Annotated in this window: 47 protein-coding genes, 2 rRNA genes and 1 riboswitch (2 of these 50 cut by a window edge); of the genes, 28 read left to right on the forward strand and 21 right to left on the reverse strand. The window is 53.7% G+C overall.

Annotated elements, in window-relative coordinates:
- Window positions 1–1,140: ribosomal RNA gene (locus tag V8L73_RS02445) — 23S ribosomal RNA — on the forward strand; it begins 1,770 nt to the left of the window's first position.
- 110 nt (window positions 1,141–1,250) lie between these two features.
- Window positions 1,251–1,366: ribosomal RNA gene (gene rrf / locus V8L73_RS02450) — 5S ribosomal RNA — on the forward strand.
- A gap of 123 nt (window positions 1,367–1,489) precedes the next feature.
- Here the strand turns inward: rrf and tnpA are convergent.
- On the reverse strand, window positions 1,490–1,945 hold the full coding sequence (tnpA, locus tag V8L73_RS02455; RefSeq protein ID WP_347252944.1) for an IS200/IS605 family transposase: 456 nt from the start codon (window positions 1,943–1,945) through the stop codon (window positions 1,490–1,492).
- A 384-nt stretch (window positions 1,946–2,329) separates the two neighbouring features.
- Between tnpA and metA the strand changes: the two genes are divergently transcribed.
- The 5 genes from metA (at window position 2,330) to V8L73_RS02480 (ending at window position 8,296) form a co-directional block, all read left to right on the forward strand.
- Window positions 2,330–3,259 (forward strand): homoserine O-acetyltransferase MetA, encoded by a 930-nt coding sequence (gene metA / locus V8L73_RS02460; RefSeq protein ID WP_261832875.1) that lies wholly within the window; start codon window positions 2,330–2,332, stop codon window positions 3,257–3,259.
- Between the two features lie 66 nt (window positions 3,260–3,325).
- On the forward strand, window positions 3,326–7,009 hold the full coding sequence (gene metH, locus V8L73_RS02465; protein ID WP_347254038.1) for a methionine synthase: 3,684 nt from the start codon (window positions 3,326–3,328) through the stop codon (window positions 7,007–7,009).
- 151 nt (window positions 7,010–7,160) lie between these two features.
- Window positions 7,161–7,424 carry an ArsR/SmtB family transcription factor gene (locus V8L73_RS02470; protein ID WP_422655617.1) on the forward strand — a complete coding sequence of 88 codons (264 nt, stop codon included), beginning with the start codon at window positions 7,161–7,163 and terminating at the stop codon, window positions 7,422–7,424.
- Window positions 7,421–7,855: a YeeE/YedE family protein gene (locus tag V8L73_RS02475; RefSeq protein WP_027275765.1), complete on the forward strand. Its 435-nt coding sequence runs from the start codon at window positions 7,421–7,423 to the stop codon at window positions 7,853–7,855. Before V8L73_RS02470 ends, V8L73_RS02475 begins: the two co-directional genes overlap by 4 nt.
- Before the next feature lie 3 nt (window positions 7,856–7,858).
- Window positions 7,859–8,296, forward strand: a complete 438-nt coding sequence (locus V8L73_RS02480) for a DUF6691 family protein (RefSeq protein WP_261832872.1) — start codon at window positions 7,859–7,861, stop codon at window positions 8,294–8,296.
- A 23-nt stretch (window positions 8,297–8,319) separates the two neighbouring features.
- On the opposite strand, the gene V8L73_RS02485 is transcribed toward V8L73_RS02480, so the two are convergent.
- The 4 genes from V8L73_RS02485 to V8L73_RS02500 all read right to left on the reverse strand — a co-directional run bounded on the left by V8L73_RS02485 (window position 8,320) and on the right by V8L73_RS02500 (window position 13,718).
- On the reverse strand, window positions 8,320–9,774 hold the full coding sequence (locus tag V8L73_RS02485; RefSeq protein WP_261832871.1) for an anion permease: 1,455 nt from the start codon (window positions 9,772–9,774) through the stop codon (window positions 8,320–8,322).
- Between the two features lie 190 nt (window positions 9,775–9,964).
- Window positions 9,965–10,897, reverse strand: coding sequence for a ketopantoate/pantoate/pantothenate transporter PanS (panS, locus tag V8L73_RS02490; RefSeq protein ID WP_347254040.1), 933 nt, complete (start codon window positions 10,895–10,897; stop codon window positions 9,965–9,967).
- Window positions 10,898–11,059: 162 nt separating this feature from the next.
- On the reverse strand, window positions 11,060–12,412 hold the full coding sequence (gene lysC / locus V8L73_RS02495) for a lysine-sensitive aspartokinase 3 (protein WP_347254041.1): 1,353 nt from the start codon (window positions 12,410–12,412) through the stop codon (window positions 11,060–11,062).
- 112 nt (window positions 12,413–12,524) lie between these two features.
- Window positions 12,525–12,772, reverse strand: a riboswitch (Lysine riboswitch).
- A gap of 307 nt (window positions 12,773–13,079) precedes the next feature.
- Window positions 13,080–13,718, reverse strand: a complete 639-nt coding sequence (locus V8L73_RS02500) for an NAD(P)-dependent oxidoreductase (protein WP_347254042.1) — start codon at window positions 13,716–13,718, stop codon at window positions 13,080–13,082.
- A gap of 130 nt (window positions 13,719–13,848) precedes the next feature.
- On the opposite strand from V8L73_RS02500, the gene V8L73_RS02505 reads away from it, so the two are divergent.
- The 5 genes from V8L73_RS02505 to ubiA all read left to right on the forward strand — a co-directional run bounded on the left by V8L73_RS02505 (window position 13,849) and on the right by ubiA (window position 18,623).
- A complete protein-coding gene (locus V8L73_RS02505) occupies window positions 13,849–14,763 on the forward strand; it encodes a LysR family transcriptional regulator (RefSeq protein ID WP_261832868.1) in 915 nt (304 codons plus the stop codon).
- A 202-nt stretch (window positions 14,764–14,965) separates the two neighbouring features.
- Window positions 14,966–16,609 carry a glucose-6-phosphate isomerase gene (gene pgi, locus V8L73_RS02510; protein WP_347254043.1) on the forward strand — a complete coding sequence of 548 codons (1,644 nt, stop codon included), beginning with the start codon at window positions 14,966–14,968 and terminating at the stop codon, window positions 16,607–16,609.
- 67 nt (window positions 16,610–16,676) lie between these two features.
- Window positions 16,677–17,087, forward strand: a complete 411-nt coding sequence (gene psiE, locus V8L73_RS02515) for a phosphate-starvation-inducible protein PsiE (RefSeq protein ID WP_027275774.1) — start codon at window positions 16,677–16,679, stop codon at window positions 17,085–17,087.
- Window positions 17,088–17,246: 159 nt separating this feature from the next.
- Window positions 17,247–17,750: a chorismate lyase gene (gene ubiC, locus V8L73_RS02520; protein ID WP_027275775.1), complete on the forward strand. Its 504-nt coding sequence runs from the start codon at window positions 17,247–17,249 to the stop codon at window positions 17,748–17,750.
- A 48-nt stretch (window positions 17,751–17,798) separates the two neighbouring features.
- Window positions 17,799–18,623, forward strand: coding sequence for a 4-hydroxybenzoate octaprenyltransferase (ubiA, locus tag V8L73_RS02525; RefSeq protein WP_245614612.1), 825 nt, complete (start codon window positions 17,799–17,801; stop codon window positions 18,621–18,623).
- A 72-nt stretch (window positions 18,624–18,695) separates the two neighbouring features.
- On the opposite strand, the gene plsB is transcribed toward ubiA, so the two are convergent.
- Window positions 18,696–21,149, reverse strand: a complete 2,454-nt coding sequence (gene plsB / locus V8L73_RS02530; RefSeq protein WP_347254044.1) for a glycerol-3-phosphate 1-O-acyltransferase PlsB — start codon at window positions 21,147–21,149, stop codon at window positions 18,696–18,698.
- Between the two features lie 125 nt (window positions 21,150–21,274).
- Between plsB and V8L73_RS02535 the strand changes: the two genes are divergently transcribed.
- Window positions 21,275–21,649: a diacylglycerol kinase gene (locus V8L73_RS02535; RefSeq protein ID WP_027275778.1), complete on the forward strand. Its 375-nt coding sequence runs from the start codon at window positions 21,275–21,277 to the stop codon at window positions 21,647–21,649.
- 39 nt (window positions 21,650–21,688) lie between these two features.
- On the opposite strand, the gene V8L73_RS02540 is transcribed toward V8L73_RS02535, so the two are convergent.
- The gene (locus V8L73_RS02540; protein ID WP_027275779.1) at window positions 21,689–22,087 is read right to left on the reverse strand and encodes a hypothetical protein; all 399 of its coding nucleotides are present in this window, start codon (window positions 22,085–22,087) and stop codon (window positions 21,689–21,691) included.
- 741 nt (window positions 22,088–22,828) lie between these two features.
- Between V8L73_RS02540 and lexA the strand changes: the two genes are divergently transcribed.
- The gene (gene lexA, locus V8L73_RS02545) at window positions 22,829–23,443 is read left to right on the forward strand and encodes a transcriptional repressor LexA (RefSeq protein WP_027275780.1); all 615 of its coding nucleotides are present in this window, start codon (window positions 22,829–22,831) and stop codon (window positions 23,441–23,443) included.
- Between the two features lie 134 nt (window positions 23,444–23,577).
- Here lexA and zur read toward each other — a convergent pair whose 3' ends face one another.
- On the reverse strand, window positions 23,578–24,033 hold the full coding sequence (zur, locus tag V8L73_RS02550; protein WP_347254045.1) for a zinc uptake transcriptional repressor Zur: 456 nt from the start codon (window positions 24,031–24,033) through the stop codon (window positions 23,578–23,580).
- A gap of 244 nt (window positions 24,034–24,277) precedes the next feature.
- Here zur and dusA point away from each other — a divergent pair, with 244 nt between their 5' ends.
- Window positions 24,278–25,261 carry a tRNA dihydrouridine(20/20a) synthase DusA gene (gene dusA, locus V8L73_RS02555; protein ID WP_347254046.1) on the forward strand — a complete coding sequence of 328 codons (984 nt, stop codon included), beginning with the start codon at window positions 24,278–24,280 and terminating at the stop codon, window positions 25,259–25,261.
- A 72-nt stretch (window positions 25,262–25,333) separates the two neighbouring features.
- Here dusA and V8L73_RS02560 read toward each other — a convergent pair whose 3' ends face one another.
- From V8L73_RS02560 to V8L73_RS02580, 5 genes are all read right to left on the reverse strand, one after another.
- A complete protein-coding gene (locus tag V8L73_RS02560; protein ID WP_027275782.1) occupies window positions 25,334–26,305 on the reverse strand; it encodes an aldo/keto reductase in 972 nt (323 codons plus the stop codon).
- Window positions 26,302–26,679 (reverse strand): MerR family transcriptional regulator, encoded by a 378-nt coding sequence (locus tag V8L73_RS02565; RefSeq protein WP_051155818.1) that lies wholly within the window; start codon window positions 26,677–26,679, stop codon window positions 26,302–26,304. The genes V8L73_RS02560 and V8L73_RS02565 overlap by 4 nt, the downstream gene beginning before the upstream one ends.
- Before the next feature lie 132 nt (window positions 26,680–26,811).
- Window positions 26,812–27,303, reverse strand: a complete 492-nt coding sequence (locus V8L73_RS02570; RefSeq protein WP_027275334.1) for a YfbM family protein — start codon at window positions 27,301–27,303, stop codon at window positions 26,812–26,814.
- 77 nt (window positions 27,304–27,380) lie between these two features.
- A complete protein-coding gene (locus V8L73_RS02575; RefSeq protein WP_027275333.1) occupies window positions 27,381–28,364 on the reverse strand; it encodes a quinone oxidoreductase in 984 nt (327 codons plus the stop codon).
- Window positions 28,365–28,566: 202 nt separating this feature from the next.
- Entirely contained in the window at window positions 28,567–29,640 is a 1,074-nt protein-coding gene (locus tag V8L73_RS02580; protein WP_071783401.1) for an alpha/beta fold hydrolase, read from the reverse strand.
- 339 nt (window positions 29,641–29,979) lie between these two features.
- On the opposite strand from V8L73_RS02580, the gene dnaB reads away from it, so the two are divergent.
- Entirely contained in the window at window positions 29,980–31,389 is a 1,410-nt protein-coding gene (gene dnaB / locus V8L73_RS02585; RefSeq protein WP_027275331.1) for a replicative DNA helicase, read from the forward strand.
- Window positions 31,390–31,557: 168 nt separating this feature from the next.
- Window positions 31,558–32,634 carry an alanine racemase gene (gene alr, locus V8L73_RS02590; protein WP_261832862.1) on the forward strand — a complete coding sequence of 359 codons (1,077 nt, stop codon included), beginning with the start codon at window positions 31,558–31,560 and terminating at the stop codon, window positions 32,632–32,634.
- A 71-nt stretch (window positions 32,635–32,705) separates the two neighbouring features.
- On the opposite strand, the gene V8L73_RS02595 is transcribed toward alr, so the two are convergent.
- Window positions 32,706–34,022 carry a cation:dicarboxylate symporter family transporter gene (locus V8L73_RS02595; protein WP_051155780.1) on the reverse strand — a complete coding sequence of 439 codons (1,317 nt, stop codon included), beginning with the start codon at window positions 34,020–34,022 and terminating at the stop codon, window positions 32,706–32,708.
- Between the two features lie 1,143 nt (window positions 34,023–35,165).
- On the opposite strand from V8L73_RS02595, the gene V8L73_RS02600 reads away from it, so the two are divergent.
- A complete protein-coding gene (locus V8L73_RS02600; protein WP_347254047.1) occupies window positions 35,166–35,711 on the forward strand; it encodes a bactofilin family protein in 546 nt (181 codons plus the stop codon).
- A gap of 46 nt (window positions 35,712–35,757) precedes the next feature.
- Here the strand turns inward: V8L73_RS02600 and uvrA are convergent, their stop codons facing one another.
- Window positions 35,758–38,589, reverse strand: a complete 2,832-nt coding sequence (gene uvrA / locus V8L73_RS02605) for an excinuclease ABC subunit UvrA (protein WP_347254048.1) — start codon at window positions 38,587–38,589, stop codon at window positions 35,758–35,760.
- Window positions 38,590–38,714: 125 nt separating this feature from the next.
- On the opposite strand from uvrA, the gene V8L73_RS02610 reads away from it, so the two are divergent.
- The 4 genes from V8L73_RS02610 (at window position 38,715) to V8L73_RS02625 (ending at window position 41,397) form a co-directional block, all read left to right on the forward strand.
- Window positions 38,715–39,347 (forward strand): hypothetical protein, encoded by a 633-nt coding sequence (locus V8L73_RS02610; protein ID WP_347254049.1) that lies wholly within the window; start codon window positions 38,715–38,717, stop codon window positions 39,345–39,347.
- Window positions 39,348–39,508: 161 nt separating this feature from the next.
- Complete coding sequence (locus V8L73_RS02615) at window positions 39,509–40,015, forward strand: single-stranded DNA-binding protein (protein WP_027275327.1); 507 nt, start codon at window positions 39,509–39,511, stop codon at window positions 40,013–40,015.
- 119 nt (window positions 40,016–40,134) lie between these two features.
- Entirely contained in the window at window positions 40,135–40,842 is a 708-nt protein-coding gene (locus V8L73_RS02620; RefSeq protein WP_027275326.1) for a hypothetical protein, read from the forward strand.
- Between the two features lie 42 nt (window positions 40,843–40,884).
- Window positions 40,885–41,397, forward strand: a complete 513-nt coding sequence (locus tag V8L73_RS02625; protein ID WP_347254050.1) for a dCMP deaminase family protein — start codon at window positions 40,885–40,887, stop codon at window positions 41,395–41,397.
- A 4-nt stretch (window positions 41,398–41,401) separates the two neighbouring features.
- On the opposite strand, the gene V8L73_RS02630 is transcribed toward V8L73_RS02625, so the two are convergent.
- Window positions 41,402–42,322 carry a DMT family transporter gene (locus tag V8L73_RS02630; protein WP_347254051.1) on the reverse strand — a complete coding sequence of 307 codons (921 nt, stop codon included), beginning with the start codon at window positions 42,320–42,322 and terminating at the stop codon, window positions 41,402–41,404.
- A 103-nt stretch (window positions 42,323–42,425) separates the two neighbouring features.
- Between V8L73_RS02630 and V8L73_RS02635 the strand changes: the two genes are divergently transcribed.
- On the forward strand, window positions 42,426–43,220 hold the full coding sequence (locus V8L73_RS02635) for an AraC family transcriptional regulator (protein WP_261832652.1): 795 nt from the start codon (window positions 42,426–42,428) through the stop codon (window positions 43,218–43,220).
- 16 nt (window positions 43,221–43,236) lie between these two features.
- Here the strand turns inward: V8L73_RS02635 and kdpE are convergent, their stop codons facing one another.
- The 5 genes from kdpE to kdpA are packed head-to-tail and all read right to left on the reverse strand — an operon-like array spanning window position 43,237 to window position 50,988.
- Window positions 43,237–43,923, reverse strand: a complete 687-nt coding sequence (kdpE, locus tag V8L73_RS02640) for a two-component system response regulator KdpE (protein WP_347254052.1) — start codon at window positions 43,921–43,923, stop codon at window positions 43,237–43,239.
- Window positions 43,924–43,925: 2 nt separating this feature from the next.
- A complete protein-coding gene (kdpD, locus tag V8L73_RS02645; RefSeq protein WP_347254053.1) occupies window positions 43,926–46,619 on the reverse strand; it encodes a two-component system sensor histidine kinase KdpD in 2,694 nt (897 codons plus the stop codon).
- Window positions 46,620–46,627: 8 nt separating this feature from the next.
- Complete coding sequence (gene kdpC / locus V8L73_RS02650) at window positions 46,628–47,224, reverse strand: potassium-transporting ATPase subunit KdpC (protein ID WP_347254054.1); 597 nt, start codon at window positions 47,222–47,224, stop codon at window positions 46,628–46,630.
- Complete coding sequence (gene kdpB / locus V8L73_RS02655) at window positions 47,221–49,287, reverse strand: potassium-transporting ATPase subunit KdpB (RefSeq protein ID WP_347254055.1); 2,067 nt, start codon at window positions 49,285–49,287, stop codon at window positions 47,221–47,223. The genes kdpC and kdpB overlap by 4 nt, the downstream gene beginning before the upstream one ends.
- 21 nt (window positions 49,288–49,308) lie before the next feature.
- Complete coding sequence (gene kdpA / locus V8L73_RS02660; RefSeq protein WP_422655618.1) at window positions 49,309–50,988, reverse strand: potassium-transporting ATPase subunit KdpA; 1,680 nt, start codon at window positions 50,986–50,988, stop codon at window positions 49,309–49,311.
- A gap of 310 nt (window positions 50,989–51,298) precedes the next feature.
- On the opposite strand from kdpA, the gene V8L73_RS02665 reads away from it, so the two are divergent.
- The 5 genes from V8L73_RS02665 to mgtE all read left to right on the forward strand — a co-directional run.
- Entirely contained in the window at window positions 51,299–51,628 is a 330-nt protein-coding gene (locus V8L73_RS02665) for a 1,4-dihydroxy-2-naphthoate prenyltransferase (RefSeq protein WP_347254057.1), read from the forward strand.
- Between the two features lie 161 nt (window positions 51,629–51,789).
- The gene (locus V8L73_RS02670; RefSeq protein ID WP_027275316.1) at window positions 51,790–53,142 is read left to right on the forward strand and encodes an NCS2 family permease; all 1,353 of its coding nucleotides are present in this window, start codon (window positions 51,790–51,792) and stop codon (window positions 53,140–53,142) included.
- A gap of 322 nt (window positions 53,143–53,464) precedes the next feature.
- The gene (locus tag V8L73_RS02675) at window positions 53,465–55,114 is read left to right on the forward strand and encodes a Na+/H+ antiporter (protein ID WP_027275315.1); all 1,650 of its coding nucleotides are present in this window, start codon (window positions 53,465–53,467) and stop codon (window positions 55,112–55,114) included.
- 398 nt (window positions 55,115–55,512) lie between these two features.
- Window positions 55,513–55,827, forward strand: a complete 315-nt coding sequence (locus tag V8L73_RS02680; protein WP_051155777.1) for a hypothetical protein — start codon at window positions 55,513–55,515, stop codon at window positions 55,825–55,827.
- 527 nt (window positions 55,828–56,354) lie between these two features.
- Window positions 56,355–57,671 carry the 5' portion of a magnesium transporter gene (mgtE, locus tag V8L73_RS02685; RefSeq protein WP_347254058.1) on the forward strand. 126 nt of this gene lie beyond the right edge of the window, so only the first 1,317 of its 1,443 coding nucleotides appear in the window; its start codon is at window positions 56,355–56,357; its stop codon lies beyond the right edge, outside the window.

A 57,671-nucleotide genomic window follows, 5' to 3' on the forward strand; every position in this document is an offset into this window, starting at 1 on the left:
GGCTGCAACTGTTTATTAAAAACACAGCACTGTGCAAACACGAAAGTGGACGTATACGGTGTGACGCCTGCCCGGTGCTGGAAGGTTAATTGATGGGGTTAGCGCAAGCGAAGCTCTTGATCGAAGCCCCAGTAAACGGCGGCCGTAACTATAACGGTCCTAAGGTAGCGAAATTCCTTGTCGGGTAAGTTCCGACCTGCACGAATGGCGTAATGATGGCCAGGCTGTCTCCACCCGAGACCCAGTGAAATTGAACTCGCAGTGAAGATGCTGTGTACCCGCGGCAAGACGGAAAGACCCCGTGAACCTTTACTATAGCTTGACACGGAACATTGAACCTTGATGTGTAGGATAGGTGGGAGGCTTTGAAGTGTGGACGCCAGTCTGCATGGAGCCAACCTTGAAATACCACCCTTTAATGTTTGATGTTCTAACTCGACCTGCTGAATCGCGGGTGAGGACAGTGTCTGGTGGGTAGTTTGACTGGGGCGGTCTCCTCCCAAAGAGTAACGGAGGAGCACGAAGGTTGGCTAATCCTGGTCGGACATCAGGAGGTTAGTGCAAAGGCATAAGCCAGCTTGACTGCGAGAGTGACGGCTCGAGCAGGTACGAAAGTAGGTCTTAGTGATCCGGTGGTTCTGAATGGAAGGGCCATCGCTCAACGGATAAAAGGTACTCCGGGGATAACAGGCTGATACCGCCCAAGAGTTCATATCGACGGCGGTGTTTGGCACCTCGATGTCGGCTCATCACATCCTGGGGCTGAAGTAGGTCCCAAGGGTACGGCTGTTCGCCGTTTAAAGTGGTACGCGAGCTGGGTTTAGAACGTCGTGAGACAGTTCGGTCCCTATCTGCCGTGGGCGCTGGAAGATTGAGGGGGGTTGCTCCTAGTACGAGAGGACCGGAGTGAACGCACCGCTGGTGTACGGGTTGTGATGCCAATTGCATTGCCCGGTAGCTACGTGCGGAAAAGATAAGCGCTGAAAGCATCTAAGCGCGAAACTTGCCCCAAGATGAGTCTTCCCTGGGACTTAGAGTCCCCTAAAGGAACGTTAAAGACGATGACGTAGATAGGCTGGGTGTGTAAGTGCAGCGATGTATTGAGCTAACCAGTACTAATGAACCGTGAGGCTTAACCTTACAACGCCGAAGGCGTTTTAGAGACGAAGAATTATTTAGCTTGTTTGTGGATTGAAGCTCTGTGGCGGAAGTATGATGAATACGGAAGCGGCGGAGTAAAACAGAATATGCCTGGCGGCGACAGCGCGGTGGTCCCACCTGACCCCATGCCGAACTCAGAAGTGAAACGCCGTAGCGCCGATGGTAGTGTGGGGCTTCCCCATGCGAGAGTAGGGAACTGCCAGGCTTTTAAATCATAACCACCCGCATAGCGGGTGGTTTGCTCTTGCCCTATAAGGGCTTGTTACCGACTGCGCCTAAATGACGCCGCTTTCTCTTCGTTCAAGCTAAGTGTCTTTGCTACTTTGGCTTACCCCTTGAAGGGGTCTGTATACTCTTTGCTGCTCAATTTGTCTGAGACTAAATCTGATTTCTCTTGTTCTCTGATATATTTTTGGATTGTCGCTTCATTTAGCCCTACCGTACTTACATAGAAGCCTTCGCTCCAAAATTTTCTGTTGCCAAACTTATATTTTAGATTGGCATGTCTATCAAAAATCATCAGCGAACTTTTCCCTTTCAGATACCCCATAAAGCTTGAAACACTCAACTTCGGAGGAATACTTACCAACATATGAACATGATCCGGCATCAGGTGACCTTCTATTATTTCCACTCCTTTATACTTACAAAGGTCTCGTAATATCTCACCTACGCTTGAACGTATACTATTGAAAATCACTTTCCGTCTGAACTTCGGCGAAAAGACGATATGGTATTTGCACAGCCACTTTGTATGCGCTGAGCTTTGTGCTTTAATGCCCATAAACACCTTTCCTCATTTTAGTTACGGTTATTAGCTTGAACATCTATATCGTAACGGAAAGGTGTTTTTCTTGGTATAACCCTTTGATCCCACCCGCAAAGCAGGTGGTTTTATGTTTAAGACGCTAACGCGACTTAAACTGGCTAAAGCCATAATTAGAAGAGGCCACTCGAAAGAGTGGCCTTTTTGCGTTTGTTATCACTGAAAATTAGGATGAGAATAGAGAGAGGCCGCTGATACAGCGGCCTTTTTGCTTTTTAACATCGGAGAAAATAGAACGATGGAAGCGTTTTGACTCTCGACAGCCGGTTTAAAAGACGCTATCTTTAGCGGTATAGAAGTCTAAATGTATAAACGTATAAATGGATATTTGAGGATCTAGTAATGCCAATTCGTATTCCTGATGAACTTCCCGCCGTTAACGTATTGCGTGATGAGAACGTCTTCGTGATGGAGTCTTCACGCGCAAGCCATCAGGACATTCGTCCGCTAAAGATTTTGATCCTCAACCTGATGCCGAAAAAGATTGAGACCGAAAATCAGTTCCTGCGCCTGCTCTCTAACTCTTCACTGCAGTTGGATATTCAACTGCTAAGAATTGATAACCATGAGTCTAAAAATACGCCTGCCGAGCATTTAGATAGCTTTTACTGTAACTTCGAAGACATTCGCGATCAGAACTTTGACGGCCTGATCGTGACCGGCGCGCCGTTGGGATTGGTTGAGTTTAAGGACGTCTCTTATTGGGACGAGATTGAGCGGATTACGCTTTGGGCCAAGGATCACGTGACTTCGACGCTGTTCGTGTGTTGGGCGGTACAGGCGGCGTTAAATATCCTCTACGACATTCCTAAAATTACCATGTCTGAAAAGCTGTCCGGGGTCTACTGGCATACAGTGACTCAGCCGTTGGCGTTGCTTACCCGCGGGTTTGACGACCGCTTTCTTGCCCCTCACTCTCGCTATGCGGGGTTCCCTACGGAAGCGATTCGTCAACATACGGATCTGGATATTTACGCGGAGTCTGAACAAACCGGCGCTTATCTGTTCGCCAGCCGGGATCGCCGCTTTGCTTTTGTTACAGGGCATCCTGAGTATGACGCCCACACGCTATCCGCGGAGTATTTTCGCGATCTGAATGCCGGGATAAACCCCGCGATGCCCGTCAATTACTTCCCTAATGATGACATTGAGTCGGCGCCTAAAGCTACGTGGCGTAGCCACGGGTATCTGCTGTTCAACAACTGGTTGAACTACTTTGTGTATCAGAGAACGCCGTATGACTTAAGCCAGATGAATCCGACAATGGATTAGTTTTTCATTGGCGATAAGCGGATTATTATTAGGTTTGAAACAATTAATTCATCGTTAGAGGTCATTTTGGCAAATCATACTGAGGCGTTAACGCAACAACTGTCAAAGCGTATTCTTATTTTAGACGGCGGCATGGGCACCATGATCCAAAGCTATCGTCTTGAAGAAGAGGACTATCGGGGAGAGCGATTTGCCGATTGGCCGTGCGATCTGAAAGGAAATAACGACCTGTTGGTTTTGACCAAGCCAGAGGTTATTTCCGCCATTCATAACGCTTACCTTGAAGCGGGCGCGGATATTCTTGAAACAAACACCTTTAACGCTACGGCTATCGCTATGGCCGACTATCAGATGGAATCCCTGTCGGCTGAAATCAACTATGAAGGCGCTCGTCTGGCGCGCGCCTGTGCCGATGCCTGGACGGCTAAAACGCCCGACAAACCTCGATACGTCGCCGGTATTTTAGGACCAACTAACCGAACGGCCTCCATTTCGCCTAACGTTAACGACCCTGCGTTTCGTAATGTGACGTTTGATGGGCTGGTTGAGGCCTATACCGAGTCGACGACGGCGCTGATTCAGGGCGGCGTTGATCTCATCATGATCGAAACCATATTCGATACGTTGAACGCCAAAGCCGCCATTTTCGCCGTAGAAAGCGTTTTTGAGACTCTCGGCGTACGTTTGCCCGTCATGATATCCGGGACAATTACCGATGCATCCGGCCGCACGCTGTCGGGGCAGACGACAGAAGCGTTTTATAACTCCCTGCGCCACGTAAAGCCGCTCTCTTTTGGCCTGAACTGCGCTCTTGGGCCGGAGGAACTCCGTCAATACGTGGCTGAACTGTCCCGCATTGCCGAATGCTTTGTTTCCGTTCACCCCAACGCCGGTTTGCCGAACGCCTTTGGCGGTTACGATCTGGAGCCTGACGCTATGGCTGCGCAGATCGCAGAGTGGGCCGGCTCCGGCCTGGTGAATATCGTCGGCGGCTGCTGCGGCACCACCCCCGCCCACATCGCGGCGATTGCGAGGGCAGTGGCCGATATTTCTCCCCGTACGATACCAGTCATTCCCGTATCCTGTCGCCTGTCAGGACTTGAGCCGCTCAATATCAGCGATTCCTCGCTGTTTGTGAACGTCGGTGAGCGAACTAACGTGACGGGATCGGCGAAATTTAAAAGGCTGATAAAAGAAGATAAGTATTCAGAGGCGCTGGAAGTTGCGCTTCAACAGGTTGAAAACGGCGCCCAGATTATCGATATCAATATGGATGAAGGGATGCTGGACGCCGAAGCGGCGATGGTACGTTTCCTGAACCTGATTGCCGGCGAGCCGGACATCGCACGCGTGCCTATTATGATTGACTCTTCCAAGTGGGAAGTTATTGAGAAAGGGCTTAAGTGCATTCAGGGCAAAGGGATCGTCAACTCTATCTCGATGAAAGAGGGCGAAGAGAAATTTATCCATCAGGCTAAGCTGGTACGTCGCTACGGTGCGGCGATGGTCGTGATGGCCTTTGACGAACAGGGGCAGGCCGATACCCGAGCGCGTAAAATCGAAATCTGTCGCCGAGCCTATCGCATTTTAACGGAGGTTGTCGGTTTTCCTCCTGAAGACATTATTTTTGACCCGAACATTTTCGCCATTGCGACCGGCATCGAGGAACACAATAACTATGCCCTCGACTTTATCGAAGTCTGTGCCGACATTAAGGCCAAGCTTCCCCATGCGCTGATTTCCGGCGGTGTTTCTAACGTTTCGTTCTCATTTCGCGGCAACGATCCGGTGCGCGAGGCTATTCACGCCGTCTTTCTGTATTACGCCATAAAAAACGGTATGGATATGGGCATCGTCAATGCAGGCCAGCTGGCCATCTATGACGACTTACCCACCGAGTTAAAAGACGCGGTAGAGGACGTGGTGTTAAACCGTCGCCCGGACGGAACGGAGCGCCTGCTGGCGCTGGCGGAAAAATACCGCGGGAGCGCGGGTGATGAAGAGTCAAACCGGCAGCAGGCAGAGTGGCGCCAGTGGCCGGTAAACAAGCGGCTCGAATATGCCTTGGTGAAAGGCATTACGGAGTTTATTGAGACCGACACCGAAGAGGCCCGTCAACAGGCTACGCTTCCTTTAGAGGTGATTGAAGGGCCGCTGATGGCAGGAATGAACACCGTCGGCGATCTGTTTGGCGAAGGAAAAATGTTCCTGCCGCAGGTTGTGAAATCCGCTCGCGTGATGAAGCAGGCCGTCGCCTATCTTGAACCCTACATTGAGGCCAGCAAGCAGAAGGGCGCAACGGCGGGTAAAATCCTGCTGGCGACCGTGAAGGGCGACGTGCACGATATTGGTAAGAACATCGTCGGCGTCGTTTTGCAGTGCAATAACTACGAGATTATCGATCTTGGCGTTATGGTGCCGACGGAGAAGATCCTGAAAACCGCCCGCGAAGAGAACGTTGATATTATCGGTCTGTCCGGGCTGATAACTCCGTCGCTGGATGAAATGGTTAACGTAGCTAAAGAGATGGAGCGGCAGGGATTCACGCTGCCGCTGCTGATTGGCGGCGCGACGACCTCTAAGGCTCACACCGCCGTCAAGATTGAGCAAAACTACGGCGGGCCGACGGTCTACGTGCAAAACGCATCGCGAAGCGTTGGCGTTTGTTCTGCGTTGCTTTCTGACGCTCAGCGTGACGACTTTGTGGCAAGAACGCGTAAAGAGTATGAAACCGTCAGGCTTCAGCATGGGCGTAAAAAGCCGAGGACGCCCCCCGTTACGCTGGAGAAGGCCAGAAATAACGGCTGGCAGTGCGACTGGGCTAACTATCTGCCGCCCGTTCCAAAGGCGCTGGGAGTACAAACGGTTGAGGCATCTATCGATACGCTGAGGCGCTACATCGACTGGACGCCATTCTTTATGACCTGGTCGCTGGCGGGCAAGTATCCCCGTATTCTTGAAGATGAGGTGGTCGGTGAAGAAGCCAAGCGTCTGTTTGCCGACGCCAATCAGATGTTAGACAAGCTGGCAGCGGAAAAAGCGATAACGCCGCGCGGCATTTTGGGGCTCTTCCCCGCGAACCGCGTAGGCGACGACGTTGAAATTTATGCAGATGGAGATCGACGCGACGTATCGGTCGTTAGCCACCATCTGCGGCAACAAACGGAAAAAACGGATTTTCCCAACTACTGCCTGTCTGACTTTATTGCGCCAAAAGAGAGTGGCGTAGCGGACTATGTCGGCGCGTTTGCTGTTACCGGCGGCCTTGAGGAAGACGCTCTGGCGCAGGCCTATGAAACGGCGCATGACGACTATAACAAGATCATGGTGAAGGCGCTGGCGGACAGGCTGGCAGAGGCGTTTGCTGAATATCTACACGAGCGGGTGCGCAAAGAGATATGGGGATACGCGCCGGATGAGTCGCTGAGCAACGAAGAGCTGATCCGCGAAAACTATTGCGGTATTCGGCCGGCGCCCGGCTATGCCGCCTGCCCGGAGCATACCGAGAAAGCCGCTATCTGGCAGCTGCTGTCGGTGGAAGAGCGTATCGGCATGAAGCTGACGGAGTCTTACGCCATGTGGCCTGGCGCATCGGTATCCGGTTGGTATTTTAGCCACCCGGAGAGTAAATATTTCGCGGTAGCGCAGATCCAACGCGATCAGGTTGAGGACTATGCCGCGCGTAAGGGCATGAGCATATCGGATACCGAACGTTGGTTAGCGCCCAATTTGGGATACGATGCGGATTAAACTTTCTCGCTGACTGGCAAAGCATACGTTATCAGACTATATATTATATAAATTTATATAATGTTATCACTGAGAGAAACGTATGCCGGAAAATACCTCACTTTCCTACCTTGACGCCATAAGGGAGGCCGCCTCTCAGGTTGCCTCCCTTATGCGCACTTTGTCGAATGAAGACCGACTGATGATTCTTTGCCGTCTAAGCCAGGGAGCGCTTTCCGTTAGCGAACTGGAAGAAGGCCTGGACATTCGTCAGCCGACGTTATCGCAACAGCTCACCGTATTGCGTAACGAGGGCGCGGTTGAAACGCGCCGCGAAGGCAAGCGCATATACTATTCGGTCTCTGACGCAAGGGTGTTGACGCTTTTGGATACCCTCTACGCTCTTTACTGTCCTCAGCCGAAGGAGGAAATGTGAACATAGCATGGGAGTCATTTACGCCAGCCTCATCGCTAGCAGGTGGTGCGCTAATAGGCATCGCCGCCGCGCTTTTGTTGCTTTTTAACGGGCGCATTGCCGGGATCAGTGGGATCCTGGCGGGCATACTGCGCGGAGAAAGAAGGGAAGCGCCTTGGCGGGTGATGTTTATTTTGGGAATGCTTGCCGCTCCGTCTTTATATGGCCTGCTGTTTACGCTGCCGAAAATAGAGATTGCCGCGAGCGTGCCCGAACTGATTGTTGCCGGCCTGCTGGTGGGGCTCGGTACGCGATATGGTTCCGGGTGCACCAGCGGCCACGGCGTTTGCGGCCTGTCTCGCCTCTCTTTACGCTCTCTGGCGGCTACGCTGACTTTTATCTTTACCGGCGCCATGACCGTATTTGTTCTCAATCCTTTGTCCGGAGGATAAAAGATGAAGAGCTTCTTTGCTTTTATCAGCGGTCTGATTTTTGGCCTGGGGATTTTGCTGTCCGGTATGATAAACCCGACGAAAGTGCTCTCTTTCCTCGACGTTACTCGCATATGGGACCCCTCTTTAGCGATAGTCATGGCAGCGGCCGTTGCCGTCGGCCTTTTGGCCTTTAGCTGGGGGAAACGGCGTGAGTCAGCACTACTCGGCGGCGCAATTCAGTGGCCGACGGCGCGGGGAATTGATAGCCGTCTGATTGGCGGTAGCGCGCTGTTTGGCATTGGCTGGGGGATTGCTGGAATTTGCCCGGGGCCGGGCGTAGTTTTACTCGGCGTTGGTTCGCCAAAAGGGTATATATTCGTTGCCGCGATGGCTATGGGCGCGCTGATTTATCAGGAAATAGAAAAGCGTCGAGCGGGGAACCGAACGAAAAAGCGATAGCCCGAAGGCTATCGCTCTTATGGTTAGTAGAGACCGATGATTTTCCACCAGGCCAGGCCCAGCACCAGGAAAATTGCCTGGTTTATGAGGCTGACGACGAAGCCCACTTTCCACCAGGTACCGGTAGGCACGTAGCCTGCGCCGAACAGAATCGGCCCGCGGGCGTGAGAGTACTGTGTCAAAGAGCAGTAAAGGCTGCTGGTGAAGGCCAACATCAGGGCCATCGGCGCAGCGGGGATGTGCAGATTGATGCCTACGCCCAGGAACACGGCGTACAGTGCCGCAATTTGTGCGTTACCGCTGGCAAAGAAATAGTGGGTATAAAAATAGGCCGCATTCAGCATCAGCAGCACCAGGATCCAGCTGCTGTCGCCCATCACCATACCGACGTATTTGCCGATCTCACCGCCGAACCAGGTAGTAAAGCCCAAGGCTTTTAACTGGTCGGCCATCATCAGCAGAGCGGCGAACCAGATAAGCGTATCCCACGCGCCTTTCTCGCTTTTTACGTCTTCCCACGTCAATACGCCGGTAAGCAGCAGGAAAGAGAGGCCGACGAAGGAGGCGGTGGTTGCGTCAACGCCAAGGGGGCCGCCGAAAATCCACAAAACCAGCAATAGAACGACGGTTACGGCCATGATCCATTCACTGCGCGTCATCTTGCCCATTTTGGCCAGCTCGGTTTTCGCAAGCTTCGGGGCGTCCGGCGTATGCTTGATTTCCGGTTTGGTCAGCCAGTACACCAGCAGCGGAACGATAATAAGCGATGCCAGACACGGAACGATGGCAGCGACGAACCAGCTTCCCCAGGTCAACGTGACGCCGGCGTTGGCCGCCAGCTTTATGGCCAGCAGGTTGCCGGTATAGGCCGTCATGAACATGGCGGCAGTGACGTCGTTGACGTTACCAATACAGGTAATCAGGAAGGTACCGATTTTGTTGCGCGATTCATCTTCCGGATTGGAATTGAAGCTGCGCGCCAATGAGTCGGCAATAGGATAAATAACGCCACCGCAGCGGGCGGTGTTGCTTGGCATCGCCGGCGAGAGAATGAGATCGGCGACCGCCAATCCATAGGCCAGCCCCAGCGTTCTTTTTCCCAACAGGCGGATCATTTGCAGAGCGATGCGACGCCCAAGGCCGGTTTTAATAAACCCTCGGGCTATCATAAACGCAACGACGATAAGCCAGATAAGCGAGCTGTTGAGGTCACTTAGGGCAACAAGAATTGCGTCTGAGGCGGTTTTAGAACCGGCTGCATAGGTTAAGGCAAAAACGGTAATGCCGATAAGGCCGACGGCGCCGATGGGCAGCACCTTGGCGACGATACAGGCAATGGTAGCAATAAATACGATGGCCGAATGCCAGGCGTGTACGCTCAGCCCTTCAGGGGGCGATATGTGCCAAAAGATAGCGGCACAAACGGTAATTATAATGAGCGGAAGCCAATTGACCGGAGAAAGTTTAGTTGAGGCCACAGGACGTCCTTACAGTGAAAGGAAACGAGAAAAGGACAAAGGCATTCACCTTTGTCCATCTTTATTAAGGATAGTCACTTAGTGGGATTTTTTCGTTTAGAGGGTTGTGACTAAATGTAAATATAATTGGGGGGGTTGTTGGCTCCGAAGTGAGCAATGACGCCTACTCACTTCGGGTAAGTGAAACGCTTCAGCTTTGGCTATTTGTTACACTTTCAGTTGGTTTTCCCTGCCAGTAGCCGGCTAACAGCGAACCGGACAGATTGTGCCAGACGGAGAACAGGGCCCCAGGCAGCGCGGCGACGGCGGAGAAGTATTGCGCTCCCAGCGTGGCTGCCAGGCCAGAGTTTTGCATACCGACTTCAATAGCCAGCGTGCGGCAGGTGGATTCATCGAAACCGCACAGCTTGCCGCCCCAGTATCCGCCCAGCAGGCCGATGCCGTTGTGGAGCACTACGGCGATGGCGACCACGAATCCGACGGACGCAATATGGCTCTGGCTCTTGGCCACCACGGCGCTAATGATCGCCAAAATACACATCATCGACAGCGCAGGAAGGAAAGGCTCGATGCGCTTTACAACCTTAGGCAGCGTATGGTGGATAATCAGGCCCGCGCCAATCGGGATAACGACAATTTGCAAAATGGACATCAGCATGCCCATTACGTCGACGTTAATAGAGGCGTCAACGTACAGATAGGTCAACAGCGGCGTGGCGAAAACGCCGACCAGAGTTGAAACGGAAGATATGGTGACGGAAAGCGCGACGTCTCCGCGAGCCAGGTAAATCATCACGTTAGACGCCGTGCCGCTGGCGACGCTGCCCACTAGAATCATGCCCGCCGCGAGGTCTGCCGGCATGCTAAAAATCTTGGCAAGCATCCAGGCTGCCAGCGGCATAATTAGATAGTGAAGCAGCGTACAGGCAACGACGGGCATCGGGCGAGTGACGACGCGTTTAAAATCGCCGACGTTTAGAGTCACGCCCATAGCGAACATGATAAGCATCAGCAGATAGCTGACGTAGGGCGCAATCCCGGTAAAGGCCGACGGCGTGGAATAGGCCGCAATGGACAGTAGGATAGCCCATAGCGGGAACAGGCGTGTAATTTTGGCTAACATATTGTATGTATTTCCTTGGTGGAGACGTGTGTTGTGCTTTATTGGGCGCAGTTCGGCCCTGTTTCTGGTTTTAATTGCGCTATTCGTTTCTTTGAACGCGTTGGTAAAAATAATGGGCAACGTGTGGCGTTGCCCATTTGGCATTATTGCAAAAGAGCTTGATTATTCAAACAGATTGCGGTGCAGCGTCTTCACTACGTGCTCGGCATCGTCCCCAGGAACCAGCAGGCAAAGGTTGTGGCTGCTGGCGCCGTAAGAGATCATGCGGATGTTGAACGGTTCCAGTACGCCAAATACCTCTTTACCCACGCCGCGTGCCTGAGCAAGCTGGTTGCCGATAAGCGCCACCAGAGCCAGGTTTTCTTCCACTTCGACCCGGCAAAGGGCCGACAGCTCGGTTAACAGCGCGCTGGTCAGTAAACTTGCGCCGCAGGTGGACGAGCCGGCCGTGTCCAGCGTTAGCGCAATGCTGACTTCTGAAGTCGTTATCAGGTCGACGGAGATGTGGTGGTTTGCCAGAATGCTGAAAATTTTCGCCAAGAAGCCGCGTGCGTGCAGCATATTCAGGCTGTGAAGCGTCAGCAACGTCTGCTTGCGCCGCAGCGCCAGAGCGCGAAACAGCGGGGGATTGGTGGTTTTGTCGCACACCAGCGTACCGCCGGCGGCGACGTCTTTGCTCGAGCCGACAAAAACCGGGATCCCGTGGCGAACGGCCGGAATAAGCGTGGCCGGATGGAGGATTTTGGCGCCGAAGGTGGCCATTTCCGCCGCTTCTTCAAAGCCGATTTCATCAATACGTTGCGCATTGGGCACGATACGCGGATCGGTGGTGTAAATGCCCGGCACGTCGGTCCAGATGTCTACCCGCTTGGCGTTGAGGGCTTCGCCTAAAAGCGCTGCCGTATAGTCACTGCCGCCGCGACCTAAGGTGGTAGTTCTTCCCTTGCCTTCGCTGCCGATGAAGCCTTGAGTGATCACCAGCGCGCCGGCGTTAAGCCTTGGCGCCAGGTGTTCTGCGCACAGTGAAGACAGCGCTCCGACTTCCGGCTCTGCTTTGCCGAAGCGATCGTCGGTTTTCATGACCCGGCGAACGTCGAACCATTCGGCGCTGACGCCGCGGCTTCTTAAAAGCTCGACAAACAGTAGAGTCGACATAAGTTCACCGTGGCTCACCAGTTCGTCCGTCAAAGCGTCGGAGGTAGCAAGGCTTGCCGCTTCGGACAGCGTAGTGATGTTTTCCAGCATCCGGTTGATTTCTTCACGTACGACGGCGGAGTCCGGCAGGGCGTCCAGAATCTGAGACTGAATGGCGCGAATCTGGGCTATCTTTTCAGAACGAAGGTCGGGATTACAGCCGTTGGCAAGGTCAACCAGCAGGTTGGTGACGCCCGCAGATGCCGACAGTACGACGACGCGGACTTCTGAGTTCGACAGAACGATATTGGCGGAGTTGTTCATCGCGTCGGCGTTTGCGACGCTGGTTCCACCAAACTTGGCGATAACGATTTGAGACATGTAAAAATTCCTCGTGTCAGGTGGGGCCGAAATGAGCCCTTAATATTCATCAGCCTTGGCACAAAGGAAGCGCGGTAAACAGGGAGCAGGCGTAGGACGGAAGCACTACGATACACCCAGAAGCGCCCCACCTTGCCTAGAACCTTCCCTGTGATAGCGCATGGGCGCTCACTGTGCGGGTTCTACTTTCCGCAATATGTTTGCGGATTACATTGGTGACAACCCAAGGGATTCAGCCCTTGTGGTCGACGATTTCCCCTTCGGCAGGAAAATCGCCTCGGCGTCATATCCCCTGAAGTGTCTTCTTTGGATGCCGAATCCTCTGACACTCTGCCTGAATGACGCGCCTCTTCTGGCTTACGTACAGAATACGCAAGTAGGCTTTAAGAAATAGCGGGTTATGGCGTCGGTGTCAATGATGCTGCGTTGTTTATCTTTGTTTTTTTAGGAGAAGTTGAATCGGTTTTGGCTGATTTCGGCTTGACCTCCAGCTGAAAGCGTTAAGCTGCCGTACGTTTTCGATATGAGAATCTGGCTTTTGCGTGATTTTTACAATTATTAATTAAACTAGGGTGCTAAAGCGTAGGTAGTGAGAAAAACAAATCACCGTCAGTCGGTTTCACAAACGGTGATTTTAATCTTTGATATGAACAGGAAGAGGTACGTTTTATCCGTTAGATACGGCGGTAAATCGTTGACGTTGGCGTTTCCCCTGTTCCAGTTCATCCACCATCGCAATAGCGTAATCCGCGTAGCTGATGACGCTTTCTCCCTGACCATTAACCAGCAGGCGGTCGCCGCCTACGGTATAACTGCCGGTACGCTTGCCGTCGGCAATAAACATCGCAGCGGGGCTGAAGTAGGTCCAGTTGACGTCTTGACGGCCTTTCAGCTTGAAAAAGGCTTCTCCCATATTGCTGGCCGTAGGCCTGTAGGCTTCTGGGAAATCAGGGGTATCCATTACGCGCACTGAAAGCGCATCGTCGACGTACAGGCTTCCCGCGCCGCCAACGATAAGGAGGCGCGTTTGAGGACGGCCTGCCAGCAGGTCCGCCAGGTGGGCTAACGACGTTTGATGCTGCTCTTCATGCCCGGCCGGCGCATTGAATGCGTCGATGACTGCGTCAAAAGGCTTAAGGTCTTCGGCGGTAATATCAAAAACGCTTTTTTCCAAAACCTCGACCGGCAAATCGGCAACCTTTTCGGCATGTCTGACGACGGCCGTCACCTTGTGTCCTCGGGTTAGCGCTTCTTGTGCGATGAGGCGACCGGCTTTGCCGCCAGCGCCAATGATTGCGATATTCATGATGTTTTCTCTCGTTGTGTATTTTGTGACTAATCGCCCGTTTGTCGTTACCTGAGTTAGCCTATGCTCTTTCCATTGTTTTAAAAATAGAGTATTTGATGATGCTCTGTTGCAAAAAATGAGCGAATCCATGGATCAACTAACTGCGATGAAAGTGTTCGTCGAGGCGGCCGAGCGAGGAAGCCTCACGTCCGCAGCAGAACGTTTGGGGCTGTCGCGGGCGAAAGCTTCCCGCTATCTGGCATTTTTAGAGCATATTCTGGGCGTTCGGCTTTTGCATCGCTCGACTCGAAGCCTTAGCCTGACGAGCGAAGGCGAGCAGGCGCTGGCAGACTGTCGCCAAATGCTGGACGTTCAGGAAAGAATGCTTGCCAAGCGGCACGATCGCGCGTCGGAGCCGAAAGGCGAGCTGCGAATTACCTGCAGCCAGTCTTTTAGCCAGTCCTATTTAGCAAACGTCATTGCCGAGTACGCGCTGCGCTACCCTCAGGTCAGTATCGATATCCAACTGCTGGAGCGCAGCGTAAACCTAGTGGAGGAGCGTATCGATTTAGCTATCCGGATTACCAATACGCTCGATCCGGGAACTATCGCTAAACCTTTGGGCGTTTGCCGCTCCGTTATTTGCGCCTCTCCCGCTTATTTAGACGCAAGAGGACGACCGGATAGCCCACAGGGATTGCTGAACCACGCTTGTTTAATGCATGCGCAGTTTGAAACCCACAGCTGGCGCTTTCAGTCAACGGAGCGCGATGAATGGATAAAGGTGCCGGTGAAAGGGCAGATCCGGGCCAACGACGTTACGGTTCTCAAACAGGCGGCGCTGGCGGGCGTGGGTATCGCCATGCTGCCGACCTATCTGGTTCGAGGTGAAATCGTTTCTGGTGAGCTTGAGGTCGTGCTGGCGGACTGGCCGCTGCCACAGCTCGGTATTCATGCCGTCTATACCTCTCGCCAATATATGCCGGTCGCGCTGCGCACTCTGCTGGACTTTCTGGAGGTAAAGTTCAGCACCGATGCGTTTTGGCAAAATAACGAGGGATAGTGAGGCAGATAGTGAGGCATAGTAACGGTTTTTTCTCCTATTTCGTGTCTATAATTCAAAGATTGGTAAAACGGCTGAATCCAGCCAGCGTTAATGCGAACGATAGAAAACGACTATCGATGAAAGTCATAATCCCGAAGCGTAAACGGGATACAATCGGCGACGCATAACTTTTTGTTTTATGAATTCAGGGGGATCCACGATGAAGAGCATTAATCCAACGGAAACTGCAGCATGGCGAGCGCTTGAGGCCCATTTTGACGCAATGAAGGGCATCACCATCGGCGCTCTTTTTGCTCAGGACGGCGAGCGCTTTTCTCGCTTTTCCGCGGAGTTTGAAGACCAAATGCTGGTGGATTTTTCTAAAAACCGCATTACGGATGAAACGCTTTCTCTTTTGAGAGATTTGGCGAAAGAGTGTGATTTAAACGGCGCCATCAAGGCCATGTTTAACGGTGAAAAAATTAACCGTACGGAAGACCGCGCCGTACTGCACGTGGCTTTGCGCAATCGCGCCAATACGCCCGTTCTGGTTGACGGTAAGGACGTCATGCCGGAAGTCAACGCCGTTCTGGAGAAGATGCGTTCGTTTTGCCGCCGCGTTATCGACGGCGAATGGAAAGGATATACCGGGAAGGCGATAACCGACGTGGTAAATATCGGCATCGGCGGCTCCGATCTGGGGCCTTACATGGTCACCGAGGCGCTCCGTCCGTATAAAAACCATCTTAACGTACACTTCGTCTCTAACGTTGACGCTACCCATATTGTTGAAGCTCTGCGAGACCTAAGCCCGGAAACTACGCTGTTCTTAGTGGCGTCAAAAACGTTTACGACGCAGGAAACCATGACCAACGCCCATACCGCGCGAGACTGGTTTTTAAGTTCAGGCAAGCCGGAAGACGTCGCCAAGCACTTTGCGGCGCTGTCGACCAACGCGAAGGCCGTGTCTGAATTTGGTATTGATACCGACAACATGTTTGAGTTCTGGGACTGGGTCGGCGGGCGCTATTCTTTGTGGTCCGCTATCGGCCTGTCGATTGCGCTTTCCATCGGTTTTGAGAATTTTGAAAAGCTACTGTGCGGCGCTCATGCGATGGACAACCACTTCGCCCGCGCGCCTCTTGCGCAGAACCTGCCGGTTACGCTTGCGCTTATTGGGCTGTGGTACGGTAATTTCCACGACGCACAGACGGAAGCCATCCTGCCTTACGACCAGTATATGCACCGCTTCGCCGCCTATTTCCAGCAGGGAAATATGGAGTCCAACGGTAAATATGTCGACCGTAACGGTAAAGCGGTCGACTACCAAACCGGGCCGATTATCTGGGGCGAGCCGGGTACTAACGGCCAACACGCGTTTTATCAATTGATTCATCAGGGAACCAAGCTGATTCCCTGCGACTTTATCGCGCCGGCCAAGAGCCACAACCCTCTTGGCGATCACCACGCCAAGCTGTTGTCGAATTTCTTCGCCCAAACGGAGGCTTTGGCGTTCGGCAAGTCAGCCGATGAGGTACGCGCCGAGTTCGCTAAAGCCGGAAAAAGCGCCGCTGAGGCCGAGCCAATCGTTCCCTTTAAGGTGTTCGAAGGCAATCGCCCGACCAACTCGATCCTTCTTAAGGAGATTTCTCCCTACAGTTTGGGGGCATTGATCGCGCTTTATGAACACAAGATTTTCGCACAGGGCGTCATTTTAAATATCTTCAGTTTCGATCAGTGGGGCGTAGAGCTGGGCAAACAGCTGGCCGGCCGCATTTTGCCGGAACTGGTGGGATATGAAAAGGTCAGCAGCCACGACGCTTCCACTAACGGTTTGATTAATACCTATAAGCGCTGGCGTTAGTTCGCGCGTATTTAACGGGAGGCCCTATCCTCCCGTTTAATGACGTATTTTTCTGGGAGTATAGGATATGCCGGATAACGTTAAGCGCGGCGCCTGGGTCGCGAGGGTGCTGCAAACCGTACTGAATATCGGCCTGCTGCTGCTGGGCGTTATTCTCATCGTGTTTCTGGCTAAAGAAACCTACGCGCTGATTCAGGTGCTGTTCATTAACTCTGCGAAGTCATCCAGCTACTTGCTGATTGAGGGCATCGTCATTTACTTCCTGTACTTTGAGTTTATTGCGCTGATCGTCAAATACTTTCAGTCGGGATATCACTTTCCGCTCCGCTATTTTATTTACATCGGCATTACCGCGATCGTCAGGCTTATCATCGTCGATCATAAGGATCCGATGGATACGTTCATCTATGCCTGCGCCATCTTAGTGCTGGTCATCGCTTTGTATCTTGCGAATACCGACAAGCTAAAGCGCGAGTGAAAAACGCCGAATATTGACACAATGTTAAATAATGGTTTGTAGAATACGGCCCACCGTATTTTATGAGGCATATTTTACGCTACAATAGGCGCGTTTTTATCGTCAAAGGCCCCTTGTTCTTATCGTTAAAGGTCGGGGCTAAATGAAGGCGCAAGCACAATGAAACAGACACTCTCCGTACCGCACTGGAAAGAGAGAAACTGGACGTCTCCGCAGTGTGATTCATTAAGCCAGCGGCAGTCCGACTGGCTTTTAGAGCCGGGTTCAATGACCCGCCGATGCGAGCGTTTTTGCCAACGGGTCACGGTGCAGCCCCAGTTCGAGGGCTACGTTACCGCTCCGCGCCTTGGGCGCGAAGAGGCTGAGCTGCCGAAGGACGATCGCTATTGGATTCGTGAAATCTTCCTGTTTGGTGATAATATTCCGTGGATATGGGCGCGCACGGTAGTGCCCGCTCGAACGCTTAGCGGGCCGCTGGCGGACGTAGCCTCTCTTGGCGAAACGCCGTTAGGGCGCTATCTGTTTAGCCATAAAGAGCTTGTGCGGGACTATATTCACGTGTCGTTGGATGACGGTCTCTGGGGCAGACGTTCACGCTTTCGTCTGTCGGGGGGGCCGCTGCTGCTGACTGAGATTTTTTTACCGGCGGCGCCGCTATACTGACTGGGGGAGAAGGTGACTCAAACCAAATGGCTGGCATACTGCCGTTTGATGCGTATTAATAAGCCTATTGGCGCTCTTCTGCTGCTTTGGCCGACGCTGTGGGCGCTGTGGCTGGCGGGGAGAGAAACGCCAAGCGTGTCTATTTTGCTGATCTTCGTTGCCGGCGTTTTCTTGATGCGGGCAGCGGGCTGCGTGATCAACGATTTTGCCGACCGCCATTTTGACGGACACGTTGAGCGTACAAGAGCGCGGCCAATGCCGAGCGGTGCGGTGACGGAAAAAGAGAGTAAGGTCCTGTTTTTAGCGCTGGTGACCGTTTCCTTTTTGCTGGTGCTGATGCTCAACCACCTGACCATCGGGCTTTCTTTTGCGGCGCTGCTGTTGGCCTGGATGTATCCTTTCATGAAGCGCTTCACCCATTTCCCTCAGGTTATTTTGGGCGTTGCGTTCGGCTGGTCTATTCCCATGGCCTACGCCGCCGTTAGCAACGCGCTGCCGATGAGCTGTTGGCTGCTGCTGCTGGCAAATATTTTCTGGACTGTGGCGTACGATACGCAGTACGCCATGGTGGATCGTAACGACGATTTGAAAATCGGCATCAAGTCGACGGCTATCCTGTTTGGCCGCTATGACAAACTAATTATCGGCCTGCTGCAGTTTGGAACGCTGCTGTCGCTTTACGCCGTAGGCTATCTTAACCATCTGGGCGGGCCTTTTTACTGGTCGCTGCTGCTGGCGGGAGCGATGTTCGTCTACCAGCAACAGCTGATAGCGGATCGCGAAAGGGACAGGTGTTTTCAGGCGTTTATGAACAATAACTACGTCGGGCTGGTGGTATTTCTGGGCGTTTTGATGGATATCCTGATGCGCTAATTCCCACTTACTGATTAAAAAACGGGCAACAGTGTGAACTGCGGCCCGTTTGCTTTTATTTCCAGATAGCGCTTACTGCGCTTCGGATGAAGAATCGCCGAGAGACTGGCTAACGCTCTCGATGGTCAGGGTCACTTCCGGCGTCATCAGGTGAGTCAGGATGTCGTACATAGACTGCATGTTTTCCGGAATGGCGTCGCCGCTGTCGCTGATATAGCCTGCGCTTCGAAGCGTCGCTACCAGGGTGGAGAATACGGCCTTGTCGAAAAACTCCGGCGCGTTGATGCCGTGAAGCACCGACAGGCGCTGGGCGAGCTGGCGGCTCTCTTTTTCCAGAACGCCGCGGCTGATGCTGGGGTTATTGCGCAGCAGCGACAGCGTGATGGTATAGCGCTGCAGCGTCTCCCGCACGCCGGCGGCCAGCAGCTGCAGCTGGCGGATCTTGGCGGGGTTTAGCGCCAGTTGGCCGTCGTCGCGCCGTTTGATAAGCGCCTGTCGCAGCAGTTCGTTAATCAGCGTCTCGATAACCTGCGGCAGCTCTTTTTCATCGTAGTGCATGAAGAGTTCGGCCTTCAGCAGCGGATAAATCAGAGACACCTTCTGAACTATCTCTTCACGAGAAACGCTATCGTGATGCATCACGATGCTGGCAATTAGCGACGGCAGCACCAGCATGTGGTGAATGTTGTTACGATAGTAGGTCATCAACACCGCCTGCTCCCGCGGCAGAATGATGATTTCACCGGCGTTGTCTTTCTCAACGTCAAACTTGCTCATCTTCAGCGCGTGCTCCAGCATTTGCTCTGGAGTATCGCTGGGGACCGTGGCGTCCTGTGCGTAAGGCACGTTGCGCAGAAGTTGAACGTAGCAGTCAAGCTGCTCGAGTAGCTGTTCGCGGGTCAGCGCGCGCTGGCGAGATGCGAGTAGCGCGGTGCAGCACAGGTTCATGGCGTTGGCGGCGGCGGCCTTGTTGATGTTGGTCATCAGGCGATCGGCTATTTGATTGACCGCAGGCGTCAACCAGCTTGGGCGTGGCGTTTCGATGGGGTCAATGGCGTCTCGCCAATCGGGCACGTGCTGATTGAGGTAGGTCATCAGGGGGATCGGCTCCCCAAAGTTGACGTATCCCATGCCCAGATTGCGCAGCTTGCGCATCGTACGAACCACTTGCCAGAGGTTTTCCTTTTCCTTCGTTGCGCCGCGCAGTTCTTTGGCGTAAGTGCCCACTTCCATTACGTGCTCATAGCCGATATAGACGGGAACAACGGTAATCGGGCGATTGCCGCCCCGCAGCATGGCCTGAATGGTCATCGACAGCGTGCCGGTTTTGGGCTCAAGCAGGCGACCCGTGCGGGAACGTCCGCCCTCCACAAAATATTCAACGGAATAGCCGCGGCTGAACAGCTCGCCCAAATATTCGCGAAAGACGGTGGAGTAGAGTTTGTTGCCTTTAAAGGTTCGACGAATGAAGAACGCGCCAAGGCGACGGAATATCGGCCCGGCAGGCCAAAAGTTAAGGTTGATGCCGGCAGCGATGTGCGGCGGTACCAGCCCCTGATGATAGAGCACGTAGGACAGCAGCAGGTAGTCCATGTGGCTGCGGTGGCTCGGCGCATAAACGATGCCGTGGCCGTCCTGCGCCAGTCTGCGGACGCGCTCGGCGTTGTGGACCTTGATCCCCTGATAGAGGCGGTTCCAGGTCCAGCTCAGTACGCGATCGGTTACGCGCAGCGTTTCGTAAGTAAAGTTGGCGGCTATCTCCTCCATCATCTCGACGGCATTTTGTTTTGCTTTGGAAAGAGGAATTTTTTTGGATGCCGCTTCTTCCTCTACCGCTTTTTCAATCGCTTTAGAGGTCAAGAGCTTGTTGAATAAGTCCTGACGAACGGGAAGCTTCGGACCAGTAGCCGCAAGGCGCAGGCGGGCGAAGTGCATTCGCGCTACGCGGGCCAGCTTCTGGGCGATAGTCTTGTCCGTGCCGTGTTCATCCGCCATGTGGCGCAGCGATACGATGCGGGAGAAGCGAACGAAGCTGTCTCGCCCCAGCCACAGGATGACGAAAAACTTCTGGATGCCGTTAAACAGCCGCAGGCGCGGCGCGTCGTGAGAATCGTGGCCTTCGCGCCCGGGTGAGCGTCCGAACATAACGGAGACCGGCACCATTTGAATATCCAGCTGAGGGTGACTGCGGTGCAGGTCGAGATAGTCATGGAACAGCTTCACCGACTCCTCTTTTGGCGCGTAGTAGCTAAATACCCTCGGGCCATCGTGAATGAACACGTAGCGAGGAAGCAGCTGGCCGTCCATTTCGAATGGTTCCAGCGGATCGGGCAGTTCCTGCGCCAGGCACTGTCCGCGCAGCGTCAGCAGGTCTGCTTTTGAGTTATAGGGCAGAACGTACAGTATCGGGCGCGTGGTATCCAGCCCCAAATCGGCGACGGGATCGGAAGGGATGCATTTGCTACGAACCAACATTTTTATTGGAATATTCAAGAGTTTATAGTAAAGATTTCGCCAACCGGACATATATAATAAGTGCCTCTTACTGAGTGATGAAACGCAAGAATACCAGAACTGTAAGCAATCTGTGATGATGTGATAACGGATAATTGCTAAAATTGATGATAATTTTTTAAGGAGATGGTGGATAAATGAATCAGGCAACGGGATTAACGCGCATAGTAAAAGCGGCAGGATATTCATGGAAGGGGCTGTGCGCTGCGTGGAAACACGAAGCGGCCTTTCGTCAGGAGAGCGTGCTGCTGGTTGCCGCCGTAGCGGTCGCGCTATGGCTGGACGTATCCACAATTGAACGTATTTTACTGATTGGTTCGGTTGCGCTGATGGTGATTTTTGAACTGATAAATAGTGCAATAGAGGCCGTTGTCGATCGCATCGGCACTGAGCGGCATGAGCTTTCCGGTAGGGCGAAAGATATGGGGTCCGCCGCCGTATTAATTACGGGGCTGTTAGCGCTTTTCGCCTGGGGGAGCATTCTTTATCAGCACTTTTGGGGAGGCGCCTGACGCCTAATAGACGGAAGTTTAACTATTTAACGTCTTTGATTATTCCAGCGCGCGTTCACGTCGAGTGGCGATAGTGGCGATATAGGCAAGGCGTGTAAAGCGGCGTTCCTGTTTTATCTGTTCTGCCAGCCATTTATGAAGGGGATGCGTTTCGTCTGATATATAGTAGATTCGTTCGTCTCCCCAAACTTCATAACTAAAGGCGCCTTCTTCGTCTTTGTAGCTAAAGCTGATAACGACGTGAGAGTGAAGCGTTTTCCAATCACAGTGCGGACATGCTGCATTTTCTCGCTTTTTTATTTGCTGATATGGCGTCGAGAGATAAAATCGCCTGCTGCAAACGGTACATTGGCACTCTAACGTTTTGGGATTAATAACGCGTATTCCGTCGCAGTTCTTTTTTCCTGTAATAAATGCACCATAACGGATATATTCCATAACGGCATTCCCCATATTAATTAAACCTATAATTATTTATTACCATGTCGTATTGGTTCATTTATAAAAAATAAATACGGTAACCATGGGAATAAACATATGCCTTTGAAAATTAAGCATAACGCCGCGGTAAAGACCTACTAAAACTTTAATTTTAATAATAAAAAAGGAGGGAGAAAGGGATAAGGCTTTCTCCCATTAAATTGGAAAAGCAGTATTTATTATTACACTAATACAGTTGGAGCATGTAGTCGTGTTTCGTAATTTTGCTACCTTAATAATTCGTTGTCAATTAATTAAGAGGGGGAATTATTTTATTTTGAGAAATAAGTCTCATATAGAGAGAATCTGATGAGTTGTTTTTGTTTTTTTATTTTTTTTGGTTTTTTAGATTGCATTCTTAGTTCTTGTTGATGTTTTTATCTGGCTAATTTGAAATAATGACTCACTTTCTTACATTTCTTCTCCAGATTCAGCCGTCGATACCATCGTAAGCGGCGTTAGCCGAGGCGGATACGGCGTTTTGTATTTCGGAATGCGACGGATTTTTATTCAGCGGTACAAATAATGAACTGAATAATTATCTCTTGCTTCATTTCGTGCCTGAGAACGGCCAGACATTTTTTAATTCTATTTTTCGATACATCTCGTAATTATGCCGTTTAGAGGTTTCCATATGTACAATACCTGTATATACTCACAGCATTACTGTATAAAAAGACAGGCTGAAGGAATCGAGAGATGAAAGCGCTAACCGCCAGGCAGCAACAGATTTATGACATGATTCGCGAGCATATCGGCCAATCCGGCATGCCGCCAACCAGAGCTGAAATTGCCAGAACGCTCGGATTTAAGTCGCCCAATGCTGCTGAAGAGCATCTGAAAGCCATGGCGCGCAAGGGCGTTATTGAAATCGTCACCGGCGCATCCAGAGGCATCAGGCTTCTAATGGAAGAGGTGGAAGAAGCGGGCCTGCCGCTTATTGGCCGCGTGGCTGCGGGAGAGCCTTTGCTTGCTCAGGAACATATTGAAAGCCACTATCGCGTCGATCCGTCGCTGTTTCGTCCACATGCGGACTTTTTGCTGCGGGTAAGCGGAATGTCGATGAAGGACATCGGGATTGTCGACGGCGATCTTCTGGCGGTGCATAAGACCCAGGACGTTCGCAACGGGCAAGTAATCGTTGCGCGCATTGACGATGAGGTGACGGTTAAGCGCCTTAAGAAGCAGGGCAACGTCGTCCACCTTCTGCCGGAGAATGAAGAGTTCGCCCCGATCGTCGTCGATCTGCGCGAACAGAGCTTGACCATTGAAGGCTTGGCCGTTGGCGTTATTCGCAACGGTGACTGGATGTAGCGGATCAAATAGCGTCGCGCCTTGCCGCTATCTCCGGTGAGAATGCTAAGTAAAAAAGCGCCTTATGGCGTTTTTTTACGCCCTGATTTCGGCATCGAAGAAGGATATTGGCTTTATTGTACCAAGCGTAATGGCTATGCGCCGCGCTGGTTACACTGCCCGCAGGTACCGTGCGTTTCAAGCACGCTGTGCTGAATGGTGAAGCTGCTTTCGTCCGCCAGCGTTTTGAGCAACCGATCTATGCCTTCGGCATGGTGCTCAGCGACCAGGCCGCAGCTGTCGCAAATAAACAGTGCGGAAGTATGCAACGGTTCGCCGACGTGGTGGCAAACGACGTAGCTATTGGTGGATTCGATCTTGTGGATGAAGCCCTGTTCGAGTAGAAAGTCGAGCGCACGATAGACCGTCGGCGGCTTTGCCTGAGGCTCTGATTCCCGCAGCAGGTCGAGCAGATCGTAAGCGCTGATAGCGCTCGGCTGTTCAGCCATCAGCTGTAAAACCAACTGACGCTGTGGCGTCAGGCGCACGGCCCGCTGTTCGCACAGCTTTTGCACTTTGGCTAACATTGACGCGACGTTGACTGAGGACATCTCACTTCTCTCCCAATAAACAGAAAGCCGATATTACCACGCCTGAGCGAGAACGCCGAGAGGGAGCTTAATGCACTGTGACTTGCCGGATGTAAATCAATAAACCCGGCGCGCTTTCTTTTACGCTTCGGCATTCTCCCTTTTTACCTGTGATATAATCGCCGACCTTCTATCGCGCTTTCAAATGTGGAAAACGCATTTCGAGCTAACGCAGATTTAAGTTAAGAGAGTGAATCGCATCACGATGGCCAATTTTCCCCCGCACCGCTTTTCCGTTGCTCCTATGTTGGATTGGACTGACCGGCACTGCCGCTACTTCCATCGCCTACTGACGCGCCAGACGCTGCTGTATACCGAAATGGTGACTACGGGCGCCATTCTGTTTGGTAAGGGGGACTATTTAGGCTATAGCCAGGAAGAGCAGCCGGTTGCGCTACAGCTGGGAGGCAGCGATCCTACCGCGCTGGCGGAGTGCGCAGCGCGTGCGCAAGCGCTTGGTTATAGCGAGATTAATTTGAATGCGGGCTGCCCGTCCGATCGCGTTCAAAACGGGCGCTTCGGCGCCTGCCTGATGGCGGAGCCCGAGCTGGTGGCAGACTGCGTCGCGGCGATGAAAGAGGCCGTTAGCGTGCCCGTGACGGTGAAAACGCGAATTGGCATCGACGACAGCGACAGCTACGCCTTTTTGCAGCGCTTTGTTGAGATCGTCTCTGAGCGGGGTGGTTGCCAAAGCTTTACGTTGCACGCGCGTAAAGCGTGGCTGTCGGGGCTTAGTCCAAAAGAGAACCGGGAGATCCCGCCGCTTGACTATGAACGCGTCTATCGCGTCAAACAGGAGCTTCCTCATCTGACTATTGCGATTAACGGCGGCGTAAAAAGTATAGAAGAAGCTAAGGCGCATCTGGAACACGTCGATGGCGTGATGATGGGGCGTGAGGCCTATCAAAATCCGGGCATTTTGGCGCGGGTTGACGCAGAACTGTTTGGCGAAAACGCCGAGCCGCTCTCACCGATTGCGGTCGTTGAAGCGATGTACCCCTATATCGAGAAAGAGCTCTCTAAAGGGACCTACCTTGGCCATATTACCCGACACATGCTGGGCCTGTTTCAGGGCGTGCCCGGCGCACGGCAGTTTCGGCGCTATTTAAGCGAAAATGCCCATAAGGCGGGGGCGGACGTTGAAGTTCTGCGTCAAGCCTTGACGTTTGTTTCGGGAAAGGACGCCTGACGGCGGGGATATCTGAAAGAGAGGCGGCCTTTTGGCCGCCTTTGTCGTTATTATTACGTCGGTATATTCCGCTTACGCGTGGCCGGCAAGCTCTCTGGGGCGGTAAGAGGCCTCAAGCTCTGCTACCTCTTCTGCTGTCAGGGCAACTGACAGCGAAGCGATAGCGTCGTCCAGATGGTGCGGCTTAGAAGCGCCGACAATAGGCGACGTAATTCCCTGCTTGCCGTGAACCCAGGCCATCGCCACCTGTGCCATCGGGATACCGCGGGCTGCTGCGACGCGCTCTACTGCCGCCACGATGGCGTCTTCTTCTTCCTGATGGTTGTACCACGAATGCGCGGGCGCGTCGGTCGTCGCCCGTAGAGTGGCGCTCTTTCTGGAACCCGTCAACACGCCTCGCGCCAGCGGCGACCACGGCGTTACCGCAATGCCCATTTCCCGACACAGGGGCAGCATTTCCCGCTCTTCCTCTCGGTAGATGAGGTTATAGTGGTTCTGCATGGAAACAAAGCGGGCCAACCCGTAGCGCTCCTGTAAATCCAGCATGCGCATAAACTGCCATGCGTGCATGGAAGATGCGCCGATGTAGCGCGCTTTTCCTGAGCGAACGACGGTGTCGAGCGCCTCTATGGTTTCTTCAATCGGCGTTTCAGGGTCGAAGCGGTGGATGATGTAGAGATCGACATGGTCAGTGCCCAGCCGCTTTAGCGAATTGTCTATGCTTGCAAGGATATGCTTACGCGACAGGCCGCGATCGTTCGGATTATCGCTCATCGGGTTAAACACCTTAGTGGCGAGAACGACGTCGTCTCTGGGAACCATCTTAAGCAGCGTATTGCCCAGCACCTCTTCGCTGGCGCCTTTGGAATACATATCTGCCGTGTCAAAAAAGTTAATGCCGAGGTCCAGCGCCTTTTTTATAAAGGGGCGCGTTTGCTCCTCATTTAATACCCATTCTCGCCACTGCGGGCTGCCGTAGGTCATACAGCCCAGGCAGATGGGGGACACCTTAAGACCGGTTGAGCCAAATCGTACGTATTTCATTTGGGATCTCCTGCTGTGTCAGACATAGGGAGAGAGCAATAGCCCTCGATTTTTTTATCTAGTACGGCGAGACAGTTTTCCAGTTCAAGCATGCGGGCGTGGACGTCATCACGATGCGCTTCCAGTAACGCTCTGCGCTCAGCGATGGTCGCGTCACCCAAGACAACAAGCGATACGTAGCGCCGCATTTGGCGAAGGGGCATACCGGTCGTTCTCATTTTGCCGAGAAACTCCAGTCTTTGAAGCGTCACTTCGTCATAGTCACGCTGCCCTCCGGCGTCGCGATAGACCGGCGGTAACAGCCCGATACGTTCATAGTAGCGCAGCGTATGGGGCGTCAGCCCGACCTTTTTTGCTAATGTGCCGATTTTCATAGGATATTGCCTTCTTGCCGCTGGGTTAATGACTCTAAGGGTTAGAGTGCACTCTAAGTCAAGAAAGAATGTGGCTCTTTGTGTGACGGGGTTGCGGCAGGAGAGGGGAAGGCCGCCAGGGCGGCCCTGATATCAGAAGATGGTGACCAGTACGTGGCTGCCGTCTTTCAGACACTGCTGATAAAAGTGAATAAGCTGCTCGAGCGCCTGCTCCAGCTCCTCAAACAGCGAATCTTTATTTTCCGACTGCCAGATGTCCGGATAAATATTTTCTTCATCAAGGGTACGGGGAGAGAATTCGGCCTTAAGCGCCTTTCTGTCGACACCGCTCAGGGCGTTAATAATCTCTTTCAGCTCACCGTTGCCCGTCGCGGCGATGAACGTTTCGTCGTCGATAACGTGAACGCCGACGATGGCATCGCTCAGCGGGTCGCCTTCTAACGGTTCGCTGGCGGATACGCCGGTCAGGATAAAGTGCAGGCCGTCCCACATCTTATCGAGATCCAGCGTCGGATTTTTCTCTTCCAGCATGTCGATTTCGTCAGTTAACGGTTCGTCGCCTAGGTCAATGAGTCGATTAAGCTCGTCTTCACTCACGGCAATATAGCGGGCAAGCATTCCCATAGATTGTGTCTCTCTTTTGGTTTTATAACCGCATGATAAAGCAATGCCGGCGTTTTGACACCGGCACATAAGCAACATTAGGGGATCAGCAGCGAAGAGCCCACGGTTTTTCTACTTTCCAGCGCTTGGTGCGCGCGAACGGCCTCATGAAGTGGAAAACGCTGCTCGGCAGGAACGTCGACGCTAATCGCGCCGCTGGCGATGAGGGAAAATAGCTCATTGGCCGCTCTCTGCAACTGAGCGTGAGTTTTCAAATAGTGGCCCAGTGAGGGGCGAGTTACGTACAGACCGCCCTTTTGATTCAGGATGCCGATGTCTATGCCGGTTACCGGGCCGGACGAGTTGCCGAAGCTGACCATCAGCCCCAACGGGCGTAGGCTGTCGAGTGACGCCGTCCAGGTGGCTTTGCCCACGGAGTCATAGACCACGTTGACCTTTTCTCCGTTCGTCAACGCGGCCACGCGTTCGGCGATGTTTTCTTCCTGATAGTTAATCGTGGCCCAGGCGCCGTCCTTTTTGGCTTGTTCGGCCTTCTGCGCGCTGCCCACGGTGCCGATAAGCTTCACGCCCAGCGCTTTCGCCCACTGACAGGCGATGCGGCCAACGCCGCCTGCGGCGGCATGGAACAAAATGACTTCGCCGGGCTTGACGTGGTAGGTCATATACAGCAGGTAGTAAACGGTGAGCCCTTTAAGGAACGAGGCGGCGGCCTGTTCATAGGAGATGGACTTGGGCAGCGTAACGACCTTGTCCGCCGGCGCGTTGTGAATCGTGCTGTAAGCGCCCAGCGCCGCCTGAGCGTACACGACGCGATCGCCCGGCTTAAGGTGTTCCACTCCGCGTCCGATTTTGACCACGACGCCTGCCGCTTCGGTGCCGAGGCCGCTGGGCAGGCGAGGTACGGGATAGAGGCCGCTGCGAATGTAGGTATCAATATAGTTGATGCCGATTGCGCGGTTTTCTATTTGTACTTCGCCGTCAGCCGGGTCTGCAGGTGTAAATTCAACGACGTTCAACGCTTGTGGGCCGCCGTGTTGGCTGAATTCAATACGCGTTGCCATGTGAACTCCTTATGGTTGTCTGTTCGCTATAAGAGCTGGCGGGGATGTGTTTTCAGCATCGACGGGAGGTGGCGCTCGTGATGGCTGCGTTTTACCTTCACAGCGTTTGTAAACGCTGGCTTATTTAGTATATGCGCTGACGGTGTCGCTATGGCGACGCGGGTTTGCCCGCGCCGCGTTTTTCACCTTTTACTCAAGGCGATTACGGTTTTAACAGCTTCTGCTGCTTAAGCCAGTCAAACGTCATCTGTGCCAGCTCGTCAGAGTTATTGTCCATCATCAGCAGATGGGTGTTTCCCTTAACGCCTCTGGCCGGCAGATCGATATACTCAACGGAACCGCCCGCGTTTTTTACCGCCGTTAAATACTTCTCTACGTTGGCCCGATAAGTGCTCCACAGCGGGCTTTCGGCAATATAATCTCCCCAGAATACCAAGAATTTGACGTCCTTGACCTGCGCTACGTCGACTTTTTCCGGATCGGGTGCGCCGGAAGGCTCTAAAAGCACCAGCGCCTTGAAGCGGCTCGGTTCATTTTGCGCCGTTGTCAGCGCGAAGGCGGCTCCCTGACTGTGGACGACCAAAATGCTGGGGCCGACTTTATCAATCAGCTGCCGGTAGGCGGCCAGCGTCATAGTGTTGCTGGTTGTCCAGCGTGCGACGCTCTGTTTCCAGAATTGGTCCCAGTAGGCAACGGGAAAACGCTCGCCCTGATAGGCGACTCGCTGGGCCGGTTCGCTGTGATAACCGTCGGCGGGGCCGATGCGAAACATATTCCAACCGGCGTTTTGTGTACGGTGCTCCGGTTCGCTCTTGACGATTTCCGGATATCTGGCCCAGGATGAACGCCCGCGCTCGACGGCGTCGGATACATAGGTATCAAATCCTGCGCGCAGAAAGAATGCGTGCCAGCCGGGCTGACCGTCCGGTTTAGTTTCCCAGGTTACGCCTGTCATACCGCCGCCGTGCCAAAACATCATCGGGTAGTTGGAAACGGGGTTGGCCTGAAGCATGTACTGTACATACATTTGCCCAACCTGATAGTCGCCGTTGGGATCGGATTTTCTCACAGGGCCGCCGGCGACGGCCTGCACCTCTTTTACCGGCAGGCCGGACAGCGTCACCCGTTCGCCGCCGATGTGGAAACTGCCGACGTCTTTAAGTCGGATCTCTTTAGGCTGCGCGTGGCAGGTATTCGCGAAAGTAAAAAGCAGAGGAATGGAAAACAAACTTTTAATTACTCCACCGGGCGTTAACTTTATGATGGATAGAGGCATAAGGCCTTCCTTGTTGTTAATTATCGGTCGTTCAATGGTGGTGCCATGGTGCGCATACAACCGCGCATCGGGTAGGATAAAGTTTGTTTGTGCGAGATAAAATAAGACGACTATTCAATAAGATATTTTTGTGAACCAGTCTGCATTATTTTTTATTAAATAATAACTCAACAATCTTTTGGGTCGGATATACCAAGACGATGCCGCATCGGCGGCGTTTGTGGAGCAAAACGCCGTCAGTAGGGATGAGCAGAACCCTACGCAACGGTGTCGATTAGGGCTAAGAGAGGGTATACTCTGCGTTTTCACTGATAATGAATTTTATGCGGCGTTTTCACTATGGCAGGAAATAAACCCTTCAACAAACCGGCTGAATCTCGCGATCGTCAGATTGAAGGCGTGAAAATGCCTCCCCATTCTCTGGAGGCCGAACAGTCCGTCCTCGGCGGCCTGATGCTGGATAACGAACGCTGGGACAACGTGGCCGAGCGCGTCACGTCGGGCGACTTTTACAGCCGCCCGCACCGCGTTATTTTTACCGAAATGCAGAGGCTGCTAGAGCAGGGAAATCCGATTGACCTGATTACCCTGTCCGAATCTTTGGAGCAGAAGGGCGAGCTGGATCAGGTGGGCGGCTTCGCCTATTTGGCGGAACTGTCGAAGAATACGCCCAGCGCGGCGAACATCGGCGCCTATGCCGACATCGTTCGCGAACGCGCGGTCGTGCGGGATATGATCTCGGTTGCTAATGAAATCGCCGACGCCGGCTACGATCCCCAAGGGAGAAGCAGCGAAGAGCTGCTGGACTTAGCCGAATCTCGCGTTTTTCAAATTGCCGAGAGTCGTACAAATAAGGACGAAGGTCCTAAAAGCATCGATCAGATTCTGGAAGAGACCGTCAGCCGTATCGAACAGCTCTATCAGCGCCCTCATGACGGCGTGACCGGCGTTTCCACCGGCTTCCACGATCTGGACAAGAAGACCGCCGGCCTGCAAAAGTCTGACCTGATCATCGTTGCGGCGCGTCCCTCAATGGGGAAAACCACCTTTGCCATGAACCTGTGCGAAAACGCGGCGATGATGCAGGAAAAGCCGGTGCTGATTTTCAGCCTGGAGATGCCCTGCGAACAAATCATGATGCGTATGCTAGCGTCGCTGTCCCGCGTCGATCAGACTCGGATCCGAACCGGTCAGTTGGACGATGAGGACTGGGCGCGCATTTCCAGCACGATGGGCATTCTGCTTGAAAAGCGGAACATGTATATCGACGATTCGTCCGGCTTGACGCCGACGGAAGTCCGCTCGCGCGCTCGCCGCATTTTTCGCGAACACGGCGGGCTGAGCATGATTATGATCGACTACCTGCAGCTGATGCGCGTGCCTTCTTTGTCGGATAACCGCACGTTGGAAATAGCCGAAATATCCCGTTCTCTCAAAGCGCTGGCCAAAGAGCTTCAGGTGCCGGTCGTTGCGCTGTCCCAGCTTAACCGTAGCCTTGAGCAGCGGGCCGACAAGCGCCCGGTCAACTCGGACCTGCGTGAATCAGGCTCTATCGAGCAGGACGCCGACGTCATCATGTTTATCTATCGTGACGAAGTTTATAACGAAAACAGTGAAGAGAAGGGCATTGCGCAGATTATTCTCGGCAAGCAGCGTAACGGTCCTATCGGCTCCGTTCGCTTGACCTTCCAAGGGCAGTGGTCCCGGTTTGATAACTACGCGGGGCCGATGCAGTTCGATGACGAGTAGTGAATTTTTAAAAATAGCGTTCCCGACGGCCGCCTTTTTCTACCGCTTCACGGCGGTTTCATTCCCGTTTCATATCGGCTTCACATAGGCGGCTAAATAATTAAGCGGTTAGCCTATGACAGCGCTCGGGGCGCTATTCTTATCGTATTGATTAACTAAGGATCCAACATGATTTCGGCAACGGCGGTCGTTGACCGCAACGCGCTCAGGCATAACCTGCGGCGCATTCACGAAATGGCGCCGGGGTGTCGCGCCATTTCCGTCGTTAAGGCAAACGCATACGGCCACGGCCTGTTGGAAGTTGCCCATACGTTACCCGAATCAGACTGTTTTGGCGTAGCGCGCATTGAAGAAGCGCTGGCGCTGCGTTCGGGCGGAGTTATCAAGCCCATCCTGCTGATGGAAGGCTTTTTCAGCGCGGAAGACCTGCCGATGCTGGCGGTCAACAATATCGAGACGGTTGTGCACAGCGTCGAGCAGCTAGCGGCCTTGGAGGAAGCGAACCTTGATTGCCCAGTCCGCGTTTGGATGAAAATTGATACCGGCATGCATCGCCTTGGCGTTCGTCCGGAGCAGGCCGAGGCCTTCTACCTGCGTCTGAGCGCCTGTAAGAACGTGGTTCAACCGGTTAATCTGATGACCCACTTTAGCCGTGCCGACGAGCCTGAAGTTGACGCGACCCGTCAGCAGATTGCGCGCTTTGACGCGTTTGCAGGCGGCAAGCCGGGGCTGAAGTCTTTGTCTGCGTCAGGCGGCATTCTGCTATGGCCTGAGGCCCACCGCGACTGGATCCGTCCGGGAATTATCCTTTATGGCGTATCGCCGCTGGCTGACAGTATTGGAGAAAAGTTCGGACTTAAGGCCGCCATGACGCTGAAGGCCAGCCTTATCGCCGTGCGTGAACACCGGGCCGGCGAGCCGGTTGGCTACGGCGGCGCGTGGGTGAGCGAGCGGGATACGCGAATCGGCGTGGTCGCTATCGGCTACGGCGACGGCTACCCGCGCAATGCGCCAAACGGCACGCCGGTGCTGATTAACGGCCGCAGAGTGCCGCTGGTTGGCCGCGTTTCAATGGATATGATTACCGTTGATTTAGGACCCGAAGCAACCGACAAAGTCGGCGATGAGGCCGTTATCTGGGGCGAGGGGCTGCCGGTAGAGACTATCGCTGAATATACCAACATCATTCCCTACGAGCTGATTACCAAGCTAACCGCCCGCGTAGCGACTCGATACATAGGGTAGTTGATATAAAAAAGCAGTTGGGCGCCATAGGCGCCCAACTGTTTTTCTTTTGTCTGTCTAGACCGTTCGTTTTACTCGTCGTCATCCAGCTGTTGACGCCGGCTTGGATGATACTCGCGGTTGATTTTCGCAACGGCGATGGTTGCCACGGTATTACCAATAATGTTGGTTACGGCCAGCGCCATTGACATAAAGCGGTACACGCCGAACATCACGGCAACGCCTTCCAGCGGCAAAAGGCCGGTGGTGGTGATCGTGGCCGCAAACACGACGAACGCACCGCCGGACACGGTGGCCGCGCCCTTGGACGTCAGCAGCATAATAAGCAGAATGCCGAACAGCTGATCGAGGCTAAGAGGGATACCGTAAGCGTTCGCCAGGAAGATGACCCCCATCGACATATAGATCGACGTGCCGTCAAGGTTGAAGGCGTAGCCGGTGGGCAATACCAGCCCTACTGTCTGGCGGGATACGCCGTATTTAGGCAGCTTTTCCAGCAGCCTGGGCAACACGCTTTCTGACGACGCCGTACCGAAGGTGATGTAAAGCTCTTCTTTGATGAACTTGATGATGTCAAACAGGTTCAGTTTGAAAACCAGGCAAACTGCGCCCAGCACAACGACGACAAACAGAATCAGCGTAATGTAGAATGCCGCGACCAGCCAAGTCAGCTTGATGAGCATATCTACGCCGTTACTGCCTACCGCATAGGCGATTGCGCCGAAGGTGCCAATCGGCGCCAGCAGCATGATAACGTGGATAAATTTGAAAAACGCATGGGCGATAAAGTTAAGGCCCTTTTCTACGACGACGCGCTCTTTCTCTTTCAATAACAGGATGCCGAAGCCGAACATCAGCGCTAGCACCAGCACCTGCAGCAGGTTATTTGATGAGAAGGCTCCCATGAAGCTGTCGGGGAAAATTTCAAGGAAGAACTGGGCAAACGATTTGGGCGACGCGTGAGAAGCCTGAATTAGGCTGCTTGCTTGAGCGCTAACGCTTCCTTCCGCCAGAACCGTGCCGCTGCCAACGCTGAACAGCTCGCCCATGCCGAAGCCAAACAGGATGGCGATAGTTGAGACTATCTCAAAGTAGATGATGGCGCTCAGGCCGACTTTACCGACCTGTTTGATGTCGCCTGCGGCGCCGATGCCGAGCGCGACGGTTAAGAAAATGAGCGGCGCGACGGCGCTTTTAATCAACCGTAAGAAGATGTCTCCTAGCAGTTTCAGACTGGTGGCAAACTCCGGCCAAAGAAAACCGACTAAAATGCCTAAAATCATGCTGACGGCGATCTGAAAGCCGAGCCCTTTCCAAAAGGCCTTCTTAGGCGGAGAAGAAGCGTATGACGACGCTTCCTGTTCCAATGTATGAGTGTGGTTTGTCATAGCGTTTGCCTTAGCCGTTACTTACGTAAATTTATTGAGTTAATGAATGCAAAACGAAAGGAATGACGCATCGGTTAAGGAATAACTGCGCAGAGTTGGATAACCTGGATACCGGCTTTTCTGTTTTGCGATACTAAAACGGAATCGTCTTTTGAAGTGATAAAAACGTGTGAATTTTCCGTGTGCTATTACTGTTATAAAACCTCAGGCTCATTTTACAAAGAAACGGGCTTATTTTTTATGAGGTACCTAACAGAATAAAAAGTCAAAACGAGAAAAGCATCTTTCATCATGCATTCCTGCTTTATTTTTGTTACTGGTGCGTTTTAAATCCGCGGTCTATCCTATCCCATTATTCTTTAGTCTGACAAGTCTTGGTAACGTAATGTTATTATTTATATTATTATCAATTAATTATGGTGAAGGATTAAAACCTCTCAGTTTATAAAAGGTTAAAGATGATTTGATTGTTATCCGTACAGTATGGGAAGGAAATACTGCTAATACATTAGCGCTGCTAATTAAAAACATAAAGAAAAATAAATTTATATTGAGTGTTTTGTGCTTATATTACGTTTTCCCCATGATGAAGATTGCTTGTGTAGACGAGCGCAATGGCAAATTTCTGTGTGTCAGGTAATCAATATAGTAGCCATTAATTGTAGCTTTTTATGCTGTATTAATACTCGTTGATTTTTATCCGCCTATTAATTTCATTGTATATCTAAAGAAAATTATAATTCTAACTTTTACTCTATAAATATATATCAGTAATATCGACAGACAATAAAAATATTAGCTTAATATAAGGTTTTTCTTATTCTTTGTCAGAGAAAAATCGCGTATTCTCCTCTGGGCGCACAAAATTTTTTTGTGAAAAATTTCTGGTAATTCATGGCGTTTCGCCATAGTCCCGCATTTCCCTGTCGTCGAGCTGAAGCCCTTGTTGGAGCGCTTTTGATGAGTGTTGAAGATAGAAAAAACTCACCGCATAGTGGACCTCTTTTCTTCGCCGTATTCATTCTATGGATTGGATCCCTGATTTTATATATACGGGGCTATTTACTATCGAGCGTTATTTCATCATCGTTTTCGCTTTTGTTCTTTATTTATCTGACTAACTTAAGAGTGACGTTTCTATCTATGTTTAGGAAAAAGAATCCACCATTATCAACCGTCGCCGCATCATCTTTGTCGACGGTGGCGGACAGCGGCGCTAAAGCGGCGGACGTTGTCGATCCGCGTCAGCGCAGTACGGTCATTGCCCGCAACGCATCGTTCAACGGCGATATTGAGGACAGCGGCGACATCCAGATTTACGGCAGCGTTATCGGCAATGTGAATCTGACTAACGGCGCTATCCGCATCATGAGCACCGGAAGCGTGAAGGGTGAACTGAGGGCGCCTGAAATCGTTATTGACGGCAACGTGCACGGCAGCTGCCTTGCCGAGAGCATTGAAATCCTTGAGCACGGTATGCTAAGGGGCATTGCCTGCTGCCGCAATCTGGCTATTCGCCGCGGAGGCACCTTCATTGGTCAGTCGGAAGAGTGGCAAGAGCCGGAGGTGGTGTTAAGCGTTGGTGAAACGCTGAGCGATGAGAGCGACGAGTCGGCGTATTCCGTTGAGCGCCCCGACGGCTTTGAAGAACAGGGTGTATTTGACCTTGAAGCTGAAAAGACGGCCTGAGAAATCAGTGAAAAAAAGGGGAGCCCGTTCGGCTCCCCTCTTTGTATTATCCCTTCGCCAGAATAGGCTTGAGGAAGCGCCCAGTGTGGGACTCTGCGCACTCGGCGACGGTTTCCGGCGTACCAGCCACTAAAATCTGGCCGCCGCCGCTGCCGCCTTCCGGGCCGAGGTCGACTATCCAGTCTGCAGTTTTTATTACGTCGAGGTTGTGCTCGATAACCACAATGGTGTTCCCCTGATCTCTCAACTGGTGTAACACGCTCAGCAGCTGCTCAATATCGGCAAAGTGCAGGCCGGTGGTCGGCTCATCCAGAATGTACAGCGTCTGGCCGGTGCCCCGCTTGGAAAGCTCTTTGGCCAGCTTGACCCGCTGTGCCTCGCCGCCGGATAGGGTAGTCGCCGCCTGACCCAGTCGAATATAGGACAGGCCGACGTCCATCAGCGTTTGCAGCTTGCGCGACAGTGCCGGAACCGCGTCGAAAAACTCGCGAGCGTCTTCTACCGTCATCTCCAGCACTTCGGTAATGTTTTTGCCCTTGTACTTCACTTCCAGCGTTTCGCGGTTATAGCGTTTGCCCTTACATTGATCGCACGGCACGTAGATGTCCGGCAGGAAGTGCATTTCCACCTTCAGCACGCCGTCGCCCTGACAGGCTTCGCAGCGGCCGCCGCGGACGTTAAAGCTAAACCGCCCCGGATTGTAGCCGCGAGCGCGCGACTCGGGCACGCCGGCGAACAGTTCGCGAATGGGCGTAAACAGGCCGGTATAGGTGGCCGGGTTAGAACGCGGCGTACGGCCGATTGGGCTTTGGTCGATGTCGATAACCTTGTCGAAGTGTTCCAGTCCGGTAATCGCCTTATGGGGAGCGACCTCTTCTCCCGCTGCGCCGTTAAGCTGGCGTTGTGCCACAGGATAGAGGGTATCGTTGATAAGCGTCGACTTGCCCGAGCCGGAAACGCCGGTAATGCAGGTAAACAGGCCGACCGGCACCGTCAGCGTAACGTTCTTCAGATTGTTGCCCGTCGCGCCGACGACCTTGAGCACCTTGTTTGGATCGGCCGGAATGCGCGCTGTCGGGATTTCGATTTTGCGCTTGCCGGAAAGGTATTGGCCGGTCAGCGATTCAGGGACCTTGATGATGTCCTCGACGGTGCCTTCCGCCACCACGCTGCCGCCGTGTACGCCGGCTCCGGGGCCGATGTCGATAATGTAGTCGGCTTCGCGGATGGCGTCCTCATCGTGCTCCACCACGATAACCGTGTTGCCCAAATTGCGCAGGTGGATGAGCGTATCCAGCAGTCGCTCGTTGTCACGCTGGTGCAGGCCGATGGAGGGTTCGTCCAGCACGTACATCACACCGACCAGCCCCGCGCCGATTTGGCTGGCAAGGCGGATACGCTGCGCTTCGCCGCCGGACAGCGTTTCCGCCGAGCGGGACAGTGACAGGTAGTTAAGCCCTACGTTGACCAGAAACGTCAGGCGATCGCCGATCTCTTTGAGAATTTTTTCCGCGATTCTCGCCCGCTGGCCGGAAAGCGACAGCGCGCCAAAGAACTTCAGCGCGTCGCCGATGCTGAGCTCGGAGATTTCCGGCAGCGTGGTGTTTTCGACGAACACGTGGCGAGCCTCTTCCTTCAGGCGAGTGCCGCCGCAGGAGGTGCATGAGCGGTTGCTGATGAACTTCGCCAGCTCTTCGCGCACGGCGGTGGATTCAGTCTCTTTATAGCGCCGCTCCATGTTGTTCAATACGCCCTCGAAGGGGTGTTTACGAACGGTGGTATCGCCGCGATCGTTGACGTATTTGAACTCGATGTTTTCTTTGCCGGAACCGTTGAGAATGACTTTCTGCACGCTTTCCGACAGGCTGTTAAACGGTGCTTCCACGTCGAACTTATAGTGGTCGGCCAGAGAGCGGATCATCTGGAAGTAATAGAAGCTGCGGCGATCCCAGCCGCGGATCGCGCCGCCGGCCAGAGAAAGCTCCGGGTTTTGCACTACGCGATCGGGATCGAAATACTGCTGTACGCCAAGCCCGTCGCAGGTAGGGCAGGCGCCTGCCGGGTTGTTGAAAGAAAACAGGCGGGGTTCAAGCTCGCGCATGCTGTAGCCACAGATAGGGCAGGCGAAGTTGGCGGAGAACACCATCTCTTCGGCCTTGTCGTCGTCCATATCCGCGACGATGGCGCTGCCGCCGGAGAGGGCCAGCGCGGTTTCAAAGGATTCCGCCAGACGCTGCGCCATGTCTTCGCGCACCTTAAAGCGGTCGATCACCACCTCAATGGAGTGCTTTTTCTGTAGCTCAAGCTTCGGCGGGTCGGACAGATCGCACACCTCGCCGTCGATGCGGGCGCGAATGTAGCCCTGAGCCGCCAGGTTTTCCAGCGTCTTAATGTGCTCGCCTTTACGCTCTTTAACGACCGGCGCCAGCAGCATCAGGCGCTTGCCTTCCGGCTGCGTCAGCACGTTGTCGACCATCTGGCTGATGGTTTGCGCGGCCAGCGGCGCATTGTGCGTTGGACAGCGGGGCTCGCCGACCCGGGCGAACAGCAGGCGCAGGTAGTCGTGAATTTCAGTGATCGTGCCCACGGTAGAACGCGGGTTGTGAGAGGTGGATTTCTGCTCGATAGAAATGGCGGGGGAGAGTCCCTCAATGTGGTCGACGTCCGGCTTTTCCATCAGGGAGAGGAACTGGCGCGCATAGGCCGACAGGGATTCAACGTACCGACGCTGCCCTTCGGCATAGAGCGTATCGAACGCCAAAGAGGATTTACCGGAACCCGACAGCCCCGTGACGACAATCAGCTTGTTGCGCGGCATGGTCAGGTTGATGTTTTTCAGGTTGTGGGTGCGGGCGCCCCGGACTTCTATCTTATCCATTTCTACAGTTACCTCTGACAGGGATCCGACTATTATTGCACACATTGAGCTGAATGGATATACAGTGTTATTATGTCGGCAGGTGAAGCTGATTTCGGCAAAACGGCTAAGTTAATGGTAATGGAATGATGGCTAAGAAAATGAGCATGAAAGGATTTATTGGTTCTATGTGCCTGTTGTTGGTTTTAACCTCTGCTGGCTGCGTGAAAAAGCACGAGCCGATAAGCCTGAACTATATTTCCTTGCAGCGAGTTGCACATCCAACGCAAGATGGTCCAACGGGGTTATTTCACGTTTATGAACTAAAGTTTTCAGCCAGCGCGGATCTGAAAGGCATTTTTGATCATCCTCACGACTGGTTGCCTAATGTGTTCTGTGTTGTCTACAGTCCGGCGCGCCAATATAACGTTGTTGATATACCTGAAGGGAAGGTGGGGCTTTACGCTGAGGGGACTTTGTTCAACTCTAGTCTTGAAGCTGGAGGTCACCGCGATTTTAGCGTTGAGAATGGCGTTTATAGTACGGAGCTTTTTTTTCTAAGTGGGGACTTTTCGTCGGCAGTCAATATTGATTCTGCATTCAGTGAATTGAAGGGTGCAGAACAAGAAGGAGGGGAAATGCGCTGCCAGGTTGTAATTAGGGGACTTAATCGCGTTGAACCCGGAGAGAATAGCTTTATTAGCGTTTTGAGGTGGCTGCGGACCAAGCCTTTTTATTCCGAAACGATGACGTTTCCGATTCGTGAATTAATGAAATAAGCACTGGAACGTCATCGCATCATTGAAGTGATTAACCCGCTTCCACTCACATAATTTTGCGGGTTGCGCGGCATTTTTTTACCCTTGTACGCTCCGGCGGTTGCCATGCTACAATCGACGGATCAGAATAGTGAACCAATTTACTCATCAGGAGAATCGACATGGCCAGCAGAGGCATTAACAAAGTAATTCTAATCGGTAATCTGGGGCAGGACCCGGAGATCCGTTATATGCCTAACGGCGGGGCCGTGGCCAACATTACCGTTGCGACTTCTGAATCCTGGCGCGATAAGCAAACCGGCGAGCAAAAAGAGCGCACCGAATGGCACCGCGTGGTGATTTTCGGCAAGCTGGCGGAAATCGCCGGCGAATACCTGCGCAAAGGCTCTCAGGTTTATCTGGAAGGCCAACTGCAAACCCGCAAATGGCAGGATCAGAGCGGTCAGGATCGCTACACCACCGAAGTGGTTGTTAACATCGGCGGCGTCATGCAAATGCTGGGCGGCCGTCAGAGCGGAGGTGATTCACAGCCTTCTCAGGGCGGTTGGGGACAGCCTCAACAACCTCAGCAGTCTTCCCGTCCGGCGCCGCAACAGCAGCAGAGCCAGAGCGCGCCGATGCAGCAAAACGAGCCGCCGATGGACTTTGACGACGATATTCCGTTCTAAGATTTTTGTTAGGCAAGCCGACTTTCTAAAAGCCTCGTACTTACGGGGCTTTTTCATTATTAGAAAACCCTTTATGATGAAGCCGACTCGTTTCCCATTACTAACGGCTGCGGCGCAAAATGGCTCTTTTCTCCTTCGGCGACAGGTTCAGGAAGATACCCCCACTGCTGGCGGCGGTTCCCCTGTTTTTGTTGCTGCTGGCGTTGCCGTTTTTTCGGATGTCGGCGACGGTGACTATTGTCGCGGCGTTAATTGGGCTTGTGGCGATTCTGTTTTTATTTCGTCGGCGGGGAAGAAACATCGCCGCGCTGACGTTCATCATTTTTTCTGGCGCTTGGATATGGCAAGCGCACTTTACCTGGCAGGGGTATTTCTGGGTCAACGGCAGCGAGCTGGAGCAACTGGCCCATAAAATTTCCGACTACGGTAAAATTCGCTCTCTGAGCATGGGGAAAGACGGCAGCTATCGCGGCGGTGACGGCGTCGTTCACTATGATGCCTATCGCACCCTTAACGGCGTGCGCGTCACGCACTATCCCCATAACGTCGATGCCGAAGGCCACGGCACGGGTATCTTTATCGATGACTACTGCAGGGAAAACGATATTTCGCCCGATTTCTATTATGAACTTCGCCAAAAGCTCGAAATCCTGAAGATTAACGGCTTTAGCGTGATGGACAATGGAGATATCTACTTTAACCTGTGGATGCAGACCGGCGTGTCGCGAACGATCAACCTGATCCGCATTGACGACGGCACGCATCCGCTTGACGGCGAAACGCTGGAAAAGCTGGGCGAGCGCTGGTACATCGCGACGATTACTTAACTGACAACCATCCGCGTCTTTTTGAGCACCGGGAGAGCACCAATGGATCGACATGAATACTATATGAACATCGCCATGGCCGTGCGTAAAAAGGCCAACTGCCTGGGGCGTAAGGTCGGCGGCGTGATGGTTAAAGACAATCGCATTATTTCCACCGGCTATAACGGCACGCCGGAAGGGATCACCAACTGTACCGACGGCGGCTGCGTTCGCTGCCGGGATCGGGCGGCCTACAAGGCCAGCGTGGGCTACGACGTATGCATCTGCGTTCACGCGGAGCAGAATGCGATTATCTCCGCCGCGCGCTTTGGCAACCCTATCGAGGGTTCCGTTGTTTACTCGACGCTTCGCCCGTGCTTCGACTGCACCAAGGCTATGCTGCAGGCCAAGGTTCAGGCGATCTATTATCTTCACGACTGGAAGCACCCTATCGGCGAGCTTCAGGAGCAGTATGAAGTCATACAGGCGCAGTTCCCCGGCGGCGTACATCAGGTCGTGATGGACGACCCCGAGGCTGACTGGGCGAACGGCGTTACGTTAGGATCCAAGGCCTAGAGCCTTAGCGCTTCTTCCCACTCCTAATCTCTTCAATTTCCGACGGGGGGCGACGTCCTCCCAGCGGTTTATTCATTTTCTGCGCCAGAACGACGCCGATTAAAGAAAGACCGCCGCCGAGAATGTGGTAGCCGTGGATTTCTTCCTGTAAAAAGACGATGGCGATCGCGGCGGTCAGCACCGGCGTGATGTTCATAAACAGCGCAGCCCTGCTGGCGCCAAGCTTCATGACGCCCTGAACCCAGAAAAAGGGGGCTATGACCGAGGCGGGAATGCCGGCATACAGCACCAGCGGAATATTTCTCGCGTTCAGCGTCACGTCGTCGGCTAAAAGAAAGCTCGGCAGCAGCAAAATGGTGCCGAACAGCGCCTGCATATAGATAGACTGCCAGTTCGGCAGCGCCATTGACCAACGCTTGGTCAGCACGCCGTAAAGCGCATAGGCGATGGCCGCCGTCAGCATCATTAATTCTCCTTTTCCGATGCCAATCTCCATAAGCTTTGCGAGGTCGCCTCCGCTGATAAGCCAAAGGATGCCGCCGAAGGAGAGCAGGCCGCCGATGAGCGTTCCCTGCGTTGGCGGCGTTTTCAACGCAACGATGCTGATGAGCACCGTCAGCAGGGGAATTAGCGAGATAAAGATGCCAATGGTTAATGCGCTGATGGTATAGGCCGCATAGTAAGCTAGGCTTTGGTAAAGCGCCATGCCGAGAAAGCCGAGAACGAGCAGCTTCCACCAGTAAGTCCGCACGTTTTTCCGATTGCGAACAATGCCGGGGAGGATAAACGGCGTAAGCAGCAGGACCGCCAGCAGCCAGCGATAAAAGGAGATGGCAGCCGGATCGATGGCGCCAGCGGACAGCTTGTTAACAATGGTATTGACGGCCCATATAAATACGGCAATCAGAGGATAGACTATCGCCATGGCGGACTGCTTCTCTCTTAAAAATGGAATGCAAGAGTGTACATGTGTCGTATTTAAAATATATACTTAAAATCTGACAATTGATAACGATGTTCAGACAATCATGAAGCGCACACTGAAAAGAGCGCCGGGGAGCCAGCGCTCTTCGGCGTTGGAAAGCTATCCCGGCGGCATCGCTTTCTTTCGTAACGAAGAGATAAGCGCCGATACCGAATTCGTCACCCATGCCCACGACTGGGGGCAGATTATCTGCGTGAAGTCGGGCGTCATTGCGCTGGACATGGGTGGGCAGCGGATTTTGGCTCCGTCGGGGTTTGCCGTCTGGATCCCTGCGGGGATGGAGCATTCCAGCTATAACCACACGCATACGCGCTTTCGCTCTATCAATATCCACCTGCGCTTTTGCCAACGCCTTCCTCTGACGGGGCGGGTTTTAAACCTCAGCCCGCTGTGCAATCAAATTATAGACACCTGCTTTGAGCGCGAGATTGAAACAATAAAAAACCGTACCGAGTGGCGACTGTGCCGCGTTCTTATCGATGAGCTTGCCGCCGCGCCCGCGGAGTATTCCTATCTGCCGGGCAGCGAGGATAAATATCTGGCGCCGATTCTGCGGGCGCTGGAGGCGTCGCCGGGAGATAAACGCTCTTTGGCGCAGTGGGCAAAGCAGGTATACACCACCGAGCGGACGCTGGCTCGCCGCTGCAGTCAAGAGCTGGGCATGTCGTTTAGCGAATGGCGCCAGCGGCTGCGGTTTCTTTACGGCGTGTCCCTTTTGGATCAGGGAAAAACCGTACAGCAGGTGGCTTTAGAAGTAGGCTACAGCTCGGCGTCGGCGTTTATCACCATGTTTCAGAACATCAGCGGGACGACGCCGGAGCGCTATCGGCGACGGTGAAAAGGCGGCGCGAGCGCTACAGCATAAATCGATAGCCGACGCCGATCTCGGTCAGGAAATGTTTTGGTCGCGCTGGGTCCTGCTCGAGCTTTTGCCGCAGGTGGCCCATATAAATGCGCAGGTAGTGGCCGTGCTCGACGCTGTTTGGGCCCCACACTCGGCTGAGCAGCTGTCGTTGAGTAAGCACTTTACCCGCATTGGCCAAAAGCTCGGTTAAAAGGCGAAATTCGATGGGAGTAAGGTGCACCGCCTCCCGATCTTTGAAAACCTGCCGGTTGACTAAATCAACGCTCACGTTTGAAAAATGAATCGTGGTTTTTTCAGCGTTTTCTTGAGGAGAGGCGCGCAGGGCGACGCGCACCCTGGCCATGAGTTCGCTAATACCGAAAGGCTTTACCAGATAGTCGTTTGCGCCGGCGTCAAGCGCGTTGACCTTCTGCTCTTCGTCTGTCCTTGCCGATAAAACGATGATGGGAACATTGCTCCAGCCGCGGACGTCCAGAATGAAGTTTTGCCCGTCGCCGTCGGGCAGGCCGAGATCCAATACGATAAGGTTAGGTCTGCGGGTCGCTGCGTCCATCAGGCCTCGCTGCAGCGTTTCGCTTTCAAAGACGCGATAGCCCTCTTCTTCCAGCGCAGAACGAACAAAGCGCCGGATCTCTTTTTCATCTTCTACAATGAGTACGGTTTTTGTTCCCGGCATCGTTATTCATCCTCATCGAGCGTTATTTCGGGCTGTGCCTCCAAGGGGAGTGTAAAGCAGAATCGAGCTCCGCCGGTAGGCCCATTTTCAGACCATATCTCGCCGCCGTGAAGATGAATAATGGCCTGACAGATGGCGAGCCCCAGTCCTATGCCGTGAACGGGCGACTCTTTATTTCCCCGCGAAAACTTCTCGAAAACGGATTTCTCTTGCCCCTGAGGGACGCCGGGTCCGTCGTCGCTGACTTCAACGTAGAGCTCTTCGTTCCTCTCCTGTGCCTTAATCGCTATATGGGCGCGATCTCCCGCGTACTTTGCCGCATTTTCCAACAGGTTAAGGAACACGCGGGCGATGAGCGTTGGGTCGCAGTAAAGCAGGGGAAGCGAAGGCGGGATCGCGATAGCAATGCTTCGTCCAGACAGCGTTGAGCCCAGCGTATGTAGAGCGCTGCCTACGATTTCCTCCAAAGACTGCCACTCCCTTTGGGGCGAAAGCCCGCCGGACTGAATGCGCGCCATGTCGAGCAGGTTGTTTACCAACTGCGCGGTGTTTAAAACATACTGATGAACGCCTTCGGCCTGCGGGTAGCCGGGATGGTTCTCCTTTTTAAGCCTTAGAGAAAGCATCTCGGTTTGGCCCTGAAGCACCGTCAGCGGCGTGCGCAGATCGTGAGAAAGCGCGGACAGCAGCGCGTTACGCAGCTGTTCCCTTTCTATCTCCAACTTAGTCTTCTCCGCCGTTTGGGAAAGCTGGAGCCTTTCCAGGGCGTTGGAGATAAGCAGGGTATAGGTTTGTAGGAGCCGCTGCTGTTCTGGAACCATAAGATGATGCAGGCTTTGAGGCTCGACGGCCAGCACGCCGAACGTGCGGTCTCTGCTGACGAGCGGGTGAAGCTGATAGGGGACGCTCGGCAGCGTGTCCGTTCCCAGACCGGCGGGCGCTTTTTTATCAAAACACCAGCGTGAAATAGCGCCGTCGACGTTAAGCGGCCGCCGCCGGGGCGTTGATACTTCCTCCAGCTCGCCGTCGGCATTCGGCAGCAGCAGGGCGCTTTTGGCGTTGAAGCTATTGCGGATGAAATTATCGCAGCCGTGGGCTATCTCTTCGACGCTAATCGCCTGATTAAGCGCTTTGGACATTTCGTACAGGTGGCGAGCCCGCCGTTCCCGCAGGCGGGCTACCTTCGCCTGATAGCGCATGCCGGCCGTCAGGTTGCCGATAAGCAGGCCGACGATAAGCATAACGGCAAAGGTGATGAGGTACTGCACGTCGCTAACGGAAAGAGACCAGCGCGGCATAACGAAGAAGTAGTCGAAGCTCGCGACGTTGATGACCGTGGCGAACACGGAAGGCCAGCGCCCGTAGAAAAACGCGATTGCCACTACGCCGAGCAGGTAAACCATGACGATGTTGGCAAGGTCGAATAGCGGAAGCTGCCACTGGGCAAGCAGCGTGGTCAGGCTGCATATAAGGAGAGAAACGACGATGCCTTTTATCTCCAGCCCCCGCTTTTCCAGCGAGAAGCGTTCGGCGCTTTCCCTGTCGCGGTGAGTCAACGCGTCGTCTTCAACGGCGATGACGATAAGGTCAAGGTCAGATCCCAGCTTGCCAAGGCGATCGGCAAAGCTTGAGCGAAGCTTCCACCGGTGTTCATTGCGCCGCCCGATGACGATTTTTCCCAGATTGTGCTCGCGGGCATAGCGCAGCACCGCCTTCTCTTCACAGGGATCGGAAAGCGTAGAGGTTTCAGCGCCCAGCTCCTGAGCCAGTTTGAGAGAAGACAGTATGGCTCGGCGCTGGCTTTTTGGCAGGCGATGCAGCCTCGGCGTTTCAACATACACTGCGTGCCAAACGCAGCCGAGCTTCGCCGCCAGGCGCGCAGCGGACCTTACCAATTTGTCGCTGCCGCTGTGGCGACCGATGCAAAGCAGCAGAGCATCGTGAGTGTGCCAGACTCTATCGGCATCGGCTGCGCGCCGAAACGCCTGCATCTGTTCGTCAACTCGGTCGGCCGTTCGACGCAGCGCCATCTCGCGCAGGGCGATCAGATTGCCTTTGCGAAAGAAGTGTTCGATGGCGCGCTCTGCCTGAGAGGCAATATAGACCTTGCCTTCGTTCAGCCTTTGGCGCAGGTCGTCCGGCGGGATATCTACCAGAATGACGTCGGTTGCGTCGTCAAAAACGCGATCCGGTACCGTTTCCCGCACGCGAATGCCGGTAATTCCCCCTACCGCGTCGTTCAGGCTTTCCAAATGCTGAACGTTAAGCGTCGTGAAAACGTCAATGCCGGCTTCAAGAAGCTCTTCTACATCGTTCCATCTTTTGGGATGACGACTGCCGCGTGCGTTACTGTGGGCCAGCTCGTCAATCAGAATAACCGCCGGACGGCGGGCGATCGCCGCATCGAGGTCAAACTCGTTAACGCTGCCGCTGCGGTGAAGCTTTGTACGCCTTAGCGGCAGGACTTCCAACCCTTCAAGCAGCGCGGCGGTTTCGCTTCGCCCGTGCGTTTCAATAATGCCCGCAACGACGTCGAGGCCCTGAGCCTTGAGTCGATGCGCTTCCTGCAGCATGGCGTAAGTTTTACCCACGCCCGCGCAGGCGCCGAAAAAGACCTTTAGCTTGCCGCGGCGCGCCTCATTAGCCTGCGCCAGCAGTCTGTCAGGGTCGGGGCGTATCGGTTCACTTTTTGTCATAACGATTTTTACCGTTGGCCAAGCGTCATGTTATCCAGAGCCATATTCAGTTCCAGAACGTTGACTACCGGGTTGCCGAAGGGCACAGCCGGCGTTTGCGTATAGCGTTCTATCAGCGCGTTGACCTGCATTTGGCTAAGGCCTCGGGCACTTGCGACTCGCGCCAGCTGGTAGCGGGCGTCCTGCGGCAAAATGTGTGGATCCAGGCCGCTGCCCGATGCGGTAACGAGGCCGACGGGGATCTTCTTCTCACCGGCATTTTCACGCAAAAGACGCTTCACGTCGGCATCAATGCGCGCCATTAGCTGCGGATTTTCATTGGATAAATTGCTTCCACCGGAAGCTAACGCATTATAGGGCGCCTGTACAGTGGCGGAAGGGCGACCGCTGAAATACTCCGGGCGTGTGAACGACTGGCCGATAAGCGCCGAGCCCGCTATGCGGTCGCGATAGGTCAGTAACGACCCGTTTGACGCTTGAGGAAATATCGCCTGAGAAAGCAGCGTAACGATCAGAGGATAAGCGCCGCCCGTTATTAGCGCCATAAGCAAAAATAGCATCGTGGCGGAGCGCGCCAGTGATGTCAGGGTAGTAAAACGTTTCATATGACCCCCATAAGCGTGAGCACCATGTCGATAATCTTGATGCCGATAAACGGCGTCAGCAGGCCGCCTATGCCGTAAATTGAAAGGTTGCGGCGCAGCAGCGCCGGGGCGGACATTGGGCGGTAGCTAACGCCTCTTAACGCCAGCGGAATCAGCAGCATAATAATCAATGCGTTAAAGATGACCGCCGAAAGAATGGCCGACGTCGGCGAGCTTAGCTGCATGACGTTCAGCGCGTTAAGCTGCGGATAGGTGGCAGCGAACGCCGCCGGGATAATGGCGAAATATTTGGCGATATCGTTGGCGATGCTGAACGTCGTCAGCGAGCCGCGGGTCATCAGCATCTGTTTACCGATGTGAACGACCTCAATCAGCTTGGTCGGATTGGAGTCCAAATCGACCATGTTGCCCGCTTCCTTCGCCGCCTGCGTGCCGGAGTTCATGGCCAGCGCTACGTCGGCCTGCGCCAATGCCGGAGCGTCGTTAGTGCCATCGCCCGTCATGGCGACCAGGCGGCCCTCCTGTTGGTACTGCCTGATAAGGGCAAGCTTCGCTTCAGGCGTGGCTTCAGACAAAAAGTCGTCGACTCCGGCCTCAGCTGCAATGGCGGCCGCCGTTAAATGGTTGTCGCCGGTGATCATGACGGTTTTAATCCCCATCAGACGAAGCTTGGCGAAGCGCTCCTTAATGCCTCCCTTTACGATGTCCTTTAGCGCTACGACGCCGAGCACCTTGAGCTCATCGGCGACGACCAGCGGCGTGCCGCCAGCGCTTGCTATGCGCTCAACGGTTTTGTTCACCGCTGAAGGGAACGTAACCCGGTTGGCCTTCACGTACTGCAAAATTGCGTCCACGGACCCTTTGCGAATGCGGCGGCCCTGAAGGTTTACGCCGCTCATGCGCGTTTGTGCGGAGAAGGGGACGAAGGTGGCGTTCAGCGCATGGATGTCCCGCTCGCGCAGCCCGAACTTCTGTTTGGCTAGAACGACGATGCTGCGGCCTTCCGGCGTTTCATCGGCCAAAGACGCGAGCTGTGCCGCGTCAGCCAGCTCGCGTTCGCTGACGCCGGGAGCGGGAAAAAAGTCTGACGCCTGGCGGTTGCCCAGCGTGATTGTCCCCGTTTTATCCAAAAGGAGGACGTTGACGTCGCCGGCGGCCTCAACGGCGCGGCCGCTGGTGGCGATGACGTTGGCGGCCAGCATGCGGCTCATACCTGCGACGCCGATGGCTGAAAGCAGGCCGCCGATAGTCGTTGGGATAAGGCAAACCAGCAGGGCTATCAGCGCCGTAACGCTTACCGCACTGCCCATGCCGTTAACATTCGCGCTGAACAACGAAAAGGGGTAAGTGGTTGCACAGGCTAGAAGGAAAACGATGGTCAGCGCAATAAGCAAAATGGTTAAGGCTATCTCGTTTGGCGTTTTGCGCCGGGAAGCGCCTTCAACCATCGCGATCATTCTGTCGAGAAAGGTTTCTCCGGGGTTGGCGGTGCTGCGAACGATAAGCCAGTCAGACAAAAGCCGCGTGCCTCCTGTGACGGAAGAAAAATCGCCGCCGGCCTCTCGGATAACCGGCGCCGATTCACCGGTAATGGCGCTTTCATCGACGGACGCTCCGCCTTCAACGATCTCTCCATCGCAGGGAATCAGCTCCCCTGCATTAACCAACACAATATCGTCTTTTCTCAGCGCGCTGGCGGCGATACGTTCGGAAGGCGCGTTTTTATCCGCTTGGCTTAGCCTGACGGCCCAGCTGGTTTTATTGACGTCTTTTAAGCTTTCGGCCTGCGCCTTGCTGCGTCCTTCGGCGAGCGCCTCGGCGAAATTGGCGAAAAGGACGGTGAACCAGAGCCATAGCGCCACGCCGCCTGAGAAGAAAGCGCCGCCGCCGTCGTGTTTAACGAGTTCTGACAGCCATATCACCGTAGCGGTCAGGCTGCCGAGATAGACGACGAACATAACGGGGTTTCGCCACTGAACGCGCGGGCTGAGCTTTGTAATGGACGCCTTAAGCGCGGGCAGCAGCAGTTGACGACTGAGCGGTGCATATTGTTGACGATTCATAATAGTGCCTTTCGTTTTCAACTAAGAGAACGACATGTGTTCCGCAATCGGCCCCAGGGCCAGCGCGGGAATAAAGGTGAGGGCGGCGACCAGCAGCAGCGTGCCAATCAGCAGCCCGATAAACAGCGGACCGTGGGTCGGGAGGGTTCCCTGCGCGAGGGACTGGCGCTTTTTGTTTGCAAGCGCCCCGGCAATGGCCAAAACCGGCAGGATCACGCCAAAGCGGCCTATCAGCATGGCGAAGGCCAGCGTCAGGTTATAGAACGGCGTGTTGGCGCTGAGTCCGGCAAAGGCGCTACCGTTATTGTTGGCAGCCGATGAATAGGCGTAGAGGATTTCGGTAAATCCGTGCGCGCCGGGATTTAAAACGCCGCTGCGTCCGGCCTCGGTACTGACGGCCAGCGCCGTACCGAGCAGCGTGAGAGTGGGGGAAACGAGTATTGCCAGCGCCGTCATCTTCATTTCGAAAACGTCGATCTTTTTCCCAAGATACTCCGGGCTGCGGCCTATCATGAGCGCGGCGACAAAGGCCGTTAACAGCACGAACAGCAGCATGCCGTACAGGCCGGAGCCTACGCCGCCGAAGATGACCTCGCCGATTTGCATCAGCCACAGGGGAACCATGCCGCCTAATGCGGTAAAGGAGTCATGCATCGCGTTGACGGCGCCACAGGACGCGGCGGTAGTAACGACGGCGTAAAGGGATGAAGAAATTACGCCAAAGCGGCTCTCTTTTCCCTCCATGTTGACAGGCCCGTCCAGGCCAAGGGCAAGCGGATCGCTGGCCGTATGCAGTTCAGCATAGGCAACGGCGATGACGGACAGCGAGAAAACCAGCGTCATGGCCCACAGCAGCGCCCTTCCCTGTCGGGTATCGCCGACTGCCCGACCGAAGGTCATACAGAGCGCACAGGGGATGAGAAATATCGCCAGCATCTGGACCAGGTTGCTAAGCGCGGTGGGGGTTTCAAACGGGTGGGCGGAGTTTGCGCCAAAAAAGCCTCCGCCGTTAGTGCCCAGCAGCTTGATGGCCTCCTGCGAAGCGACCGGCCCCATGGGCAGCGTCTGCCGTGCGCCCTCCAGCGTCGTCAGGTGAACGTAGGGCGAAAAGTTTTGAATTACTCCCTGACTTACGAAGAACAGTGCCAAAACAAGCGATAAGGGCAGAAGCAGATAGAGGGTAACGCGTGCGATGTCTACCCAGGCGTTGCCAACGGTTTGGCTCGTTTCTCGACTGAAGGCGCGGATAAAAACCAACGCGACCGCAGTGCCGGTCGCTGCACTGAGAAAGTTTTGCACGGTCAGCCCCATCGTCTGGCTGAAGTAACTCAGGGCGTTTTCGCCGCTATAGGCTTGCCAATTGGTGTTGGTGACGAAGCTGACGGCGGTATTCAGCGCCAGATGCCAGGACATGTTAGGGGCACTTTCCGGATTGAGAGGGAGCCACTCCTGCGTCATCAGTATGGTGAACAGGAATGCAACGCCCAGCAGGTTAAAGGCCAGCAAAGATAGGGCATAGCCTGTGTAGCTCATTTCTTCGGTATTTATGCTGCTATAGCGCCAGGCGCTTTTTTCCGCACTTAACAGCCAGCGGGGAAGCGAGCCCTCGACGAGCCCCGTTAGCCATCGACTAACGGGATAAGCCAAGATAAACAGCAGCGCAAGGAACAGCACCAGTGCAATAAGCGTAGAGTTCATCAGAACGCCTCCGCGTGTAGCAGGGCATAAACCAGATATCCCAGCAAGAGCGAGAGCGGTAGCAATCCAAGAATGATTTCGAAGGCCATGGGATAACCTCTCCATAAGGATGAATAGTGAGGTCAGGTTAGGGATATGGGTGCAAAAATGTTGATAAAAGAGGAAGAGGCGGTGTAAAAAAAATATAAAAATAGGGCCCGTTGGCAGAACGCTACCTATTCCACGCTATTCATTGCCGACATCGACGGCATTATACTTCCTGCCGAGTCGATGCGATTTGCCGCAGGGCCGTAATGGAAAAGGTGAGCAGACAATGTTAAGACGAATCTCCTGGGGGCTTGGCGGGCTGTCGCTGCTGGCGCCTTTAGCCTTCTTTGCCTGGCAGTGGTTCGTGCGTCAGGGGCGGATTGCCGACGGCGCAACGGAAAACGCGATGAGCTGGCTTTTTGGCGTACTGGCGGTCAATTTGTCCGTCGCCGGGCTTATTTCCTTTTTTGCGCTGTTAACCAACGCGCTGTCGCTTTATCGCCTGACGGCCGATCCTTCGTTTCGGCCGTTGCCCCGAATGCTTGAGATGGTGCTGTTGGCGCTGCCTCTGTTGATATGCCTGTTTTTCTTCGGCGCAGTGATGACTCACGGGTAAGGCGTTTGATGATGTCGCCGTTCTTTCTGGCTATTGAAAGCGGTAAAACAAAAAATCTCTCGAAATCTAACAATAACGGTTGAAATCAGGGTAGGTAAGCTCAGATAATCGTTTGCCTTATGACGTTAAACTGAATTTACTCCTTTTTGAGGGCATTTTTCATGTCGAATCCGAACGGGCAGGCGCGGTCGGGCGTATTAGAACGCTTTTTTACTCTTTCTGAACGCAAAAGCAGCGTGCGTCAGGAAGTTTTGGCCGGTCTTACCACGTTTTTGGCGATGGTCTACTCCATCGTAGTGGTTCCCAACCTGCTGGGGCAGGCGGGGTTCCCGGTTGAAACGGTGTTTGTCGCAACCTGCCTGGTGGCCGGTTTTGGCTCCATCGTCATGGGGCTTTGGGCCAACCTGCCGATGGCAATAGGCTGCGCCATATCGTTAACCGCCTTTACTGCCTTTAGCCTTGTTTTAGGTCAAGGGCTGTCAATCCCTGTCGTACTCGGCGCGGTGTTTGTGATGGGCGTGCTGTTTACGCTTATTTCCGCGACCGGCATTCGCGCCTGGATCCTGCGTAACATTCCTATGGGGATTGCCCACGGTACGGGGATCGGCATCGGGCTGTTTCTTCTGATGATCGCCACCAGCGGTATCGGAGCGGTGGTGAAAAACCCTAACGCCGGCCTGCCGGTGCAGTTTGGCGATTTTACCTCTTTTCCCGTGATGATGGCCTTTATCGGCCTGGCTGTGATTATCGGGCTTGAGCGCTTGCGCGTTCCCGGCGGCATTCTGATTGTTATCGTAGCCATTTCCGGGCTTGGGCTCGCGTTTGACGATAACGTGAAGTTCCAAGGGATTAGCTCCATGCCTTCGCTGGTGGCTAAGGACGGTACGTCCCTGATCTTCAGCCTGGATATCCTTGGCGCGCTTAAGCTTACCGTCCTGCCGAGCATTCTTGCTTTGGTGATGACCGCCGTATTCGATGCCACCGGCACTATCCGCGCGGTGGCGGGGCAGGCAAACCTGCTGGATAAAGATGGGCAGATTATTAACGGCGGCAAAGCGCTGACTACCGACTCCGTGAGCAGCATTCTGTCCGGCCTGGTAGGCGCTTCCCCCGCGGCGGTTTATATTGAATCCGCCGCGGGTACCGCCGCAGGCGGACGTACCGGCTTGACCGCCGTCGTCGTCGGCGTGCTGTTCCTGCTGCTGCTGTTCTTCTCTCCGCTGGCAAGCCTGGTGCCTGCTTACGCGACTGCGCCTGCTCTGATGTACGTTGGCCTGCTGATGTTGAGCAACGTTGTGAAGCTGGACTTTGACGACTTCGTTGATGCGATGTCCGGGCTGGTTTGCGCCGTCTTTATCGTGCTGACCAGCAATATCGTCACCGGAATTATGCTCGGGTTCGCGACGCTGGTGATTGGGCGCATTTTCTCCGGCGAATGGCGCAAGCTGAACGTCAGCATTGTGCTTATTGCCGCAGCGCTGGTTGCCTTCTATGCCGGCGGTTGGGCTATCTAACTCTCATACTGCACAATTGACTAAGGCGCCCCGGTTCGCTCTTTTGCGGCCGGGGCGTTTACTTTCTGTTTCATTCCTTCGCCGTTTTTTTCCTTCTCTTTACGTTACCTTTGCCCCTTTTGTTATACCTTAGACTGCGTCCGGTAGCTGCTAGCAGATAACGCTGGCGATTATTTTTATGCATAGCGCGTTTTGCGTTTGGCAAACGGGAACTGTCGCACGGTGTGCGTTTACCTGGGCGAAATCGCATATTTTTGTGCAGACTGTGACCCAGATAGTGGTATTTTATAAACGTTTTTGGTTCTGCAGCCTGGGGCAAGATATGGAAATATTTTTTACAATACTGATTCTAATTCTGATCGTCTCGCTTTCGGGCGTCGTTACAAGGATGTTACCGTTCCAGGTGCCTTTGCCGCTGATGCAGATTGCCTGCGGTGCGATGCTGGCCTGGCCTACGTTTGGCCTTCACGTTAACTTCGATCCTGAGCTGTTTCTGGTTCTGTTTATTCCGCCTTTGCTGTTTGCCGACGGCTGGAGAACGCCGCTAAGAGAGTTTTTGCACCACGGCCGCGAAGTTCTCGGACTGGCGCTGGTGCTGGTTGTTTTGACCGTCGTCGGCGTGGGCTATCTTATTCACCTGATTATCCCCAGCATTCCTCTAGTCGCCGCCTTTGCGCTGGCCGCCGTACTGTCGCCGACGGATGCCGTGGCGCTGGGCGGCATCGTCGGCGAGGGTAAAATCCCCAAATCAATTATGAGCGTACTGGAAGGCGAAGCGTTGATGAACGACGCCTCGGGTCTGGTATCGCTAAAGCTTGCCGTAGCCGTTGCGATGGGCACGATGGAGTTTACCGTTTACGGCGCGACGGTCGACTTTTTGATTGTTTCTCTCGGCGGTATTGCCTCCGGCGTGGTGGTGACTTGGCTTTACAGTAAATCGCTTCGCCTGTTTAGCCGCTGGAGCGGCGATGAGCCGGCCACGCAAATCGTGCTGATGCTGCTGTTGCCGTTTGCTGCCTATCTGGTGGCTGAACACTTCCATATGTCCGGCATTCTGGCGGCAGTCGCAGCGGGGATGACTATCGGTCAGTCCGGCGTTATCCGCAATGCGCCTTTGACTATGCGCCTTCGGGCCAACAGCGTTTGGAGCATGCTGGAGTTTGTATTTAACGGCCTGGTGTTCATTATGTTGGGCCTGCAGCTGCCGGATATTCTCTCCGCGTCTATTTTGCAAGCGGAAAGCGATCCGACGATTGAAACCTGGCACCTGTTCATGGACGTTGTCTGGATTTATTTTGCCCTGATGCTGATGCGCTTTAGCTGGCTGTGGCTGATGCGGCTTTATAGCCGCCGTTTCCTGAAAAAGCGCCCGCTGATGTTTGACCGCTATCGGGCGCGCGATCTGTTTATCGCCACGTTTGCCGGCGTTCGCGGCGCCATCACGCTGGCAGGCGTACTGTCTATACCTCTGGTATTGACCAGCGGTCTGCCTTTCCCCGCCCGCTATCAGCTGGTGTTTTTGGCGACCGGCGTGATCCTTTTTTCTCTGGTGATGGGGGTCATCATCCTGCCGCTGCTGCTGCGCGGCATAAAAAGCAGTGACGGGGCGACGCTGGAAGAAGAGTCCCGTCTGGCTTGGGCCACCATGGCCGAAGTTGGGATCGTAAGCCTGGAGAAATTGCGCGATAGAATTGAGGCCAGCAGCGAGGAGAACGTAGACCCCCACCTGTTGACCGAAGTCAGCTCGCGGGTTATCGGCACTTTGCGTAAGAGAATCTATACCGACGACGAGCGCGCGCGGACGATAGAAGATGAGCGACTTGAACGCCGATTCCGCCTGACGGCGCTGAGAGCCGAGCGGGCCGAACTCTACCACTTAAGGGCGACACGTAAGATTAGCAACGAAACGATGGTGAAGGTGCTCTACGATCTGGATCTGATGGAAACGCTGCTGGTAGATAAATCTCACTAGGTTTTTCGATATGTGAATGCGGACGAGAAAGAAAAATCGTTCGTATTCACGTTTTTTATAGAATAGATAAGATCGTATTAGTTAACAATATGAGGTTACTCATCGTTGTTTATAGGCCGTTTGTCATTTTTTAATATTTCTTTATCGAGCCTTATTGAATAATAAATTTGCTGTACGTTCGTCGTGAATTTTTTTTATATCCCTTGTCGCCTTCACTTTTCTTTAATTAACATATTTCAGTAATTCATCGGCTTTTAATGATGTATGTCGATTTTGTTATTTCAACGAAAGGGCATAATCTTTCGTAAAGCGGTTTTAATTCTGTACCGAAGGTTTATCTCTACGGTGGAAGAAGCTTCTTTTCTAAAAAAGCCAATAAAAATAAAAAGGGTTTTTATATGCTTATTCAATTGGCTGATTATCTCATTTCCGCCGTCCACTATAGTCATAGCGAAAGCTGCATTAAGCAGGTTTATGTGCATGAAAATCAGGCCGGGGAAGTGGGGGAGTGCTTTTCAACGTCTCCCCAGTGGGTTGTTTATATGATTGGCTTAGGCTACGTCTTTTCAACGATTACTGAAAAAGACGAAGGCGGCTGGGAATGGGGCGACAGCGTCGTCGTTGACAATGTCCTTGGCGTAGACTGTATAAAAACCGTTTCCCGTGAGGAAAGGAGACAAAATTTAAAGACGCTGTCTGAACGCTGGCATTAAAATGAAAGGGCATCGGTCGGATGTCCTTCAACCACGGTCGAATCGTTTTCTACGGCTCCTGTTATCACTTTTTCCCATACGAGTTCAAAAGCCCGATAGCTCGCTTTTAGTCAACGGGCTGCGCGTGAGTTTATCCACAATCTTTCACTCTGCCCGTCTTTAATTCAGCCTCGAAACGTGGGCGATACCTTCTCTTTGGTCGCAACAAAAGAGTGCGTTTTCCGACGAGTGTGGAGGTTTTTCTTTTGAATATTTTGTAAAGAAAAGCGGATAAAGCGTGGTGATTTCGTTATTGTGTTACATGATTTTAACTTTGTTTGATGGGTAACAGGCGTTGCTAGGGGAATTTAGTTGAATGGTAGTAGGCTAGGTGGGTTAAAAAAGTACAATGCCCGTATTTTCTATCAACGCGTTTGTCTTTTTTCACGATATTCCGCGACTTTTACCCATAATTAAGCAAGCGGGCTCTGGTATGCCGCCGTCCTTTAGGCACAGCGGCTGGTAAAATGAATGATAAAAGGTTTTTTATGACTGACGGTCTGAAGCTGGGCGAAAAGCTCTCTAACGCTGAACTTGAACAGAACCGGCAGCGCATTTTGGCGCTGCTGTCGGATCGTCTGCTCGTGGCTTCGATTGATTACGGTAAGCGCAGCACCAGCCTTTCCGACGGCTCGCTGGCTCAGGAGCGTCAGGAACTCACCGAGCTGGTTAACGGCCTGCACGCCGCTGACATCGCGGACCTGCTTGAATCACTGCCGCAGAGTAAGCGTCACGCGATTTGGGGATTGCTCAACGAACGCAAGCGCGGCAAGACGCTGGTGGAAGCGTCAGACGCCGTTTGGGATAGCCTGATCGACGACATGAGCGACCGTGAGCTGCTGTCGGTGTTGAAGCATCTGGACTTGAACGAGCAGGCCTATCTGGCCGCTCACCTGCCGAGAGATCTAGTCGAGCAGCTGCTGGCCTCACTGGACGCAGGCCAGCGCGCCCGGATAGCGGAAGTTATTCATCTGGACAGGGACAAGGTCGGCGCCCTGATGGACTTCGATATTATCGCCGTGCGCAGCGACGTTACGCTGGCCGTCGTTTTACGTTTTTTACATAGAAAAAAGGTTATCCCCGACTCTACGGACAAGCTGTTCATCATCGACAGAGATAACCACCTGCTAGGCGAGCTAAAAGTTACCGATATCCTGCTTAATCCACCGGCCACCAAGGTGGCCTCTCTGATGACTACCGATCCCGTGACCTTTTTGCCCAGTGACGATGCGGAAGAGGCCGCCGGCGCGTTTGAGCGCTATAACCTGATAAGCGCCGCCGTGGTCAATCATCAAAACCGGCTGATTGGCCGCCTGACGGTAGAAGACGCCGTTAACGTCGTGATAAAGGAAAGCGACAGCGATCTGCGCAGAATGGGCGGCCTGACGGAAAAAGAGGACATCTTTGCGCCGGTAATGACCTCCGTTCGCAAGCGCTCTACCTGGCTGCTCGTAAACCTGTGCACCGCGTTCATCGCTTCCAGAGTGATTGGGCTGTTTGAACACACCATTGAGCAACTGGTCGCTTTAGCGACGCTGATGCCGATTGTCGCGGGTATTGGTGGCAATACCGGCAATCAAACGATCACGATGATCGTGCGCTCTCTGGCGCTGCACCACATTAGCTCTCGGGATCTTCCCGCTATGTTGCTGCGTGAGCTGGGCGTCGCCATCATTAACGGCGTGGTCTGGGGCGGCGTAATGGGCGGGATTACCTGGCTTTTGTACGGCAGCCTGCCGATGGGCGGCGTGATGACGCTGGCAATGCTGCTAAACCTGCTGCTGGCGGCGCTGATGGGGGTGATT

Source organism: Leminorella grimontii (genome assembly GCF_039789245.1).
GTDB lineage: Bacteria > Pseudomonadota > Gammaproteobacteria > Enterobacterales > Enterobacteriaceae > Leminorella > Leminorella grimontii.

Bases quoted from the DNA above. Each gene is read 5' to 3' on its own strand.
- kdpD (WP_347254053.1), bottom strand. From the start codon at position 46,619: ATGACAAAAAGTGAACCGATACGCCCCGACCCTGACAGACTGCTGGCG.
- V8L73_RS02575 (WP_027275333.1), bottom strand. From the start codon at position 28,364: ATGGCAACGCGTATTGAATTCAGCCAACACGGCGGCCCACAAGCGTTG.
- ubiA (WP_245614612.1), top strand. From the start codon at position 17,799: ATGCGTATTAATAAGCCTATTGGCGCTCTTCTGCTGCTTTGGCCGACG.
- V8L73_RS02595 (WP_051155780.1), bottom strand. From the start codon at position 34,022: ATGACAAACCACACTCATACATTGGAACAGGAAGCGTCGTCATACGCT.
- kdpE (WP_347254052.1), bottom strand. From the start codon at position 43,923: ATGCCGGGAACAAAAACCGTACTCATTGTAGAAGATGAAAAAGAGATC.
- V8L73_RS02535 (WP_027275778.1), top strand. From the start codon at position 21,275: ATGAATCAGGCAACGGGATTAACGCGCATAGTAAAAGCGGCAGGATAT.
- V8L73_RS02470 (WP_422655617.1), top strand. From the start codon at position 7,161: ATGCGCACTTTGTCGAATGAAGACCGACTGATGATTCTTTGCCGTCTA.
- lysC (WP_347254041.1), bottom strand. From the start codon at position 12,412: ATGTCTCAAATCGTTATCGCCAAGTTTGGTGGAACCAGCGTCGCAAAC.
- V8L73_RS02630 (WP_347254051.1), bottom strand. From the start codon at position 42,322: ATGGCGATAGTCTATCCTCTGATTGCCGTATTTATATGGGCCGTCAAT.
- V8L73_RS02665 (WP_347254057.1), top strand. From the start codon at position 51,299: ATGTTAAGACGAATCTCCTGGGGGCTTGGCGGGCTGTCGCTGCTGGCG.
- V8L73_RS02610 (WP_347254049.1), top strand. From the start codon at position 38,715: ATGATGGCTAAGAAAATGAGCATGAAAGGATTTATTGGTTCTATGTGC.
- V8L73_RS02540 (WP_027275779.1), bottom strand. From the start codon at position 22,087: ATGGAATATATCCGTTATGGTGCATTTATTACAGGAAAAAAGAACTGC.
- lexA (WP_027275780.1), top strand. From the start codon at position 22,829: ATGAAAGCGCTAACCGCCAGGCAGCAACAGATTTATGACATGATTCGC.
- V8L73_RS02615 (WP_027275327.1), top strand. From the start codon at position 39,509: ATGGCCAGCAGAGGCATTAACAAAGTAATTCTAATCGGTAATCTGGGG.
- V8L73_RS02620 (WP_027275326.1), top strand. From the start codon at position 40,135: ATGGCTCTTTTCTCCTTCGGCGACAGGTTCAGGAAGATACCCCCACTG.
- V8L73_RS02675 (WP_027275315.1), top strand. From the start codon at position 53,465: ATGGAAATATTTTTTACAATACTGATTCTAATTCTGATCGTCTCGCTT.
- V8L73_RS02670 (WP_027275316.1), top strand. From the start codon at position 51,790: ATGTCGAATCCGAACGGGCAGGCGCGGTCGGGCGTATTAGAACGCTTT.
- V8L73_RS02565 (WP_051155818.1), bottom strand. From the start codon at position 26,679: ATGAAAATCGGCACATTAGCAAAAAAGGTCGGGCTGACGCCCCATACG.
- tnpA (WP_347252944.1), bottom strand. From the start codon at position 1,945: ATGGGCATTAAAGCACAAAGCTCAGCGCATACAAAGTGGCTGTGCAAA.
- dusA (WP_347254046.1), top strand. From the start codon at position 24,278: ATGGCCAATTTTCCCCCGCACCGCTTTTCCGTTGCTCCTATGTTGGAT.
- V8L73_RS02580 (WP_071783401.1), bottom strand. From the start codon at position 29,640: ATGCCTCTATCCATCATAAAGTTAACGCCCGGTGGAGTAATTAAAAGT.
- uvrA (WP_347254048.1), bottom strand. From the start codon at position 38,589: ATGGATAAGATAGAAGTCCGGGGCGCCCGCACCCACAACCTGAAAAAC.
- V8L73_RS02560 (WP_027275782.1), bottom strand. From the start codon at position 26,305: ATGAAATACGTACGATTTGGCTCAACCGGTCTTAAGGTGTCCCCCATC.
- kdpB (WP_347254055.1), bottom strand. From the start codon at position 49,287: ATGAATCGTCAACAATATGCACCGCTCAGTCGTCAACTGCTGCTGCCC.
- panS (WP_347254040.1), bottom strand. From the start codon at position 10,897: ATGTTAGCCAAAATTACACGCCTGTTCCCGCTATGGGCTATCCTACTG.
- V8L73_RS02600 (WP_347254047.1), top strand. From the start codon at position 35,166: ATGTTTAGGAAAAAGAATCCACCATTATCAACCGTCGCCGCATCATCT.
- metA (WP_261832875.1), top strand. From the start codon at position 2,330: ATGCCAATTCGTATTCCTGATGAACTTCCCGCCGTTAACGTATTGCGT.
- V8L73_RS02635 (WP_261832652.1), top strand. From the start codon at position 42,426: ATGAAGCGCACACTGAAAAGAGCGCCGGGGAGCCAGCGCTCTTCGGCG.
- alr (WP_261832862.1), top strand. From the start codon at position 31,558: ATGATTTCGGCAACGGCGGTCGTTGACCGCAACGCGCTCAGGCATAAC.
- kdpC (WP_347254054.1), bottom strand. From the start codon at position 47,224: ATGAAACGTTTTACTACCCTGACATCACTGGCGCGCTCCGCCACGATG.
- pgi (WP_347254043.1), top strand. From the start codon at position 14,966: ATGAAGAGCATTAATCCAACGGAAACTGCAGCATGGCGAGCGCTTGAG.
- V8L73_RS02570 (WP_027275334.1), bottom strand. From the start codon at position 27,303: ATGGGAATGCTTGCCCGCTATATTGCCGTGAGTGAAGACGAGCTTAAT.
- ubiC (WP_027275775.1), top strand. From the start codon at position 17,247: ATGAAACAGACACTCTCCGTACCGCACTGGAAAGAGAGAAACTGGACG.
- V8L73_RS02505 (WP_261832868.1), top strand. From the start codon at position 13,849: ATGGATCAACTAACTGCGATGAAAGTGTTCGTCGAGGCGGCCGAGCGA.
- psiE (WP_027275774.1), top strand. From the start codon at position 16,677: ATGCCGGATAACGTTAAGCGCGGCGCCTGGGTCGCGAGGGTGCTGCAA.
- V8L73_RS02680 (WP_051155777.1), top strand. From the start codon at position 55,513: ATGCTTATTCAATTGGCTGATTATCTCATTTCCGCCGTCCACTATAGT.
- plsB (WP_347254044.1), bottom strand. From the start codon at position 21,149: ATGTCCGGTTGGCGAAATCTTTACTATAAACTCTTGAATATTCCAATA.
- V8L73_RS02480 (WP_261832872.1), top strand. From the start codon at position 7,859: ATGAAGAGCTTCTTTGCTTTTATCAGCGGTCTGATTTTTGGCCTGGGG.
- V8L73_RS02625 (WP_347254050.1), top strand. From the start codon at position 40,885: ATGGATCGACATGAATACTATATGAACATCGCCATGGCCGTGCGTAAA.
- V8L73_RS02500 (WP_347254042.1), bottom strand. From the start codon at position 13,718: ATGAATATCGCAATCATTGGCGCTGGCGGCAAAGCCGGTCGCCTCATC.
- zur (WP_347254045.1), bottom strand. From the start codon at position 24,033: ATGTCCTCAGTCAACGTCGCGTCAATGTTAGCCAAAGTGCAAAAGCTG.
- dnaB (WP_027275331.1), top strand. From the start codon at position 29,980: ATGGCAGGAAATAAACCCTTCAACAAACCGGCTGAATCTCGCGATCGT.